52 protein-coding genes and 1 pseudogene (2 of these 53 only partly in view) are annotated in these 57671 nt (G+C 70.9%); 37 read left to right on the forward strand and 16 right to left on the reverse strand.

The window, feature by feature from the left end:
- On the forward strand, positions 1-273 hold the final stretch of the coding sequence (locus ACQPZA_RS34885) for a heavy metal translocating P-type ATPase (RefSeq protein WP_433276558.1). Its footprint begins 2037 nt before the window's first position; 273 of the gene's 2310 nt are visible here — the last part of the coding sequence; the start codon falls outside the window, past its left edge; its stop codon occupies positions 271-273.
- Here ACQPZA_RS34885 and ACQPZA_RS34890 read toward each other — a convergent pair.
- A complete protein-coding gene (locus ACQPZA_RS34890) occupies positions 263-1150 on the reverse strand; it encodes an SDR family NAD(P)-dependent oxidoreductase (protein WP_433276560.1) in 888 nt (295 codons plus the stop codon). The two genes, ACQPZA_RS34885 and ACQPZA_RS34890, sit on opposite strands and share 11 nt — an antisense overlap.
- A gap of 71 nt (positions 1151-1221) precedes the next feature.
- Here ACQPZA_RS34890 and ACQPZA_RS34895 point away from each other — a divergent pair, with 71 nt between their 5' ends.
- On the forward strand, positions 1222-2211 hold the full coding sequence (locus tag ACQPZA_RS34895; protein WP_433276562.1) for a LysR family transcriptional regulator: 990 nt from the start codon (positions 1222-1224) through the stop codon (positions 2209-2211).
- 8 nt (positions 2212-2219) lie between these two features.
- On the opposite strand, the gene ACQPZA_RS34900 is transcribed toward ACQPZA_RS34895, so the two are convergent.
- Positions 2220-3065 (reverse strand): alpha/beta fold hydrolase, encoded by an 846-nt coding sequence (locus ACQPZA_RS34900; RefSeq protein ID WP_433276563.1) that lies wholly within the window; start codon positions 3063-3065, stop codon positions 2220-2222.
- 76 nt (positions 3066-3141) lie between these two features.
- Here ACQPZA_RS34900 and ACQPZA_RS34905 point away from each other — a divergent pair, with 76 nt between their 5' ends.
- The gene (locus tag ACQPZA_RS34905; RefSeq protein WP_433276565.1) at positions 3142-3954 is read left to right on the forward strand and encodes an alpha/beta hydrolase; all 813 of its coding nucleotides are present in this window, start codon (positions 3142-3144) and stop codon (positions 3952-3954) included.
- 38 nt (positions 3955-3992) lie between these two features.
- On the opposite strand, the gene ACQPZA_RS34910 is transcribed toward ACQPZA_RS34905, so the two are convergent.
- On the reverse strand, positions 3993-5270 hold the full coding sequence (locus ACQPZA_RS34910) for a DUF222 domain-containing protein (RefSeq protein WP_433276566.1): 1278 nt from the start codon (positions 5268-5270) through the stop codon (positions 3993-3995).
- 382 nt (positions 5271-5652) lie between these two features.
- The gene (locus tag ACQPZA_RS34915; protein WP_433276568.1) at positions 5653-6738 is read right to left on the reverse strand and encodes a threonine aldolase family protein; all 1086 of its coding nucleotides are present in this window, start codon (positions 6736-6738) and stop codon (positions 5653-5655) included.
- Between the two features lie 235 nt (positions 6739-6973).
- Between ACQPZA_RS34915 and sbnA (ACQPZA_RS34920) the strand changes: the two genes are divergently transcribed.
- Positions 6974-7960, forward strand: coding sequence for a 2,3-diaminopropionate biosynthesis protein SbnA (gene sbnA, locus ACQPZA_RS34920; RefSeq protein ID WP_433276569.1), 987 nt, complete (start codon positions 6974-6976; stop codon positions 7958-7960).
- Positions 7961-8416: 456 nt separating this feature from the next.
- Here sbnA (ACQPZA_RS34920) and ACQPZA_RS34925 read toward each other — a convergent pair whose 3' ends face one another.
- Positions 8417-9832 (reverse strand): PQQ-binding-like beta-propeller repeat protein, encoded by a 1416-nt coding sequence (locus ACQPZA_RS34925; RefSeq protein ID WP_433276570.1) that lies wholly within the window; start codon positions 9830-9832, stop codon positions 8417-8419.
- Positions 9833-10164: 332 nt separating this feature from the next.
- Here ACQPZA_RS34925 and ACQPZA_RS34930 point away from each other — a divergent pair, with 332 nt between their 5' ends.
- The 4 genes from ACQPZA_RS34930 to ACQPZA_RS34945 all read left to right on the forward strand — a co-directional run bounded on the left by ACQPZA_RS34930 (position 10165) and on the right by ACQPZA_RS34945 (position 16455).
- A complete protein-coding gene (locus ACQPZA_RS34930) occupies positions 10165-11103 on the forward strand; it encodes a hypothetical protein (RefSeq protein ID WP_433276572.1) in 939 nt (312 codons plus the stop codon).
- 135 nt (positions 11104-11238) lie between these two features.
- Positions 11239-14667 carry an ATP-binding cassette domain-containing protein gene (locus ACQPZA_RS34935; protein ID WP_433276573.1) on the forward strand — a complete coding sequence of 1143 codons (3429 nt, stop codon included), beginning with the start codon at positions 11239-11241 and terminating at the stop codon, positions 14665-14667.
- A 206-nt stretch (positions 14668-14873) separates the two neighbouring features.
- Positions 14874-15785, forward strand: coding sequence for an amidase family protein (locus ACQPZA_RS34940; protein ID WP_433276575.1), 912 nt, complete (start codon positions 14874-14876; stop codon positions 15783-15785).
- Complete coding sequence (locus tag ACQPZA_RS34945) at positions 15772-16455, forward strand: TetR/AcrR family transcriptional regulator (protein WP_433276577.1); 684 nt, start codon at positions 15772-15774, stop codon at positions 16453-16455. Before ACQPZA_RS34940 ends, ACQPZA_RS34945 begins: the two co-directional genes overlap by 14 nt.
- A gap of 13 nt (positions 16456-16468) precedes the next feature.
- On the opposite strand, the gene ACQPZA_RS34950 is transcribed toward ACQPZA_RS34945, so the two are convergent.
- Both ACQPZA_RS34950 and ACQPZA_RS34955 read right to left on the reverse strand, forming a co-directional pair.
- Positions 16469-16756, reverse strand: coding sequence for a DUF1905 domain-containing protein (locus ACQPZA_RS34950; RefSeq protein WP_433276579.1), 288 nt, complete (start codon positions 16754-16756; stop codon positions 16469-16471).
- A 13-nt stretch (positions 16757-16769) separates the two neighbouring features.
- Positions 16770-17600 (reverse strand): alpha/beta fold hydrolase, encoded by an 831-nt coding sequence (locus ACQPZA_RS34955; RefSeq protein ID WP_433276581.1) that lies wholly within the window; start codon positions 17598-17600, stop codon positions 16770-16772.
- Positions 17601-17680: 80 nt separating this feature from the next.
- On the opposite strand from ACQPZA_RS34955, the gene ACQPZA_RS34960 reads away from it, so the two are divergent.
- The gene (locus tag ACQPZA_RS34960) at positions 17681-18706 is read left to right on the forward strand and encodes a sigma-70 family RNA polymerase sigma factor (protein ID WP_433283112.1); all 1026 of its coding nucleotides are present in this window, start codon (positions 17681-17683) and stop codon (positions 18704-18706) included.
- Between the two features lie 20 nt (positions 18707-18726).
- On the opposite strand, the gene ACQPZA_RS34965 is transcribed toward ACQPZA_RS34960, so the two are convergent.
- Positions 18727-19548, reverse strand: coding sequence for a MerR family transcriptional regulator (locus ACQPZA_RS34965; RefSeq protein ID WP_433276583.1), 822 nt, complete (start codon positions 19546-19548; stop codon positions 18727-18729).
- Between the two features lie 88 nt (positions 19549-19636).
- Between ACQPZA_RS34965 and ACQPZA_RS34970 the strand changes: the two genes are divergently transcribed.
- The 15 genes from ACQPZA_RS34970 to ACQPZA_RS35040 all read left to right on the forward strand — a co-directional run bounded on the left by ACQPZA_RS34970 (position 19637) and on the right by ACQPZA_RS35040 (position 33768).
- The gene (locus tag ACQPZA_RS34970) at positions 19637-20245 is read left to right on the forward strand and encodes a DinB family protein (RefSeq protein ID WP_433276585.1); all 609 of its coding nucleotides are present in this window, start codon (positions 19637-19639) and stop codon (positions 20243-20245) included.
- A 96-nt stretch (positions 20246-20341) separates the two neighbouring features.
- A complete protein-coding gene (locus ACQPZA_RS34975; protein ID WP_433276588.1) occupies positions 20342-21550 on the forward strand; it encodes a sensor histidine kinase in 1209 nt (402 codons plus the stop codon).
- A complete protein-coding gene (locus tag ACQPZA_RS34980; RefSeq protein ID WP_169395825.1) occupies positions 21547-22152 on the forward strand; it encodes a response regulator transcription factor in 606 nt (201 codons plus the stop codon). The genes ACQPZA_RS34975 and ACQPZA_RS34980 overlap by 4 nt, the downstream gene beginning before the upstream one ends.
- A 102-nt stretch (positions 22153-22254) precedes the next feature.
- On the forward strand, positions 22255-23142 hold the full coding sequence (locus ACQPZA_RS34985; protein ID WP_433283174.1) for a hypothetical protein: 888 nt from the start codon (positions 22255-22257) through the stop codon (positions 23140-23142).
- Positions 23025-23705 (forward strand): SDR family NAD(P)-dependent oxidoreductase, encoded by a 681-nt coding sequence (locus ACQPZA_RS34990; RefSeq protein ID WP_433283114.1) that lies wholly within the window; start codon positions 23025-23027, stop codon positions 23703-23705. The genes ACQPZA_RS34985 and ACQPZA_RS34990 overlap by 118 nt, the downstream gene beginning before the upstream one ends.
- 41 nt (positions 23706-23746) lie before the next feature.
- Complete coding sequence (locus ACQPZA_RS34995; protein ID WP_433276590.1) at positions 23747-24067, forward strand: putative quinol monooxygenase; 321 nt, start codon at positions 23747-23749, stop codon at positions 24065-24067.
- A 24-nt stretch (positions 24068-24091) separates the two neighbouring features.
- Positions 24092-25618, forward strand: a complete 1527-nt coding sequence (locus ACQPZA_RS35000) for a GMC family oxidoreductase (protein WP_433276592.1) — start codon at positions 24092-24094, stop codon at positions 25616-25618.
- A 65-nt stretch (positions 25619-25683) separates the two neighbouring features.
- Positions 25684-26595 carry a LysR family transcriptional regulator gene (locus ACQPZA_RS35005; RefSeq protein WP_433276594.1) on the forward strand — a complete coding sequence of 304 codons (912 nt, stop codon included), beginning with the start codon at positions 25684-25686 and terminating at the stop codon, positions 26593-26595.
- Positions 26596-26813: 218 nt separating this feature from the next.
- The gene (locus tag ACQPZA_RS35010) at positions 26814-27386 is read left to right on the forward strand and encodes a (2Fe-2S)-binding protein (protein ID WP_433276596.1); all 573 of its coding nucleotides are present in this window, start codon (positions 26814-26816) and stop codon (positions 27384-27386) included.
- Between the two features lie 4 nt (positions 27387-27390).
- Positions 27391-28386, forward strand: a complete 996-nt coding sequence (locus ACQPZA_RS35015; protein WP_169395831.1) for an FAD binding domain-containing protein — start codon at positions 27391-27393, stop codon at positions 28384-28386.
- A gap of 17 nt (positions 28387-28403) precedes the next feature.
- Positions 28404-30596, forward strand: coding sequence for a xanthine dehydrogenase family protein molybdopterin-binding subunit (locus ACQPZA_RS35020; protein WP_433276599.1), 2193 nt, complete (start codon positions 28404-28406; stop codon positions 30594-30596).
- Between the two features lie 106 nt (positions 30597-30702).
- Positions 30703-32058 (forward strand): MBL fold metallo-hydrolase, encoded by a 1356-nt coding sequence (locus ACQPZA_RS35025; protein WP_433276602.1) that lies wholly within the window; start codon positions 30703-30705, stop codon positions 32056-32058.
- Positions 32059-32156: 98 nt separating this feature from the next.
- Positions 32157-32459: a GlsB/YeaQ/YmgE family stress response membrane protein gene (locus tag ACQPZA_RS35030; protein ID WP_433276605.1), complete on the forward strand. Its 303-nt coding sequence runs from the start codon at positions 32157-32159 to the stop codon at positions 32457-32459.
- A 193-nt stretch (positions 32460-32652) separates the two neighbouring features.
- A complete protein-coding gene (locus ACQPZA_RS35035; protein WP_433276607.1) occupies positions 32653-32904 on the forward strand; it encodes a PLD nuclease N-terminal domain-containing protein in 252 nt (83 codons plus the stop codon).
- 147 nt (positions 32905-33051) lie between these two features.
- A complete protein-coding gene (locus ACQPZA_RS35040) occupies positions 33052-33768 on the forward strand; it encodes a DUF998 domain-containing protein (protein WP_433276609.1) in 717 nt (238 codons plus the stop codon).
- A 79-nt stretch (positions 33769-33847) separates the two neighbouring features.
- Here the strand turns inward: ACQPZA_RS35040 and ACQPZA_RS35045 are convergent, their stop codons facing one another.
- Together ACQPZA_RS35045 and ACQPZA_RS35050 are read right to left on the reverse strand one after the other, a co-directional pair.
- Entirely contained in the window at positions 33848-34138 is a 291-nt protein-coding gene (locus ACQPZA_RS35045; RefSeq protein ID WP_433276612.1) for a hypothetical protein, read from the reverse strand.
- Between the two features lie 123 nt (positions 34139-34261).
- Positions 34262-35230, reverse strand: coding sequence for an IS481 family transposase (locus tag ACQPZA_RS35050; protein WP_433276614.1), 969 nt, complete (start codon positions 35228-35230; stop codon positions 34262-34264).
- Between the two features lie 388 nt (positions 35231-35618).
- Between ACQPZA_RS35050 and ACQPZA_RS35055 the strand changes: the two genes are divergently transcribed.
- The 9 genes and pseudogenes from ACQPZA_RS35055 to sbnA (ACQPZA_RS35095) all read left to right on the forward strand — a co-directional run bounded on the left by ACQPZA_RS35055 (position 35619) and on the right by sbnA (ACQPZA_RS35095) (position 50275).
- A complete protein-coding gene (locus ACQPZA_RS35055) occupies positions 35619-36536 on the forward strand; it encodes a helix-turn-helix domain-containing protein (RefSeq protein WP_433276616.1) in 918 nt (305 codons plus the stop codon).
- A 101-nt stretch (positions 36537-36637) separates the two neighbouring features.
- A complete protein-coding gene (locus ACQPZA_RS35060) occupies positions 36638-36847 on the forward strand; it encodes a DUF397 domain-containing protein (RefSeq protein ID WP_433276619.1) in 210 nt (69 codons plus the stop codon).
- Between the two features lie 251 nt (positions 36848-37098).
- A complete protein-coding gene (locus ACQPZA_RS35065) occupies positions 37099-39489 on the forward strand; it encodes an AAA family ATPase (RefSeq protein ID WP_433276621.1) in 2391 nt (796 codons plus the stop codon).
- Between the two features lie 71 nt (positions 39490-39560).
- Positions 39561-40373 carry an alpha/beta fold hydrolase gene (locus ACQPZA_RS35070; protein ID WP_433276623.1) on the forward strand — a complete coding sequence of 271 codons (813 nt, stop codon included), beginning with the start codon at positions 39561-39563 and terminating at the stop codon, positions 40371-40373.
- A 912-nt stretch (positions 40374-41285) separates the two neighbouring features.
- Complete coding sequence (locus ACQPZA_RS35075; protein WP_433276625.1) at positions 41286-43898, forward strand: Pls/PosA family non-ribosomal peptide synthetase; 2613 nt, start codon at positions 41286-41288, stop codon at positions 43896-43898.
- A 34-nt stretch (positions 43899-43932) separates the two neighbouring features.
- Positions 43933-47169 (forward strand): non-ribosomal peptide synthetase, encoded by a 3237-nt coding sequence (locus tag ACQPZA_RS35080; RefSeq protein WP_433276626.1) that lies wholly within the window; start codon positions 43933-43935, stop codon positions 47167-47169.
- A gap of 27 nt (positions 47170-47196) precedes the next feature.
- Positions 47197-48204, forward strand: coding sequence for a TauD/TfdA family dioxygenase (locus tag ACQPZA_RS35085; protein WP_433276628.1), 1008 nt, complete (start codon positions 47197-47199; stop codon positions 48202-48204).
- Complete coding sequence (gene sbnB, locus ACQPZA_RS35090; protein WP_433276631.1) at positions 48201-49250, forward strand: 2,3-diaminopropionate biosynthesis protein SbnB; 1050 nt, start codon at positions 48201-48203, stop codon at positions 49248-49250. Before ACQPZA_RS35085 ends, sbnB begins: the two co-directional genes overlap by 4 nt.
- 36 nt (positions 49251-49286) lie before the next feature.
- Positions 49287-50275: pseudogene (sbnA, locus tag ACQPZA_RS35095) on the forward strand (2,3-diaminopropionate biosynthesis protein SbnA).
- A 130-nt stretch (positions 50276-50405) separates the two neighbouring features.
- Here the strand turns inward: sbnA (ACQPZA_RS35095) and ACQPZA_RS35100 are convergent.
- Positions 50406-51446 carry an FAD-dependent oxidoreductase gene (locus ACQPZA_RS35100; RefSeq protein ID WP_433276633.1) on the reverse strand — a complete coding sequence of 347 codons (1041 nt, stop codon included), beginning with the start codon at positions 51444-51446 and terminating at the stop codon, positions 50406-50408.
- 255 nt (positions 51447-51701) lie between these two features.
- Between ACQPZA_RS35100 and ACQPZA_RS35105 the strand changes: the two genes are divergently transcribed.
- Positions 51702-52397, forward strand: a complete 696-nt coding sequence (locus tag ACQPZA_RS35105) for a DUF1345 domain-containing protein (protein WP_433276634.1) — start codon at positions 51702-51704, stop codon at positions 52395-52397.
- A 65-nt stretch (positions 52398-52462) separates the two neighbouring features.
- Here ACQPZA_RS35105 and ACQPZA_RS35110 read toward each other — a convergent pair whose 3' ends face one another.
- Positions 52463-53044, reverse strand: coding sequence for a YdeI/OmpD-associated family protein (locus ACQPZA_RS35110; protein WP_433276636.1), 582 nt, complete (start codon positions 53042-53044; stop codon positions 52463-52465).
- Positions 53041-53466 (reverse strand): VOC family protein, encoded by a 426-nt coding sequence (locus tag ACQPZA_RS35115; protein ID WP_433276638.1) that lies wholly within the window; start codon positions 53464-53466, stop codon positions 53041-53043. Before ACQPZA_RS35115 ends, ACQPZA_RS35110 begins: the two co-directional genes overlap by 4 nt.
- Positions 53467-53571: 105 nt before the next feature.
- Between ACQPZA_RS35115 and ACQPZA_RS35120 the strand changes: the two genes are divergently transcribed.
- The 3 genes from ACQPZA_RS35120 to ACQPZA_RS35130 all read left to right on the forward strand — a co-directional run bounded on the left by ACQPZA_RS35120 (position 53572) and on the right by ACQPZA_RS35130 (position 55735).
- The gene (locus ACQPZA_RS35120) at positions 53572-54531 is read left to right on the forward strand and encodes a helix-turn-helix transcriptional regulator (protein ID WP_433276640.1); all 960 of its coding nucleotides are present in this window, start codon (positions 53572-53574) and stop codon (positions 54529-54531) included.
- Positions 54532-54577: 46 nt separating this feature from the next.
- Positions 54578-55258, forward strand: coding sequence for an NADPH-dependent F420 reductase (locus ACQPZA_RS35125; RefSeq protein ID WP_433276642.1), 681 nt, complete (start codon positions 54578-54580; stop codon positions 55256-55258).
- Between the two features lie 198 nt (positions 55259-55456).
- Positions 55457-55735: a GlsB/YeaQ/YmgE family stress response membrane protein gene (locus tag ACQPZA_RS35130; RefSeq protein WP_433276644.1), complete on the forward strand. Its 279-nt coding sequence runs from the start codon at positions 55457-55459 to the stop codon at positions 55733-55735.
- A 95-nt stretch (positions 55736-55830) separates the two neighbouring features.
- On the opposite strand, the gene ACQPZA_RS35135 is transcribed toward ACQPZA_RS35130, so the two are convergent.
- The 3 genes from ACQPZA_RS35135 to ACQPZA_RS35145 form a co-directional block, all read right to left on the reverse strand.
- The gene (locus ACQPZA_RS35135) at positions 55831-56703 is read right to left on the reverse strand and encodes a DAPG hydrolase family protein (protein ID WP_433276646.1); all 873 of its coding nucleotides are present in this window, start codon (positions 56701-56703) and stop codon (positions 55831-55833) included.
- 89 nt (positions 56704-56792) lie between these two features.
- Positions 56793-57308, reverse strand: a complete 516-nt coding sequence (gene msrA, locus ACQPZA_RS35140) for a peptide-methionine (S)-S-oxide reductase MsrA (protein ID WP_433276648.1) — start codon at positions 57306-57308, stop codon at positions 56793-56795.
- A 174-nt stretch (positions 57309-57482) separates the two neighbouring features.
- Positions 57483-57671, reverse strand: the final stretch of a protein-coding gene (locus tag ACQPZA_RS35145) for a hypothetical protein (RefSeq protein WP_433276650.1). It continues 333 nt past the right edge of the window; 189 of the gene's 522 nt are visible here — the last part of the coding sequence; its start codon lies off the right edge, out of view — the gene reads right to left on this strand; it ends in the stop codon at positions 57483-57485.

The following is a 57671-nucleotide window of genomic DNA, read 5'->3' on the forward strand; positions in this document are numbered from 1 at the left end:
GCCGACGTCGCGATCGAGGCGGGCGACATCACCCTGGTGCGCGGCGACCTCCGCGCCGCCGCCGACGCGATCCGGCTGGCCCGGTGCACCCTGACCACGATCAGGGGCAACCTGTTCTGGGCCTTCGCCTACAACGTCGCCGCACTGCCCCTCGCCGCCGCCGGGTTGCTCAACCCGATGCTGGCCGGTGCCGCGATGGCGTTCAGCTCCGCCTTCGTCGTGGGCAACAGCCTGCGGCTGCGTGGGTTCACCTCCCGCGGTGTCAGCGGGTGAGCAACTGGTCCTGCGACCGCGGAGGGGTTCCGCCGTACCACGGCAGCACCCGGCCGAACCGGACCAGCTCGCCGTAGGTGGCGGGATCGAGTGCGTCGGACAGCACCAGGTCGAGCACGGCTCCGGCCGCCTCCGAGGGGGTCTGGGCCCGGCTGAAGTCGTCGAACCACGGCCGGGAGGTGGGCGTGTCCACGAGCCCCGGACAGACGGCCGCGACGAGCGTGCCGTCGGGCAGATCGGCTGCCCGACGCTCCGCTGCAACCGCCCGCACGGCCGCGACCTGGGCCACCTTGGACGGCACGTTGAGCCACCGTGGCCAGCCCTGCGCCTCGGCCGTGCCGGCGTGGACGGCCGCGCGCCAGGACTCGACGACCTGCTCGACCTCGTCCAGGGTGGCGCCGTCGAACAGGGGGTGGAGCCGGGGGTCGAGATGGCCGAGCGTGCCCAGCGAGCTGGCCACCACGATCAGCCGTCCGCCGGGTCGCAGCACCGGGCCGAAGGAGCGCAGGACCGCATGGGTGCCGCCGTTGGCGACGCCGATGGCCTCGTCGGCCTGCTCGGACTGGGGCCGGTCCGGGGTGACCCGGGCGACCGCGTTGGAGATCACGATGTCCACTCCGCCGTAGCGCTCGTCGAGCTCGGCAGCCATCCGGGCCACGGCGTCGGCGTCGCTGACGTCGAGCACCCTGCCTTCGACACGGCTCCTCGTGCCGGCCGCCGCGACGACGCGCGAGGTGGCGTCCGCGACGCGTCCGGCATTGCGCCCGGTGAGCAGCACCAGGTCGTCCGGGCCCATCCGGGCCCCCAGCCCCTCGACGAGCGCGAAGCCGAGTCCTTGGTTCGCCCCGGTGACCAGTGCGATGCGTGGCGTTGTCACGTCCCCCACGCTAGGCAGGCCAGAGCCATGCGACCAACGAAAGTTGAGCACACCTGGTATGCGTGGACGTCATGGACTTCACGGATGTCTCGCTGGTCGCGCTGCGAGTCTTCCGTGAGGTCGCCGAACGCCGCACGCTCACCGCAGCCGCGGCGGCACTCGGTTACACCCAGTCCGCCGTGTCCCGGCAGATCGCCACGCTCGAACGCGCGGCGGGCAGCCCGTTGCTCGAGCGGCGCCACGACGGGGTGCGGCTGACCCCCGCCGGGCACGTCGTGCTGCGCCGGGCCGCGACCGTGCTCGACGAGATCGACGCCACGGCGCGTGAGCTCGCGGGCCTGCCCACCGAGGTGGGCACGGTCCGGCTGGGCTGGTTCAGCAGTGCCGGCGCCCTCCTGGTGCCCCGGGCGCTGGCCGCGCTGCGCCGGACCCACCCCGCCGTCACCGTGCACTCCCGGGAGGGCAGCACACCCGCATTGGTCCGCGCGCTGCGAGCCGGCACCGTCGATCTCGCGGTGGTGGCGTCGCTGCCGCCGTTCCGGCCGCCCGACACCGAGACACCTTCGCTGGAACTGGAGGTGCTCGCCGAACGCAGCCTGCACGTCGCGGTGCCCGCCACCCATCCGCTCGCCGCAGCCGACTCGGTGGACGTCGCCGACCTGCGCGGTCAGCGTTGGATCGCCACCCATCCGCTCGCCGCAGCCGACTCGGTGGACGTCGCCGACCTGCGCGGTCAGCGTTGGATCGCCACCCCGTCCACTGCGGAAGAGAGCCGGCTGGGGGTCTGGCCCGGGCTGGACGAACGACCCGAGATCGCCCACACCGCCCGTGACTGGCTGGCCAAGCTGCATCTCGTCGCCGCCGGATGCGGGCTGACCACGCTGCCCGGCTCACTCGCGGCGACGGTGCCACCCGGAGTACGCGTCCTCACGGTGCGCGGCGGCTCGCAGGAACAGCGGCGCATCCTCCTGGCGCGGCTCCCGCGCCCGCTGTCCGAGCCGGCCGCCCGCCTCGCCGACGCCCTGCGCGCCGCGGCAGCCGACGCCGGCCCGTCGCACTAGTGCGATGGTTACAGCCGGTGGCCTGCCAGGAACCCCGACACCAGCGAGGTGAACTCCTCGGTGCGCTCCCACACGAGGCCATGGCTGGAGCCGGGTCCGGTCAGCAGTTCGAAGCGCGCGCCAGGAATGCGGTCGCTCACGGCGCGGCCGGAACGGGCCGGGGTCAGCAGATCCTGCTTCCCTGAGATCACCAGGGTCGGGACCTCGATCGCCCCCAGGCGGTCCAGGGCATCGTGCGCGCCGTCGGCGTCCCACTGCTCGACCATCGCCGACATCTGCGACCCGGTGCTCGGGAACATGGTGTCGAGCTGGGCCGTGACCGGTACGAAACGCCCGGACACGAGCAGTTCCGGGGAGAACACGATGCGCAGGGCGACGAGGCCGGCGGCCCGGTCGCCGGTGCGCCAGGGATGGGACAACCCGGTGAACACGGCGTGCTGGAACTGGTCGGTCCGCCCCCAGGTGCAGGCCAGCACCAGCGACGCGACACGTGCAGGGTGGCTGAGGGCGAACTCCTGGGCGACGGCACTGCCCAAGGACCAGCCGATGAGGTGTGCGCGGTCCACCGACAGGGCGTCGAGCAGCTCGGCGAGGTCGTCGGCGAGAGATCGCACGCCGATCGGCCCGGAGCCGCGCTCGGACTCGCCGATGCCGCGGTGGTTGTAGCTGATCACCGTGAACCGCGGGCACAGTGCGGGTAGCAACGGCGCCCACATCCAGTGGTGCTGGCCGGTGCCGCAGATGAGGACCACCGGCTCGCCCTGACCGATCTCCGCGACCTGCAGGCTCACATCGTTACCGAGCGCGACCATCTTCTCGCCGATCGTGCGGCCGTTCTCCCTCGTGTAATCCACAGTTAGATTATGCATACAATCCAAACTGCAGGGCCGTCTCGCACCCCGGGGACCGGTGTCGGGCAGACTGCGCCGGGTGGCCACAGCGGTGCGCGTCGTCATCGCGCTGGTGGTCCTCGCCGTCGTCACGGCCACGCTGGCGTGGGCGTTCCAGAGACGGTTGGTCTACCTGCCGTCGGGAGCGCCGGGAACTCCGCCCGAGCAGTTGCTCGACGGCGGATCCACCGTGCGGGTGCGCACCGAGGACGGGCTCGAGCTCGCCGCCTGGTACGCGCCCGCGACCGCTCTTGCCAGGGGCACCACCGTGCTGGTCCTCCCCGGCAACGCCGGCTCGCGAGCCGTTCGCGTCCCGCTCGCCCGCGCACTGAGCGCCTCGGGGTTCGACGTGCTCCTGCTCGACTACCGGGGCTACGGCGGCAATCCCGGTTCAGCCACGGAGGAGGGTCTCGCGGCCGACGCGCGGGCCGCGCACCGGCACCTCGTCACCGAGCGCGGGGTGGACCCTGCGCGGCTGGTGCTGTTCGGGGAGAGCCTCGGCGCAGCCGTCGCCACCCGGCTCGCGGTCGAGCGTCCTGTCGGCGGGCTGGTGCTGCGCAGCCCGTTCGCCTCGCTGGCCGACATGGCGGCGGTCCACTACCCGTTCCTGCCCGCCCGGGCGCTGCTGCGCGACCGCTTTCCGGTCCGGGAGACCGTCCGGTCGGTGACCGTGCCGACCATCGTGGTCGCCGGCGGAGCCGACGAGATCGTGCCGACGGCGCAGAGCCGCGCCGTCGCCGACGCCGCGGGCGCCCCGTACGTCGAGGTACCGGAAGCGCGGCACAACGACTCCGAACTGGGGCACGGGCCACAGGTCGTCGACGCCGTCCGGCGGGTCAGCGGCTACCAGTGATCACAGAGGCTCAGCCGACCGCCCATCTGCTCGATCCCTTACGCGGCGAGGTGCAGGAGCGGTTGTCGGCGGGGTCTTCGCCCCGGGTCGATCCAGGCGGGTGGGATGAACTCGGGGAGCCCGTCGCGGATGCGGACCTGCCAGTCGGAGTGGTGGAGCAGCCGGTGACATGCCCGGCAGAGCATGACGCAGTTGTGCAGGGCGGTGTCGCCGCCGTCCTGCCAGGCGGTGATGTGGTGGACTTCGCACCAGGACGCGGGCCGGCCACACCCGGGTCGGGCGCAGCCGCGGTCGCGGGCGGCGATGGCGCGGCGCAGCCCGTCGGGGATGGTGCGGGTGGCACGCCCAACGTCGAGCGGCTGACCTTTCCCGTTCAACACGACAGGGGCGACCGCGGCGTCACAGGCCAGCATCCGCAGCGACTCCGGGCTCAGGGTGCCGCCGAAGTCCAAGCAGGCGGCGCGGGCCCGGTTCTCCAGATCCTCCAGCCGAACCAGCACGCTCAGGTGCGGGCGGCGCCCGCCGCACTCGGGCACATCGGCGTGGTCGAGCACATACCCACACACGTCGGCCAGCGCGTCGGCCTGCCGTTGCGCGGTGCTGCGCTGGTCGTCGCCGGTGACCGGCCGGGAGTGGGCGTCGACGGTGGCGATGGCATCGAACACGGCCGCGTCATCGAACCGGCCCTTCACCGTGCCGCCCGGCTTGCCGCGGTGCCGGGCCAGGTGCAGTTCGTTGACCGGCGCGGGTGGGCGGTCGTCGGGCTCGGGCCCGTCCTCGTCGAGAGCCTCGACGAGAGCGGTGCCCCAGGCCTGTAGTTCGGATGGGGTGTAGACGGCGGCCTTGTCGGCCAGTTGGGCTTCAGCGCCGGCCCACACATCTGGGGTGAGCCTTTCCGCGGCCGGGGTGGCCAACACGCGGGCGATCACCGCGACGTGCCGCAGCCCGGTGTGCCCGGCGGCGAACACCGCGGCGGTGGTAGGCAGCTTCGCGGGTAGCGCGGTGCCATCGAGGCTCACCCGCGGGCACACCTGCTCGGCGGCGACCACCCGCTGGCGGGCCTCGAACCGCTCCCACCCGAGCAGATCCCCCAACGCCGCCGGCGTGGACGTGTAGCCGCGCTCGGCGAACGTCCCCCGCCGCTCCAAAGTCGACACGGCGGCAACGACGACCCGGTCCAACCGCCTGCTGGTGCCCTCGCACAAGGTGAGCACAGACAGCAGGTCATCGTCGGTGGCGGCGTCGGTGGCGGCGGACAGCGCGTCGATCGCCTCGACCAGGAGGCGATGCGCGGTGGTGAGCGGGCTGTCCGACACCCCTCCATCATACTCGAACACATGTTCGAATCGATGTTCGTCGTCGCAGGTCAACGGCCATTCAGCGCTCGTGGCAGTGGCCTGCCGGACTCGCCGATCGCCCCACGCCGTCCGCCACGGACTTGCCCGGCCGGCCTGGCTCGACCGTCCCGTCGGCACGGTGATCCGCCGCTGCGGCGCAGCGACGGCGGCGACGGCAGGTGCACGGCCGCGCCAGCGACCGGTCCCGCCGGACCCGCACCGGCCACTGGTCGGGTTCGACACGTCCACGCCGCCATCGACGACCACACCCGCCTGGCCTACGCCGAGATCCACCCCGACGAGAAGCCCACCGCGGCCACCCACTCATCAGCCGGGTCAACATCCCGCCTGGGCAGTACAGCTAGGGGGTCATCGCGCGGTCGGTCGCCCGGTCGAGCAGCTCGCGAAGCAGGCCGACGACCTCGGCGGGAGTGAACTCCATGGCGTTCTCGCCGACGGACACCTCGAACGCGCAGCGGTTCGGATCAGGCGAGGTCCGGGTCCGGGAGAACAGCTGCGTGCCGTGCTCGGCGAGCATCGCCTCCTGTGCCCGGTCCGCGGCGTCCTTCGACACGGGCAGATGAACGTGGAACAACGGCGTCGGCGGCTGCGCCGGCACCGTGGACGCCTCCGTGCCGGCGTTGACGGCGGCGGCGATCGCGACCGCGTGGTCCCGGAAGGCGGGCATCCGCGGCAGGAGGTCATCGAGCCCGATCAGTGCCGACACGGCCAGCGGCCATGCCTCCGGGATAGCGCCCCCCAGCCGGTGCCGCCACACCGCGGCCTCGTCGACGATGCTCCGGTCGGCGGCCAGCACCGCGCCCCGCACACCCTGCAAGCCCTTGTAGAGCGACACGTAGACGGAGTCGAACAGGGCGGAGATCTCCGCGAACGAGCGCTCGTAGTACGGCTGCGCCTCCCACAGCCGCGCGCCGTCCAGATGCACCGCCGCCCCACGCTCGCGGGCAAGTTCGACCTGCGCGACGAGATCGTCCCAGGCCGGGAGCTGCCCGCCGATCTCCCGTTGCGGCAGCTCGAACACCACCGCAGCCAGTGGCTCCGCGACGGCCGCCAGATCCTCGACCGTCAGCAGCCTGTTCGGGTCACCGATCGGGTGGTACCGCAGTCCGTGCACGGCGCTGAATCCCTGCTGCTCCCAGAGGGTCAGGTGGTTCGTCGGATGCGCGGCGAAGGTGACGCGACCGCGGCGCCCGGCATGCACCCGCAACGCCACCTGCTGGGCCATCGCACCGGTCGGGAAGAACAGGGCCGCCGGTGTCCCGAGCAGGTCGGCGATCCGCTGCTGCAGCACCTCGACCGGCCCGTCGGGACCGCTCGGCGGGGTGTCGGGAGGCAGGTGGTCGATCATCCGCTGCAGGACGAGAGCCGGCATCCGACGCAGCTGCGCGTGCGAGGACAGGGAACGGCGAACCTCGGGACCGGCCACAGCGGCACCCTACGGTCGGCGCGACTCCCCGCCCCGACCGGTCGGCGTCGCGCGAAAGGTAGGGAATTCCCTACCGCCGGGCTCGGGAACCACCGGGAGAACCTCCCGTTTCTCCGGGTGCCGACTCCACGTTATCGAGGGTTTTCCCACTGGTCCCGGCAGGCATTCCGAACGAATCATGTTCCTCGTCAACAGAACGGTCGAAGCCCTGTTACCGCAGACGAGGAGACCCATCGTGCCAGTCATATCTGCTCCCCAGGGCTTCAACGAGGACGACCTCTACGTCGACCTCGAGTCGGTTGTCGGGCGCTCGCTCTTCCTCAAGTGCGAGGGCTTCAACTTCGCCGGTTCGATCAAGCTGAAAGCCGCGGCCGAGATGGTGGAGGCCGCCGAGCGGGACGGGGTCCTCCGGCCCGGATCGGTGCTGGTCGAGTCCTCGTCCGGGAACCTGGGCGTGGCGCTGAGCATGATCGCGGCGAACAAGGGTTACCGGTTCATCTGCGTGACCGACTCCCGCTGCAACCTCTCGACCAGGCGGCTCATGGAGGCCTTGGGCAGCCAGGTGCACATCATCACCGAGCCGGATCCCGACAGCGGCTATCTCGGCGCACGGATCAACCACATCCACGCATTGCTGGCCTCCGACGACCGGTACGTCTGGCTCAACCAGTACAGCAACGAGGCCAACTGGAAGGCGCACCACCGCACGACGGCGCCGGCCATTGCCCGCCAGTTCCCGAACCTGGATGTGCTGTTCGTGGGGGCCGGCACCACCGGCACCCTGATGGGCTGCGCGCGCTATTTCCGCGACCGGCGCCGGCCGGTGCGGATCGTCGCGGTGGACAGCGTCGGCTCGGTGTCCTTCGGCACGCCGCAAGGCCGCCGGATGATCCCCGGGCTGGGGATGAACATCCGTCCACCGTTGCTCGACGAGTCCTACGTCGACGAGGTGGTGCACGTCGAGGAGGCCGACACCATCCGCGCCTGCCACCGGCTGGCCCGTCGCGGGTTCCTCTTCGGTGGCTCCACGGGCACGGTGGTCAGCGGTGCGACGAACTGGCTGGCCGAGCACGACGACGGCGACCTCACCGCGGTGGCGATCGCCCCGGACCTCGGTGAGCGCTACCTCGACACCGTCTACCAGTCCAACTGGGTGCACGACCTCTACGGCGAGGACGTGCTCCCCTCCCGCGAACGGGCCGCTGCTCACCGGGTTGCCTGACAACCACACCCGGCGATTCACCTCAACCGCTACTACCAGACCAACTTCGACAACGGCAGCAGAGACTCCGGAAGTTCGATCGCGGCGACCCCCAGGGCCGTCGCGACCAAGATTCTCGACCCGCTCACCGAGATAGCCGCGATACTTGCCTCGAATTCAATCTTGACAAGAAGGGACGAGCCGCGCGACAACATCGTCCGATAAACCATCAGCATTCTACCGGCAGCCACCCCGAGCACGTTTTCCGCCATCCACGCCAGGTCCGAGATGCGTGATGTGCCGATATTCTCGATCAGTCCGACCTGTTGCCGACTCAGGACGTCACTTATCCGGATCGCATCCTCTCACCGCCGGCTACTGCGATGGCCGAACGTTCCATGGATGGCGACCCGATCCATAACTGTCATCTCAGAAAATGGAACGCGTGACACGTTCGTCGAGAGCGGGAGACCGCCGTCAGCGGCGGATCGCCACTGCGGTGATGCCGGCCCGGGTGGGGACGAACAGCGCCCCGCCGCTCACGGCCGGCGTGGCGAAACGGGTGGCGGCACCGACCGGGAGGGTCGCCCGTACCTGGCCCGTCGCGGCATCGAGGGCGTCGAGGGTGCCGTCCTGCTGCACCGACCAGACGGTCGTACCCACGACCACCGGTGACCCGGTGACCGCGGCGCCTGCCTGCCAGCCACGAGCCATCCGGGCGTCGGTCCCGACCCGCACCTGCAGCAGCCCTTCCATGCACGGCAGGAAGACCACCGCGCCGCCACCCGGCCCGGGCGTGGTGGCGGCACCACCGTAGGAGTGGCACGGCTCGAGCCGGTCGCGCTCGCCGCCCACACCCCCGAGCGCGTCGACGTCCGCCAGATAGACCCCACCGCCCTTGCCTGCGGCGAGCACCCGGTGCGCACCGGGCAGCACCACGGGGCCGGTGGAGCCGAGATCGGCGTCGACCGAGTTCTCCTGCGCCCAGCCGGCCGGGGCGAAGCCGTCGAGCAGCCGCAGCTGCGGCGACAACCGCAGGATCGAGTCGCTGTGGTCCCACACCCCGCCGACGGCCTCGCCGTTGCCCGTGGTCACCAGCACGTCGCCACCGGGCAGGGCGGCCGGCCCCGACGCGGCCCAGATGCCCCCTTCCCGCGTGGTGGGGACGGCGAAGTCGACCTCGGGTCCGTCTCCCGCGACGGGAACGCCGACCACACGGCCGAGGTACTGGCCGCAGTCGCCCGAGTTGCCCCCGTAGGGGATGTAGACCATCCCGTCGGCGAGCAGCAGAGCCCCGCGCTGCAGGTGCGTCGCCGGCTCGCTGCCCGGAGCGTCGACCCTGCGCTGCGTGCGGACCTGCCCGCTCCTGGCGTCGACGGCGAACAGGATGTGCTCGACACCGGGCCGCGCGGCGACCGCGAACACCTGACCGCTCCCGGGGTCGTAGACCGGGGTGCCGGTGATCCCCATCGGGTCGATGTTGCCGCAGGGCAGGTCCGAGCCCGGCACGGGATCGGCCAGGTGCGTACGCCACCGCACCGCTCCGGTCGCCGCGTCCAGCCCGTACAGCGACCCGCCCTCGGTCGCCGCCACCAGCAACCCGCCCACGACGATCGGGCTGGCGTAGACGGCCCCGTCCAGGTCGGCTCTCCACGCCACCGCGGGCGCGGCCGGGTCGGGACCGTCCGGCGCGTAGCCGGCCCGGGTGGCGTCCCCGTGGTAGGTCGTCCAGTCCGCGCCGAGCGGCAAGGGGGCCGCGGCAACGGCAGCGGGCTGCCCGCCCGGCGAGTCGCATGCCGCCATCGCGACGAGCCCGACGAGCACGGCCGCGAGTGCGCGAACCACATGTTGCGCGTGGACGCCGTCGCGGACCCACGACCTCCAGCACGGCACCGGGCGATCGTCTCATCGGGCCGGGGCTCCCGCAGGCCGATGTCGCCCGACGAGCCGAACGGGGAGAATGACCGGATCGCGCCCTCTGTACCAGCAGCATCAACGCTGCACTGCATCCCCTCCGCGAGGTGCCGATGTGGCAGTGGCCCGGCGACACAGCCCATCCCTAGCCCTACGGCACTTGCTCACGGGAGCCGAGATCAGGCAGGTCCCGACCCCCTGCATCGGGTCAGGGCCCATGGTCGAGGGCAGTATGGTGAGCGAAACGAGGGGGGCAATCACACGTGCGAGGCTCGGCCGGTTCTCTGCTCGCAGCGGCGTTCACACTCCTGATGAGGGTTCCGGCCGCGCAAGCGCCGGCCCGGACACCGTCGAAACCGGTCCGCCTGCGGCGGCGGAACCTCGCGGCGGCGGCCGTGCTCAGCGCGGTGGCCGTGGCCACGATGTCCGCCCCCGCGTATGCGGCCACCCCGGCAGCCGACACGGTCTCGGTCACCGGCGCCGTGGGTTCCCCGGCCACCTACACCGCAGCTGCGCTCGCCGACCTCGGTGAGCAGAAGTTCGCGATCGTGGACCCGGGCGACGGACCGCTGACGGTCTCCGGGGTGTCCCTGCAGGACGTGATCGAGAAGTCCGCCCCGACCCTGCCGGCCGGCCACAACACCAACCTGCGCGTCACGCTGACCGTCACCGGTCACGACAAGCAGGCCGTCACCTTCGCCCTGGCCGAGCTCGATCCGAAGCTCGGGGCGAACCCTGCGGTGCTCACCACCGACGGCCCGGACATCGGGCTGGTGGTGCCCGGCGACCTGAACCGGTCCCGCAGCATCTCCGACGTCGAGTCGGTCCGGGTCGCCGTGTCCGACGCCGGGGTCGCGAAGGTCGAACCCGGCTCGGTGCAGGTGGTGACCGCGGACGGGCGTGTGACGCTGACCGGGGACGAGCTGAACCGGCTTCCCGCGAAGAAGGTGTCGGTGACGTTCGTGGGCCCCCGCGGCCCGGAGACCCACACCGAGTCGGGCCCGTCGCTGACCGAGGCGCTGCGTGCCGCAGGAGTCAACGCCCGGTCGAAGACGGCGGTGGTGGCTGTCGGATCGGACAGCTACGCGGCTGCCGTCACCCCGGCGGAGGCCACCCTCGCCGGCAAGCAGCTGATCCTCTCGACCGTGGAGGACGGGGCGGCGCTGAAGCAGCCCAGGCTGGTCGTCGACGGCGACATCGGCGGCGGCCGCTACGTGTCCGACGTGGTCACGATCGAGATCGGCGGCTGAGCCTCCGCCGCGCGCCCGACCGAGGCCGCGGCGCCGCCGGAAAACCCGAGGCGGGTAGCAGCACCCCGACGCTAGCGTGCGGGCCGACGAACATCATCGGTCCCGGTCGCCGGGCCGTGCCGGGGGCGGGGGAACGTGCGCGCAGCAGGGCTGACCTGGCGACGGCTGGCCGAGCCCGCCTCCACCGCCGCCGTGGTCGTGGCCTGTGTCGCCGCCGCGGCCGAGACGCTCGCCGCCGTCGTCGCCGGACAGCTGGCCGACCAGCCCACCACCTGGCTGGTCGGGCTGCTCGCCTGCCTGCTGCTCGGAGCCACCCTGCTGGACACGGCCGGGCGCACCGCCTTCTCCGGGGTCGTCGGCCGCGCCGAGGGCCGGCTGCGCGCCGACCTGCTGGACGCCGCGCTCCACCAACCGCTACCGGCGCTCGAGGAGCTGGCGGTCGGGGAGGTGCTCGACCGGGTCGACGACGACGCCAGGGAAGTCGGCGTGCTGCTGCGCCGCACCGGCTGGAACATGGGCCGGGCCCTGCTGCGCTCCGTGCTGGCCTGGGTGATCGCCGGGCTGACGTGGTGGCCGGCCTGGATCGGGTTCCCGCTGGTGGCGCTGCTCTCCGTGGCGCTGGTGCGCCCGCTCACCCGGCTCACGGCCGAGCGGAAGCTCGCGGAGGAGGCCGCGTGGTCCGACCACTCCGCCCAGCTGGAGGAGGCCGTCGCCGGACGTGACGACGTCCGCTCCTCGCTGGGGCAGCCCCACGTCGTGCGCCAGTACGCGCGCCTCGCGCGACACGTGCTGGACCGCGTGGCCGCCACCTGCTCCGCCGCCACCCAGGTCGGCCTGCGCACCGGTCTCGTCGTCCACGGTGCCCTCGCCGCCCTCGCCGTGAGCGGCGCCGCGCTCGTGGGCGGGGGCGAGCTGGAGGTGTCCGCGCTGGTCACCCTGTGGCTGCTGGTCACGACGTTCGCCGGGCAGCTCAGCCAGGTCACCCAGCACCTGCCGGAGGTGCAGGCCGGGCTCGGCGCCTTGCAACGGATCGGTGGCCTGCTGACCGCCCCACAGGAGCCGAGCGGCGGCGCGCCCGTGCCGGCCGGGCCGGCCGCCGTCGAGTTCCGCGACCTCACCGTGGGCTACCCCGGCGGCTTCTCCGTGCGGTCGGTGGATCTCACGGTGGCCGCCGGAACCACGTGTGCGCTGGTCGGACGCACCGGCGCCGGCAAGTCGACGCTGGCCAAGGTGCTGTCGCGGGCTCTGGAGCCACCGGTGGGCACCGTGTTCGTCGCCGGCCAGGACGTCACGGCGACGACTATGGAGGACCTCCGCCGGGCGGTGGGCGTGGTCACGCAGCGCACGGAGATCCTTGCCGCGACCCTCGAGGAGAACATCACCCTGTTCCTCGACGTCCCGCACGCCGCCGTCGAGGGCGCCGTCGAGGCGCTGGGGCTGACCGAGTGGGTGAGCTCCCTGCCCGAGGGCCTGGCGACCCGCCTGGGCAGCGGCGGCAGCACGCTGTCCGCCGGAGAGGAGCAACTGGTCGCCTTTGCCCGGCTGCTGGTCCGCGACGTCGCGGTCGTGATCCTCGACGAGGCCACCGCACGGATGGACCCGCAGACCGAGCGTCTCGTGACCCGGGCCACCGACCGGCTGCTCGCCGGCCGCACCGGCATCGTCATCGCCCACCGGCTCTCCACCACCCGGCGGTGCGACACCGTGGCCGTGCTCGACCGGGGACGTGTCGTCCAGCACGGGCCGCGCGCCCGGCTGGCAACCGAACCCGGCCCGTTCCGTGACCTGCTGGCCGCCGCCGGTGAGACCGGGCAGCCCGCTGAGGCCGGGGTCCTGCTCAGCCGGGGCGAGCGCCGGGCGCCCCGGCCGGCACCCGCCCCCGCCCGTCCCCGGCTCGCGCGCACGGTGCTACGGATGCTGCGCGCCTACCCGCAGTGGGGCGTGGTGGGCGCGCTCGCGTTCCTCGCCGCGTCGCTGCTGGGGGCGTACGGCGCCGTGACCGGGTGGCTGTGGGGCCTGCTGGTCACCGCACTGGAGCAGGGCGCCGCCGCCTGGACGGCAGCCACCGCTCTCGCGGTGGCGCTCCTGGTCGCCCCGCTGGCCATCGCGCTGGCCTTCCGCGTCTACCCGCTGTGGTGGTCGGCGGTGACACTGCGGATGCGGCTCGCCGCGCTGCGCGGGCAGACGATGCAGCGCCGCCTGGTGCGCACGCCGCCGGGCGAGGTCGTCGCCAGGGCCCTCGACTCGGACCGGCTGGTGATCTACGCCGACCGGTGGGTGGACGTGATCAACGGGATGGGCGTCGTGCTGGTCACCGCGGTCGTCGCCCGCAGCCTGCTGGCCGGAGCGGTGGTCGGCGGCATCCTGGTCGTGTCGGCGGTGGCCGCCACCGCGGGTGCTCCGCTCGCGGGAGCGGTCGGCCGCGAGGCCGGGGACGCCAGGGCCCGCTTCGGCGCGTCGCTGGTCTCGGCCCTCGACGCCGCCCGCACGGTGAAGCTGGCCGCCGCGACCTCCGCGGTGCAGTCCCATCTCGTCCGGGTCGATGCGCAGCGGGTGGCTGCGGTGGTTCGCGAACACCGGGTGCGCACGCTGCTCGACGGCGTGCCGGGACTGCTGGTGCAGCTGGGTGTGGTGGTCACCTGGTGGGCCCACCTGGCCGGCGTGTGGGACCTCGCCACCGCGCTACTCGTGAGCACCGCGGTGGCCGGCTCGGGCTGGTTCGGCACGGTGTTCGGCGCCGCCGTCACCGAGACGCCCGTGGCCCGACGCTGGCTGCAGGCGATGTCGGACCTGTCCGGCGCCGGCGACCTGATCTCCCTGCCCCCGGGGGTGGACCTGGTCACCGGCACGGCGCCCGCGCCACCCGCCGTCGGCCGCGTGCCGTTGAAACGGCTCAGCCTGCACGGCGTGACCGCGGTCCACGACGACGGCACGGTCGGGACGGACGGTGTCACCCTCGACGTGGACGCCGGCTCCCTCGTCCTGCTGACAGGACGGGTCGGCTCGGGGAAGTCCAGCCTCCTCGCCAGCCTCGCCGGGCTCGTCGACCACGAGGGCAGCATCCGCTGGAACGACCGCGAGATCGACGACCCGCAGCTGTTCCTCCGTCCGGGCCAGGTCGCCTACGTCGGCCAGGTACCGCGGGTGCTGTCCGGGTCCTTCGTCGACAACATCGCCCTCGACCACGACCGCGGGTTCTCCGACGCCGTCGCGGACGCCCGGCTGCAGACCGACGTGGAGGAGGCGGGCGGCCACGGCGCGCTGGTCGGCCACCGCGGGGTGCGCCTGTCCGGCGGCCAGGTCCAGCGGCTCGCACTGGCCAGGGCGCTGGCCACCGGGGCGGAACTGCTGGTGGCCGACGACGTCTCCTCCGCCCTGGACGCGCGCACCGAGGTGGAGCTGTGGGACGCGCTGCGCCGGCGTGGCGTGACCGTCGTGGGCTGCAGCTCCAAGAGGTCCGCACTGGCCCGCGCCGACTGCGTCGTCGTGCTCGAAGAGGGACGGGTGGCCGCCACCGGACCGTGGGACCAGCTCGCCGACCGCTGGGGGCACCTGGCGGGCTGACGCGCGCAAATACAGACTCGTATCTGGATTCGGATCTGTATCTTCCTTGCGTGAGCGAACCCCTGTGGACACCAACATGCCCGACCTGACCATCGGCGGTAACAACACGGTCAGCCAGCTGTTCGGGGAGACCCGCAACCCGTGGGGCGCCATCCGGACTCCTTGGCGGCAGCAGCGGCGGGGACGCGGCCGCCGCTGCCTCCGGGATGGCGGCCATCGGCCTGGGCAACGACGCAGGCGGCTCGGTCCGGCTGCCGGCGATGTTCTGCGGGGTGGCTGCACTCAAGCCGACCTACGGCCGCATTCCGATGGAGCACCGGATCGGCGACACGGACCCGACGCTGGCCTCGCAGCTGTTCCCGACCGACGGTCCGATCGCTCGGACGGTCGCGGACCTGCAGGCAGCCTTCCAGGTCCTTGCGGGCACCGATCCGCGCGACCCGCGCGCCGTCGCCGTCCCGCTCGTCGGGCCGCCGTGTGCCGAGCCGATCCGGGTTGCGGTGTCGGTCGATCCTGGCGGGCTGGGGGTGCACCCACAGATCCGCACGGAGATCGAACGGGCAGCGGCCGCGCTCGCCGATGCCGGATACGTCGTCGAGGAGGCCGAGCCACCACGGATCGACGACGCGACCCAGGCGTACAGCACGTTGATCACCACGGAGTTCGGGCTCAGCTGGCCGCGGATCCGGCCGCTGCTCACGGCTGCGTCCGCGGCGCACATGGAGCTGTCGATGCGGCGCAGGCCCCCGGCGGACCTCGCCGCGTACCTGCAGGCCACGGCCACTCGACACGGGGTGATGCGCGACTGGGCCGGCTTCGCCCAGCGCTACCCGCTCGTGCTCGGGCCCGTCTACGCCGAGCGGCCGTTCGACGCTGCTCTCGACGACGACGAAGCCGGGGAGAGCATCATCCGCGCCATGCGGCTGTGTACCGCCACGACGTTCCTCGGGGTGCCGGCGGTCGCCGTTCCGACAGGCGTGGTCGACGGTCAGCCGCTGGGCGTACAGGTGATCGGACCGTGGCATCGAGAGGACATGTGCCTCCAGGCCGCTGCCGTACTGGAGTCCCGGTTCGGGTCGTTCACTCCCGTGCAGCCCGCCCTCGATGCCGTGGCGTAGCCGTACCGCCCGGTGTCGGTTGACGCCTGTAGGTTCAGCGACTGTGGCGAGGAAGCGCCTGACCCGTGAGGAGAGCCGGGCGCAGACCCGCGAGCGGCTGCTGGAGGCTGCGCGCGAGCTCTTCACCGAGCGCGGTGTGAACGGCAGCTCCGTGGAGCAGATCGCCGAGCGTGCCGGTTACACACGCGGTGCCTTCTACGGCAACTTCGCCGACAAGCAGGAGCTCGTGGCCGAACTGCTCGAACAACGCACTCGTAGCGAGGTTGCCGAGGTCAGCGACCTGCAGCGGCGGGCGGAGTCGTTCGGCGACATGCTGGAGTTGCTGCGGCACTGGAACCGCGAACGCGACCAGAACCTGCCGGACTGGATGGCGCTGCGTCTCGAACTCGTGCTGCATGCGCTGCGCAACCCGGAGGCGCTGCCCATGCTGGCCCAGCGCGAGAAACTGGCGCGCTCCTCGATCCAGACGGCGATCGAGCAACGGATCGGCGAGCACGGCGCGCTTCCCGCCGATCCAGCAGTGCTTGCCTTGATCGTGCACGCACTCGAGGACGGCCTGCTCATCCAGCGCCTTCTGTTCCCTGACGAGATCGCCGGCGACGTCGTGGTCGACGCCGTCGATGTGCTGCTCCGATCATGGCGGCCGCTCGCCTCCGATCCACCCGACTGACCACGTCGCCGTTTCAGCTCAGCCGCTGCTCCAGGTGGAAGGCCACCTCGACCCCGGCCTCGTGCTTGCCGATCAGCTTGCACAGGGCCGCCTTGATGGGGAGCCAGTGCGGCCCGCTGCCCGACGGCATGAGGGTGGCGGTGAACGGGTGGCCGTCGATCGTTCCGGCGACCTTGACGGGCCGCCTCGTCCCGAGGAGCTCGGCGGAGTCCGGCACGGTCACGTAGGTGGCGAAGGCGCCGTCCTTCTCGATCGGTGCGGTGAAGGCGTGGTCGAGCGGTTGGGTGGTCGTCTGCGTCATCGTCGGCTCCGGATCAGTTGTCGTGCAGGACCGCGCGCAGCCGGGCGGCGAACCGCGCGGGATCGTCGACGAACCCGGTGTGGTCGCCGGGGAAACGGGTCGGTGCGATGCCGAGGGCGGCGGCGAGCGCGGTGGACGTGCGGTCACAGATCTGGCCACCGGACTCCTCGCCGATGCCGACCACGATGCGGACCGGGCTGTCCCGCAGGGCGGCGAGGTCGGGCTGCCAGCGGGTGGTGGGGCGCATCTCGTGGGCGAACCAGTGGTGTTCGTCCGCGACCGACTGCGGGTCGCGTTCTCCGCCGAACATCTGCTCGATCGCGCCATCGGGCAGGTCGATCCGGGCCTGGGCGAAGAAGGTCGTCCACGCCCCCGTGACGTCGCCCGCGAGGTAGGTGGTGATCATGTCCTCGGTCTGGGCGCGGAGCTGCTCCCGGTCGTCGAGCAGCTCGGTGAGCGGGGGCTCGTGGGCCACGACGGTGTGCACCAGACCGGGGTGGGCCTGGACGAGGGCCAGCGCGCTGACCGCACCGCCGCTGGAGCCGAGGACCGCGGCCGGCCCTGCGTCGAGGTGGGTGAGCAGCCGCGCGAGGTCGTCGGCGCGCATGTCCGGGGTGGAGTCCCGGTCGCGGTCGGCCACCTGGCTGCGGTGGACGCCGCGGGGGTCGGTGGTGAGCACGGTGTGGTCGGCGGCGAGCAGGTCGGCCAGCGGCGCGAAGGCCGCCGCGTCCATCGGGGCGCCGACGAGCACGACCGCAGGGCCGTGGCCCCGCACCTCGTAGTACAGCCGTGCGCCGGGGACCTCCAGGGTCGCGACGGTGGCGGGAACGGTCGGGGCGTTCATGGGGCCTCCTGGCACGGGCGTGGTGCTCGGTCAGGGATGGGGACGCCCGCCGTCGGGCAGAATCATCGTTCGTGGGCGAAATCTCTCAGAAGACCGCAGTTCCGGCGGCCGACGACCTGTCCCGGGCCCGCGACGGTGACGACGCCGCCTTCTCCCGCCTCATCGAGCCACTGCGCCGGGAGTTGCACGCCCACTGCTACGGCATGCTCGGCTCCACCCACGACGCCGACGACGCACTGCAGGACGCCCTGTTACGAGCGTGGCGAGGGCTCGCGGCCTTCGAGGGGCGCAGCTCGCTGCGCTCGTGGTTGTACTCGGTGGTCACCCACGCCTGCCTCGACAGCGTCCGGCGCCGCGGCAGGCGCGCGCTGCCCGTCGACCTCGGGCCGTCCAGCGAACGCGCCGTGGTCGACGCCGCCCCGCGGGGAGACGTCGCCTGGCTGGGCCCCTATCCCGATGCGACCCTCGCGGAAGGCCCGCTCAGCCCGGACGCACGCTACGAACTGCGCGAGGCCGTCGAGCTCGCCTTCGTCGCCGCGCTGCAGCACCTGCCGGGCAACCAGCGGGCGGCGCTGCTGCTCTTCGAGGTGCTCGGCTTCTCCACCGCCGAGATCGCCACGATGATGAACACCTCGCGCGCGGCGGTGAACAGCGCGCTGCAGCGGGCCCGCGTGATCGTCGCCGAGAAGGTGCCCTCCCCCTCCCAGCAGCAGACGCTGCGGAAGATCGACGACGCCCGCCGGCGCGAGATCGTCACCGGTTTCTCCTCCGCCATCGAACGCGGCGACGCCGACGCACTGGTCGCGCTGCTCACCGAGGACGTCACCTGGGAGATGCCGCCGCTGCCGCACTGGTACCGCGGTCTGGAAGCCGTCACCGACTTCGCCGTGCGGGTCCCGCTGACCTGCGGATCGTGGCGACACCTCCCCACCAGCGCCAACGGCCAGCCCGCGGTGGGCTGCTACCTCTGGGACGACGACGCCGGTGCCCATCTCGGCTGGTCGATCGACGTGCTGACCCTGCGCGGCGACCGGATCGCCGAGGTCACCTCGTTCATCGGCCCCGACCACTTCGCGCTCCTCGGACTGCCCGCCTCGCTGCCGTGATCCGGCCCGGGGGCCGGGGGTCAGCCGGCGATGGGCACCTGGAGCTCGGTCACCCACTCGGCGCGGTCCTCGGGACGGGCCAGTGAGAGCTCGCGGGCGTGCTCCGCGGTGAAGCCGTAGCCGTTGGCGCCGAGCCAGTGGGCCAGCGCCTGCACGGTGGGCAGGAACTCGTCCATCGACCCGCAGTGCACGACGGTGGCGGCCCGGTCGACGCAGGCGAGATCGACGACCCGCGCGCCCTCGACGTGGTCGACGTCCGGGGCGACCGGCAGGCCGGCCCGCACCACCACGCCGCCGGTGCCCGGGACGTCCTCGTACCGGGTGACGCCGGGGCCGGTCGCCGGTACCCCGGCGGCGTCCAGGCAGCCGCGCAGCTCCTCGTGCAGGATGCGGACGACCGGCCCGATCTCCCGCGGGTCGAAGCTCCCCGAGGTGCCGGACAGCTCGGCCACCCGCAGGGCCGGAAGGCTCTTCACGACGATGCCGTCGGTGGGCATGTGGTTCTCGCTCTCGATCGTCCGGAGCCTCGCCTCGACCCTGGCCATGCGCGCCGCCGCGTCGGCCATGACCGTCTCCAGCTCGGCCCGCCGCAGCCGCAGCATCCCTCGCAGCTCCTCCGCGCTCACGCGGTCGTGGAGGATCGACCGGACCTGGTGGAGGCTGAAGCCGAGGTCCTTCAGCGCGACGATGCGGTTGAGCTGCATGAGCTGCTCGGCCCGGTAGTGCCGGTAACCGGTGGCCGGGTCGACGTGCGCGGGGCGCAGCAGCCCGATGGCGTCGTAGTGACGCAGCATGCGGACCGACACGCGGCCGTGCCCGGCGAAGTCTCCGATGGTGAACATGGCGGCTCCGAGTACAGGGCCTCACACGGTGAGAGGGTCAAGCGTAGTGATCCGGGATTCGTCGGAGCCCGGTGGCAAGCTGCGCGGCATGACCGGATCTGACCCGAAAGCGGATCTCCACCGCTATCTCCAGGTCGCTCGCGAGGCGATGCTGTGGAAGCTCAACGGGTTGTCGGAGTACGACAGCCGCCGCCCGCTGACGCCCACGGGCACCAACCTGCTGGGGCTGGTGAAGCACCTGGCCAGCGTCGAGCTCGGCTACTTCGGTGAGACGTTCGGCCGGCCGTCGGACGAACCCCTGCCCTGGTTCGAGGACGACGCCGAACCCGACGCCGACCTGTGGGCCACCGCCGACGAGTCGCGCGAGCAGATCATCGACCTCTACCACCGGGCGTGGGCGCACACGGACGCCACGGTCGAGGCGCTCGCACTCGACGCGCCCGGCCGCGTGCCGCACTGGCCCGCACCCCGCAACGAGGTCACGCTGCACCAGATCCTGGTGCACATGATCGCCGAGACCCACCGGCACGCCGGCCACGCCGACATCGTCCGGGAGCTCATCGACGGGGCGGCGGGGCTGCGGAAGGACAACGACAACATGGCCCCGGGCGACCAGGAGCGGTGGCGCAACCACCGGGACCGGCTGGAACGCGTCGCGCAGGAGGCCGGCCACAGCGCCGCCGTGCTGCCCTCGTAGCCCGGCCGCGGGCGCCGGCCTGCGCCCACTGTTCATACCCCTGCCGGGTACGCAATGATCCTCCGGACGACGAGCACGCCGACGGGAGGTGGTCACGTGCGTTCCGGCGAAGCCGGCCGTCATGACGTGCTCCACCGCGCTGTCCCCCCGATCGGTTGGGCGGAGATCGAGTTCGAGGAGGGTTACCGGCGCGCTCGCCTGGTCACCCTCGCCGCTCTGGGCATCATGTTCGTGTCGAGCGTCGCCATGCCGGTGATCGGGATCGGGGTGGAGCAGCGGCTCACGCGGCAGTTGCTCGGCGCGGTCGGTATCGCCGCTTTCAGCGCCGGTCTCGGCTGGGCGCTGGTCGACGAGTTCCGGCCCGGGCTCTCCTACCGGCGCCGTCACCTGTCGTCGTCGGCTCTGCTCGGCGCGGCGATCGTGTCCGTTCCGCTCGTCGGTCCGCTGGGCGCGGAGTCCGGCCGGTGGGAGAGCTGGGCCTGGCTGGGTGCCGCACTCATCGGGGCCGTGCCCCTGCTGGTGCGCGGTGTGCCCGCTGCGAGCGCCGCGGTCGTGCTCACCGTTGCCGTGTCGGCGGCCGTGGGGTGGGCCAACGGTGGCGCGGTCGTCGAGTACGTCCTGATCACCGCAGGCATCGGCGCCAGCCTGGCCCTGATCAACGGTCTGCAGATCGGGCTGTGGCGGCTGGTCGTCCAGGCCCGCGACGGGCAGGACGCGCTGGCCCGGCTCGCGGTGAGCGAGGAGCGTCTCCGGTTCGCCCGCGACGTGCACGACCTCCTCGGCCACGACCTGTCAGTGATCGCGCTCAAGGCGGAGCTGGCCAAACGGCTGGCGCCGATCGATGCCGAACGGTCCGGCGAGCAGGCCGCGGAGATCCAGCGCCTGGCCACCTCGGCGCTGGCCCAGGTCAGGCAGACGGTGCACGGCTACCGGGCCGTCGATCTGCGCGACCAGATCTCCGCCGTCGAGCAGGTGCTCCGGTCGGCCGGGGTGCGATGCGTCGTGCGCCTTCCCGACCGCGACCTGCCCGCCGAGGCGTCGCATCTGGTGCCGGTACTCCGCGAGGCGGTCACCAACGTGCTGCGCCACAGCCGCGCCGCGCGCTGCACGATCGACGTCGACACCCCACCCGAGCAGGTCCGGATGGTCGTGACGAACGACGGCGTGGTCCACGCTGCGCCCGACCGGTACAGCGGGGGCCTGCGTGGCCTCTCCGATCGCCTGGCCGAGGTCGACGGCACGGTGAGCGTGGATGCGCAGGCCGGCACGTTCACCCTGACGGCGAGGGTTCCGGTGCCCGCATGATCCGCGTCCTGCTCGCCGACGACGAAGACCTCATCCGCGGTGCGGTGGCGGCGCTCCTGGCGCTCGAGCCCGACATCGAGGTGGTGGCCCAGGCCGGCGACGGGCGCGCTGCCGTCGGGCAGGTCCTGGCGCACCGGCCGGACGTCGCGGTCGTCGACCTCCAGATGCCCGGGCTGTCCGGCCTGGAGGCCACCGTCGAGATCGCGGCGGCGGCGCCGTCGTGCGCTGTCGTCATCCTGACCGGTCACGGTCGCCCGCCGCTGCTGCGTCGCGCGTTGCGGAGCGGAGCGCGCGGGTTCGTGCCGAAGGGGTCACCGGCAGCACTGCTGGCCGAGGTGATCCGCCGCGTGCACGAGGGCGGGCGCTACGTCGATCCGGCCCTTGCCGCCGAGGCGCTGCTGGCTCCGGAATGTCCCCTCACACCTCGCGAGCTCGACGTCCTGCGGCTGGCGGGCGACGACATCCCGGTCGCGGTCATCGCCCGGCAGGCGCACCTGTCGCCGGGAACGGTGCGCAACTACCTCGCCGCGGCCGTCGCGAAGCTCGAAGCAGCCAGCAGGGCCGAGGCGATCTCCACGGCGCGCGAACACGGCTGGCTCTGACCACGGCGCGGTTCGCGCACACGTGGACCATGCGAACCGCATGGCCAGGCGATGACATCACGCATCTGTGACGTGCGCCGGTCGGCAACGAGCCTGATGTCCATGAACACCACTCCTCCCCCTACCTCCACTCCCAGCCGCCCCCGAGCCCGGACCACACGTGCCCTGGCCGCCGCGGCGAAGCGCTGGCCGACCGTCCTCGGGGTCGCAGCCGGCGCCGACACACTCCTCGCTGAGGTCACGGACGACGCCACCCACCGCCTCGCCGAGGCGTTGCTGATCCTGCCGATGCTCTACGTGATCGTGGCGGCCCTGCACTTCCGGCGCGCGACCTGGCCGGTTTTCTTCGTGTGCATCGCGCTGTTCATCGCGCTGAGGCTGCAGGACTGGCTCGCGCCCTCCGTGGTCCTCCTTGCCATCGCTCTCGCCGCGGCGATCTGGGGCACCAGCCACGGGCACCATCGGGAGCGGGACTTCCGGCTGCAGCTCGTCGGGATGGCCGGGTTCGGAGCTCTCGCGGTGGCCGGACTGGTGGTCGATCCCGACCTCGGGCGGTACCTCGTGGCCGCCGGGTGGCTCGGCCACGCCGTGTGGGACTGGGTGCACCTGGCCAAGGACCGGGTGGTCTCGCGGTCCTACGCCGAGTGGTGCGGCACTGTGGACGTGATGATCGCCGTCGGGCCCGCTCCTCTGACGGCCGGTCCGGCCAGAAGTAGCTCTTATACCCGTCCCACGGTTATCCCACTGGTCAGAAGCAATAGCGCACCGCCGGAGCCGGTTCAGTCAGGAGCAAGCTCGACAGGATCAGCTCTGGAGGCTCCACGATGGAACTGCACGGTCAGACCGCACTCGTCACCGGCGGCACCGCCGGAATCGGTCTCGAATCCGCCCGGCTACTCGCCCGGGAAGGCGCCGACGTCATTATCACCGGGCGCGACGTGGAACGCGGCAAGAAAGCGGTCGAGGAGATCCACGAGGCAGGCTCGGTGAGGTTCTTCGCTGCCGATCTGTCCGACCTCGACTCCGTCGCCGAGCTCGCCCGGGAGGCCGGGCCGGTGGACATCATCGTCAACGGCGCCGGTTCGTTCCCTGTCGCTCCCACGGTCGAGCAGGAGGTCGCCTCGTTCGAGCGGATCTTCGACACCAACGTCCGTGGCGCCTATTTCCTCGTCGCCCAACTGGTGCCGCACATGCTCGAGCAGGGCCGCGGCAGCATCATCAACATCACCTCCATCGCCGCGTCGAAGGGCATCCCCGGCGCTTCTGCCTACAGCGCGTCGAAGGCGGCGCTCACCTCGCTCACGCGCACCTGGGCCGCCGAGTTCGGCCCCAGTGGCGTGCGGGTGAACGCGGTCAGCCCCGGCCCCACCCGCACCGCCGGGGTGCTGCTGGAGTGGGGCGAGAGCATCGAGGACATCGCCAGGACGCTTCCCCTGGGCCGTACGGCGCGGGCCCACGAGATCGCGGAGGCGGTCCTGTTCCTGGCCTCGCCCCGTACCAGCTACGTGACGGGCTCGACGATTCACGTCGACGCCGGGAGCACCGCGGTCTGAGGCACCCCAGCACCTTTTCCCTTCCCGGTAAGGAGAAGTACATGTCCACATCAGAGGTCGTCGTCATCGCCTCCATGTCGCCGGCCGAAGGCCGGTGGGACGACGTTCGGGCGGCGCTCAGCAAGGCGATCGAACAAACTCATGAGCGGGAACCGCGCGTGCTCAGATACGCGATGCACCAGGGTCCCGACCGCTTGGTCATGATCGAGAAGTACGCCGACGAGGCGGCCCTCGAGGCGCACACGAAGAGCCCGGCACTGCTGGAGCTGATGGGCGTGCTGGACGGCGCGTTGAGCGCCCCGATGGACGTCCAGGTGCTGACCCCGGCACCGGCAGGCGACCCGGCAAAAGGGGCGATCTGAGCAGTGCGAACGGCTGGACAGCTCGTGGCTTCTGAGACATCCGGATACGACTACATCGTCGTCGGGGCCGGTTCGGCCGGATGTGTGCTGGCCGCCCGCCTCTCGGAGGACGCGGGCACGCGCGTACTACTGCTCGAGGCCGGCAGCCGGGAGCCGCTGCCCGCGGTGGCGACCCCCCGGGCCTGGCCCACCCTCACGGGCTCCTCGATGGACTGGGGTGACCACACCGTCGTCCTCGACGGCATCGGCCGGACGGAGGCGTGGCCACGGGGACGCGGCCTGGGTGGCTCCTCTGCGATCAACGCGTTGGCCTTCGTCCGGGGCCATCGGGCGAGCCACGACGCGTGGGTCACGGCAGGGGCGCAGGGCTGGGGCTACGACGATCTGCTGCCCTACTTCAGGCGCACCGAGAACGTGAAGGGCGGCGACCCCGCCGTCCGCGGCCGGAACGGGCCGGTGTCGGTCTGGACGTCGACGTCACCGCACCCGCTGTCCCAGGCAGCCATGGACGCGGCCCGGCAGGTCGGGCACCCGATCGCGGCCGACGCGAGCAGCGGCCTGGAGGAGGGCTTCGGCTGGACGGAGCTCACCATCGCCGACGGCAGGCGGCAGAGCGCCGCCGACGCCTACCTGCTCCCCGTGCTCGACCGGCCCAACCTCGACCTGGTCACCGACGCGCTGGTCCACCGGCTCGTTCTCGACGGAGGACGGTGCACCGGCGTGCGGTACAGCGTCGGCACCGAGACGGTCACCGCGGAGTGCGGCACGGAGGTCCTCGTCACCGCAGGCACCATCGGCACGCCGCAGCTGCTGATGCTCTCCGGCATCGGCCCCCAGGACCATCTGCGGGAGCTCGGGATCGACGTGGTGGCCGACCTTCCGGGCGTGGGCGCCAACCTCCACGACCACCCCATGACCACCCTCATCTACCGCTCCGCGCAGCCCCTCCCGACGTTCATGGAGAACGGCGGCGCAGAGGTGAAGGGCACGGTGCGCAGCAGTCCCCGAGCACCGTGGCCCGACCTGCAGCTGTTCTGCGCCGTCGTGCCGATGCGCACGGCCACGCTCCCCGGCCCGGAACCGGGCGCCGGCTACACGATCGCGGTCTCGCTCATGGCACCGTTCAGCCGTGGCTCGGTGCGGCTGGCCAGTACGGAGCCGGGTGCGGCACCGGTGATCGACCCGCGCTACTACGCCGACGGCCGCGACCTCGACGCCATGGCCGCCGGCCTGCGCGCCGCCCGTGAGCTCGGCACGGCACCGGCGTTCGACGCCTGGCGTGGCGAGGAGGCCCAGCCAGGTGTCGATGTGCAGGACGACGACGCGTTGCGCGTGTACCTGCGCAGGAGCCTCCGCAGCTACCACCACTACGCGGGAACCTGCCGCATCGGCGTCGACGACGGCGCCGTCGTCGACACGGACCTGCGCGTGCGCGGCGTCGAGGGGCTACGGGTGGTGGACGCCTCGGTGATGCCCTCCCCCGTCTCCGCCAACACCAACGCCACGGTCTACGCGGTCGCCGAACGCGCGGTGGACCTGCTCCGGTCGTAGCGCTCCGGGGTCGGGCCGGGGCGAGGAGCAGCGCGGTCCCGGTTGCGCTCGTCACAATGGGCGGCATGGAAATCCGTGAGCTGCGCGCCTTCGTGGTGGTGGTCGAAGAAGGTGGTCTGTCCGCCGCGGCGCGGAAGCTGCACGTCAGCCAGTCCGCGCTGTCGCAGACCATCCACTCGCTGGAGCGCCGCCTCGGCGCGCGGCTGTTGGTGCGCAGCCACGCCGGTTCCCGGACCACCGAGGCCGGCGCGACCCTGCTGCGCGAGGCCCGGGGTCTGATCGAGCATCACGACCGGGTCACCGCCGCCATGGCTGCCGTCACGACGGCTGCCGAGTCGCAGGTGACGGCAGGCCGGATCCGCGTCGGCGCGCCGCTGGAGCTTCCCCTGGACCTGTTGCCGAGAGTTCTGGGACAGCTCGCCGCGGCGTACCCCGACACACGAGCCACGGTGGTGCACGCGTCCAGCACGACCCAGCTCGCGGCCCTGCGCGCTGGTGAGCTCGATGTGGGCCTGGTGCGCGACCGCCCCACCGATCCGCAGCTCGACATCGTGCTCGCCGTCCGAGAGGCGATGGGCGTCATCCTCAACACCGCCCGAGCCCGAGAGATCCGCGGAGACACCGGCGTCCACCTGCACCGGCTCGCGGGTCTGCACTGGATGGGCTTCGCCCGGTCGGACAGCCCGGCGTGGCATGACCAGGTCACCGCGACGTTGCGCGCTCAGGGCATCGTCGTCGACGACCAGCCGACGGACGACCGGCCGGTCACACCCGAGGTGAAGCTCGCCGGCATCGGCACCGGCAGGGCATTCGGACTCGCCGCACCCGGGTGGGGACGGCCACTCCCGAAGGGGCTGGAGTGGTACCCGCTGGTGGACAACCCGGTCGTGCGGCAGACCTGGGCCGTCTGGCCGGCCGCCACTCGGCACCGGGACATCGCCGCCCTGATCTCCGCTCTGGATATCACCGCGTCCTAGCCGAGCACTCGGACGCTCTGCCGGCGCGATCATCGGTGGGCCACATCCTGAAACAAAGGATCACGGATCAGGGCGCTCCCGCAATTGCCGATGGTGAGCCATAAGCAGAACCCGGGAGCATCCGGGAAGGCATGTGCGGGCGACGCGTTCAGAGTGGGTGCAGGCCGTCCTCGGCCGGGTCGTGATGTTCGGAAAGCCATGGTGGAAGGAATGAGCGAATGGGCGAGGCGAACCCTGGTGGCGCCGTCGATCATGCCACTGAGCGAGACATCCGGCCCGCGCCGGTGAAACTCGAAGTCAACGGCACATCCCACACATTTGCGGTCGAACCACGCACCACGCTCCTCGAAGCGTTGCGTGAAGGGCTGGGGTTGACCGGAACGAAGAAGGGATGCGATCGGGGCGAGTGCGGCGCATGCACCGTCCACGTCGACGGACGCCGCGTCCTGTCCTGCATGACCCTGGCCGCGATGCAGGAGGGCAAGCAGATCACCACCATCGAAGGGCTGGAGCAGGACGGCGAGCTCCACCCGGTGCAGGAGGCCTTCATCGAGCACGACGGCTTCCAGTGCGGCTTCTGCACCTCCGGGCAGGTCATGTCCGGCGTCGCCGTGATCGACGAGGCGAAGGCGGGCTGGCCGAGCGCCGCCACGGCCGACGTGCGGAAGCCGTTCACCGTGGCGGGTCTGTCGAACACAGAGATCCGTGAGCGCATGAGCGGGAATCTCTGCCGCTGCGCCTGCTACCCCAATATCGTCGCCGCTGTCGCCGAAGCAGCCGAGAAAGGCTGAAACCGTGCATCCTTTCTCGATTTCGGTCGCCGACGACCCAGGGCGCGCCGTCGCAGCGCACGCCCAGGACGATCACCTCTCCTATATCGCCGGCGGTACCGACCTGCTGGGTCTCATGAAGGACGGCGCGGCGTTTCCCGCGCACCTGCTGGACATCAACGACCTGCCCGGTCTGGCAGGAGTCGACGCCACACCGGACGGCGGCCTGCGCATCGGCGCACTGGCCAGAATGAGCGATGTCGCGGCGAACGCCGAGGTACGTGAGCGCTTCCCCGTCATCGCCGAAGGACTGCTGTTCGCGGCGTCGGGCCAGCTGCGCAACATGGCCTCGATGGGCGGCAACATCATGCAGCGAACGCGCTGCTCCTATTTTCGCGACGGGGACGACCCGGCCTGCAACAAGCGGCGACCGGGCTCCGGCTGCTCAGCGCTCGACGGCCTCAACCGCAACCACGCCATCTTCGGATGGTCCGACGCCTGCGTGGCCACCCATCCGTCGGACGTAGCAGTGGCGTTGGCGGCCCTCGAAGCAGATGTCGTCGTGCTCGGGCGCGCCGGGGAAAGATCGATCCCGATCGCGGATTTCCATCGCCTGCCGGGCGGCACACCGGAGCGTGACACCGTGCTCGGCCGCGGTGAGCTGATCGTCGCAGTCGAGGTGCGCGCCCAGGCCGAGGGGCGCGCTTCGCACTACCTCAAGGTGCGCGACCGGCAGTCCTACGAGTTCGCGCTGGTCTCCGTGGCGGCGGCGGTCGAGACCGAGGGGCGCCGACTTCGCTCGGTGCGGCTCGCCATGGGCGGCGTTGCCCACAAGCCCTGGCGCCTCACCGCGGCCGAGACGGCGCTGCGCGGGGCCGATCTGGACGACATCGGGGCACTCGAGGCAGCGATCGCCACCTCCTTCACCGACGCTCGCCCACTCGCCCACAACGCCTTCAAGGCCGACCTTTCCCGACGCGCGGTTCTGCGCGCGTTGCAGACCGCGGGAGCACGCGCATGAACGCCGTGGGACAACCGATGCCACGCACCGATGGACGGCTCAAGGTCACCGGCGCAGCCCGCTACAGCGCGGATGTTCCGCTCGACGGCATGGCACACGCCGCCATCGTCCACAGCACCATCGCGAACGGCCGGACGGTGTCGATCGACACCACCTCCGCAGAGGAGGCGCCCGGCGTGGTGGCCGTGTTCACCCACCACAACATGCCGCGGATGAACCCGACGCCCGAGCCGTGGAGCCACCTTCATCCCCACGGGCAGTCCTACCTGCCACTTCTGGCCGACGCCGTCCACTACGCCGGTCAGCCGATCGCGCTGGTGATCGCCGAGACGCTCGACCAGGCGACGTATGCCGGCACCCTGATCAAGGTCGAGTACGAGGCCGATCAGCCCGTGGTGTTCAACCGGGAGACCGCGAAGGAGGCCGTCGACCCGCCGCCGTTCCTGTGGCCGGTCGCGTCGTCGGTGGGCGATGCCGACGAGGGAATCGCCACTGCCGCCGTCACGATCGACCAGACCTACACCACCTCGGATCGCCATCACAACCAGATGGAGCCGCACGTGTCGACGGCGGTGTGGGACGCCGACGAGACGCTGACGCTGTACGAGACGACCCAGCACATCTTCGGTGCGCGGGAACTGGTGTCGATCGTGCTCGGCATACCGCCGGAGAAGATCACCATCGTGTCCCACTTCCTCGGAGGTGGCTTCGGCGGCAAGGCCTACGTCTGGCCGCACACCCTGCTGGCGGCGCTCGCCGCGAAGGTCGTGAACCGCCCGGTGAGGCTGCAGCTCACCCGCGCGCAGATGTACTCGATGGTGGGCCACCAGGCGGCGACCGTTCAGCAGGTGGTGCTGGGCGCAGGCGAGGACGGCACGCTGGCCGGCATCCGTCATGACAGCATCTCGCCGACGCCGGTGTTCGACGACTACATCGAATATGCGGCGTTGGCCGCACGGTCGCTGTGGGCGGCCGGCGCGGGCATCGCGACGAACCACAAGGTCGTCCACGTGAACCGCAACACGCCGACCGCGATGCGGTCCCCCCACGAGGCACTCGGCCATTTCGCGCTCGAAAGCGCCATGGACGAGCTCGCCTACGCGACCGGCGTCGATCCGGTCGCGCTGCGCCTGCTCAACGACACCGAGATCGACCCGTACAGCGGCCGCCCGTTCTCGACCCGTGCGATGCGCGAGTGCCTGACGAAGGGGGCCGAGCGCTTCGGCTGGGACGAGCGGACGCCCGAGCCACGCTCGATGCGCGATGGTCGCTACCTCATCGGCCAGGGCATGGCGAGCGCGATCTACACGCACTGGCGCTGGCCTGCGAAGGCGCGGGTGACGGTGCACCGAGACGGTTCGGCGCTCGTCGAGACCGGCACCCACGAGCTCGGCACGGGCACGTACACCGTGATGCAACAGGTGGCTGCCGACGCACTCGGGGTGGCGCCGGAGAAGGTGACCGTGCGGCTCGGAGACACGAGGTTGCCCGCGTCCCATCCGTCCATCGGGTCGGCCACGATGGCGAACGCGGGAGCGTCCGTCATGTTGGCAGCGAAGGCCGCACGGGACAGGGCGATCGAGCTGGCTCTCGCCGGCCGGGACGCGCCGTTCGCCGGTGCGGAGCCCGACGACGTGCTCGTCGCCGACGGCAGGCTGGTGTTGGCGAGGGCGAGCCTGGAGATCACCTATGCGGAGCTGCTGGCACGCAACGGGCTCTCCACACTGGTGGGGGACGGGGACTACGACCCGGTGGAGGAGGCACTCGGCCCGAAAGCGGTGTTCAGCTTCTCCGCGGTCTTCGCCGAGGTACGGGTCGACCCGGACCTGGGACTGGTTCGCCTGAACCGCTTCGTCGGAGCCTACGACGCCGGTCGGATCATCAATCCCAAAACCGCGCGCAGCCAGGCGATCGGCGGCATCATCTGGGGCGTGGGGCAGGCACTGCTCGAACAGTCGGAGACCGACCCGGCGACCGCCCGGTTCGCCAATCGCAACTACTCCGGATATCTGGTGCCGACCAACGCGGACATCCCGGAGCTCGACGTCCTGTTCGCCGGTGGTTTCGACGAGGAAGCGAGCCCACTCGGCGCCAAGGGTCTCGGAGAGCTGACCGCGGTATCGGTCGCGCCGGCGATCGCCAACGCCGTCCATCACGCCACCGGGAAGCGGGTGCGCGACCTGCCGATCACCGTGGAGAAGATCTTGTAGCGCGCCTGCCCCCCGGGGGTCGCCAGTTCACGTGACCACTGTCTCGTCCAGGGAGTGGTAGAACGGAGTTAATGTACGGTCATTACCGAGGGTGAGGGGTTCGGTCATGGCCGTCGCAGTCAGCATCGTCGAGACCAGCGAATTGGGCGATCGGAGCTACATCGCCCATGACGGACAGTCAGCGATCGTGGTGGATCCCCAGCGCGACCTGGACCGCGTCGAGTCGGTGCTCACCGCTCTCGGCCTGCGGTGCGCGGTCGTTCTGGAGACTCATATCCACAACGACTACGTGACCGGCGGGCTGGAGCTGAGCCGGCGCACCGGCGCCCGCTACGTGGTGGCCGCGGCGGACGCCGTGGAGTTCGAGCGCCATCCGGCACGGGACGGGGAGGAGCTCCGGATCGGCCGCATGACCATCCGCGTGGTCGCGACTCCCGGGCACACCGATACCCATCTCTCGTACCGGATCGAGGACGGGAACGGGCCGGCCGCGTTGTTCACCGGCGGGTCGTTGCTCTACGGCAGCGTCGGGCGCACCGACCTCGTCGACGCCCGGCGCACCGAGGAACTGACCCGCGCGCAGTACCACTCGGCCCGGAAGCTGGTCGAGCTGAGTGCCGACGCGGACGAGGTCTACCCGACCCACGGCTTCGGCAGCTTCTGCTCCTCCGGCTCCGCCACCGGCGGCAGCGGCAGCACCGTCGCGCAGGAGCGCGCCCGCAACGACGCTCTCACCGAGGCCGACGAGGACGCGTTCGTCGAACGCCTGATGGCCGGGCTGACCGCCTACCCGAGCTACTACGCGCACATGGGTGCGCGGAACCGGCAGGGTCCGGGGCCGGCCGACCTGTCCCCCGTCGCCCCGGTGGAGCCCGCCGAGCTGCGGGCCCGGATCGAGGCCGGCGACTGGGTGGTCGACCTGCGCACCCGCACCGCCTTCTCCACCGCGCACATCGAGGGCACGATCGGGATCGAGCTCGGCGGGCAGTTCGCCACCTACCTCGGCTGGCTCGTCCCCTGGGGGACGCCACTGACTCTCGTCGGCGAGAGCTCGGAGCAGATCGCCGACGCGCAACGGCGGCTGGTGCGCATCGGCATCGACCGCCCGGACGGGTCCGCGATCGGCAGCCCGGACGAGCTGGCCGATCCCGACCGCATCCACGGCTACCCGCGGGCGACCTTCGACCGGCTCGCCGGAGCGCGGGAGGATGCCCGCACCGTCGTTCTGGACGTACGCCGTCCCGACGAACGGGCGGCGGGTTCGATTCCGGGTTCGACACACATCCCGATGCACGATCTTCTGGACCGCCTCGGCGAGATCCCGACCGGGCAGGTGTGGGTGCACTGCGCCTCGGGGTTCCGGGCCGCCATCGCGGCGAGCCTGCTCGACCGAGCCGGCTTCGACGTCGTGCTGGTCGACGACGACTTCACCCGCGCCGTGGAGCTGGGCCTGACCGGCTGAACCGGATCCCGCTGCCGGGTCGTGTACGGGGTGGATCGACGAGCTGATCGTCACCACGGGTCGACAGCGTCGGCCCCTGGACGCACCCCGGAGGAACCGTGTCCACCAACCCCGCCGTGAACCCCGCCGTCATCTCGGCCATCCAGACCTACTTCCCCATCGTGTCCGCGATCGTCGTCGGGCTGATCGTCGGTGCGATCGGGCCCCGTGTCGTGCGGCGCAGACAGGGGATTCCGGCCGGGCGGACGATCCTCAGCGCCATCGCCGGCGCCTTCGGCGGCACCGCCATCGCCGCACTGACCGGGGTGCCGACCTGGGGCCTGCTCTTCCAGGTCGGCATGGCCGTCCTCGCTGTCGTGGTCGTGACCCCGGCTTACCACCACAGGTTCGCCCGTCGCTGATCGCGGCCGCCGCGGTCCGCCCTACGACTTCCGCATGATCAGCGGGGTCGACCGGAAGTACGACGCGGCACGGCCACGAGGAGCCGTTGGGCCGAGGTGAGGGCACCCGGTCGATCCCAGACTGAGGGGACGGACAGGCACCAGGCCCGTTCGGGCGGACCACCCCTCGACCCCGTGACAAGGAGACGTTCCGATGCCGCCGGCCCTCGCCGTCACAGCACTCCAGGACTCCCAGCAGTTCTGGGGTCCCGTGGTGGCCGCCGGAATGGTTCTCGCCGTTCTGGCCTACCTCGTTTTCTTCGTCGCCGCGCTGATCAGCGTGCTGGGCAGTCACCAGAGCGGAGGCATGAAGCTGGTCTGGATCATCTTCGCCTTCTGCGCGCCGTTCCTCGGCCCACTGCTGTGGTTCGTCGTCGGCCGCAGGCAGAACCCGGGCCGGACCTGACGCGCGTCGACGATGGTCGCCGGCGAACAGACCTTCGATCCGTAGCTCTGGACGCATGGTGGATACCGATCGCGGCACCCCCGCGGCACGGTGAGTCACCACGCGCGCCCACGGAACCGTTCCTGGGCCGTCGGTGAGGGGGCTGCCGTGCTCAAGACACTCGAAGGCGGAGGTACCGGGCGACCGCCCGCGACCCGCACCGTCCGGCGCTGGGCGGTGATCGCGCTGGTCGCCCACGTCGCCTTCGTGCTGACCTGGTTGGTCGCCCCGCTCTGGCAGCCACCGGGCTACCGCGTCCTCGCCCATTCGATCAGCGACATGTACGCCACCGGTGTCCCGGGGGCGTGGGTGCTGATCGTGGTGTTCACCCTGTGCGGCGCGGCGCTGGTCGGGTTCGCGACGCGATCGGTGTGGCCGATGCTGCGGCCCGCAGGCCGGCCGGCTGCAATTGGCTCGCTCCTGCTCGCGCTGTCCGCCTACGGTGTCGGGGACCTCTCGTCGGCGTTCGGCCGGCTGCCCTGCAGCCAGGCAGAACCCGGCTGCACCGCGGCAGCGCAGCTCGCCGAGAGTGACGGGGTCGTCCACAGCGTGATCAGCGCCGTCGGCCTGCTCCTCTTCGCCGTGGCGTTCCTCTTCCTCGGCTCGGCCATGAGCCGCCTGTCCGGCTGGACGCGCTACGCCTGGGCGGCGCGCGGGCTGGCGCTGCTGTTCGTCGCCCTGTGTGTCGTCACCGGCCAGGTCGGACCCCTCGGTCTGGTCGGCCTGTTTCAGCGAGTGGGGGCCGCCACAGGCGCCGTCGGCATCGTCGCGCTCGCGCTGGCGGTGCTGCACCGCGCCCCGGCTCCGGCCCCACGCCGCCCGTGAGCATGCGGACCGGTTCGTGGCCAGGAACAGCAGTCCATGATCAAGCCCCGGCAGCTGCGGCGTCTACGTCAACGATGAATCAGCTCGCCGGGCGCTCGCCACGAAGCCGGCGCAGCTCGCAGATCGGGCAACCGCCGCACTCAGCGGCGCGGATGAGCTGCCCCTCCCACTCGTAAAGCTCCCGCCCCTCCACGGCGAGTCCTTCTTCACGCTCGTCGAGTTGACGACTGCGCTCAGCCAACTCGCGCCGTGCAGCCGCGATGCCGCGTCGCCCGTTGCGGTAAGAGCCGGACTCGACTCCGATCGCCACCGCCAGCCCCACGAGGAAGGCGATGCCTACGAGTGTGACTGTGAGCAGCATGTCGACCACCTGATCCTGACGGTAGGAGACCAGACGAGCCGTGCATCGCGAGATTACATCGCGCATGATCGGATCGCAATTGCAATCTGCAAGGATGGGGTGGACCTGCGTCCCTCATCCCGGTGTCGCGGGCTAGCTGTAATGCCCAGCTGGGTTGTTGACGCGGCTGATGGGTGCGTGGCCGCCGAGGGCGGTGTGGCCGCGGTGGTGGTTGTAGGTGTGTAACCAGCCCGGTAGGGCTGCGGCGCGGTCGGTGTTGCTCGTGAACGGGCGCTGGTAGGCCCATTCCTCGAGCAGGGTGCGGTTGAACCGTTCGGCTTTGCCGTTGGTTTGAGGTCGGTAGCGGCGGGTGAACCGGGCGGTGGCGCCGAGGTCGGCCAGGGCGTCGCGCCAGGCGTGGGAGCGTCGGTAGGCCAGTGCGTTGTCGGTCATGACGCGTTCGATCCGGTGGATGCCGTGGGCGGCGAGCGCGGTGGCGGCGCGGCGGAGGAACCCGGCGCAGGTGTCGGCTTTCTCGTCGGGGTGGATCTCGGCGTAGGCCAGGCGGGTGTGGTCATCGATCGCGGCGTGGACGTAGTCAAACCCGACCCGGGACCGGTAGCGGGCGCGGCGGCGTTCGAGGCTGTCGCGGCCGTGGACCCGCCAGCCGCCGCCCTCGCGCAGCCGGCCGAGCTTCTTCACATCCACGTGCACGAGCTCGCCGGGGCGGGCGCGTTCGTAGCGGCGGATCAGCGTGCCGGTGGGGCGGTCGAGCCAGGCCAGCCGGGACAGTCCGTGGCGGGTGAGGACTGCGTGCACGGTGGAGGCGGGCAGCTCGACCAGTGGGGCGATGCGGGCCGGCCCGAGCTTGCGCTCGACCCGCAGCGCCACGATCTGCTGGACGAGTTGGTCGGGGGTGCGGTGGGGGATGCGGTGGGCGCGGCTGGAGCGGTCGAGGAGTCCGCGGGGTCCTTCCGCGCGCCAGCGGGCCCACCACTTGTAGCCGGTCGCGCGGGATATCCCGAGTTCCGCGGCGACGTGAGCGACGGGGCGACCGGCCGACACGCGCTCGATCAGCAGCATGCGGCCGTGAACGGTCAGGCGGGCATTACGGTGGGCCATGAGACCTCCGTGCAGGTGGTGAGCGTCGACAACTCACACCTCGCCCGGAGGTCTCCCCATGTTCAAGCCGACACGCCGTCAACAACGCTCATGGGCACTACAGCTAGCGCCCGGGACAGGTGACAGATACGGTCGCCAGATGCGCGACCGACGACCGCTCGCCGCGTACTACGGCTACATGGGCGCCGCGATGAGTGCTTCAGGTTGCGCGACCGTTACATAGTGTGCCGTTCAGCTCAGCGGACCGCCCGTCGGACCCAAGTCCATCGCTCGGTCGTTTCCTCAGCGGGGGATGTCGTTGGAGTCTGTATGTCTTGTTGCAATTTCATGTTGCGCGTGCAGACCTCAGGGCAGGCCAGCGCGGTCCGGACGAAAGGAGGGCGGACGCTTGAGGCCTGACGCAGGCGAGCGCCTGACGCCCTCGGCAGCGCGCCGCCGCCTGGGCGAAGAGCTACTGAAGAGCCGCCGCCGGGCCCGGCTGTCACTCGATGAGGCGGCACGAGGCATCGAGAGGTCAGCTGCAACTCTTAGCCGGCTGGAGAACGGCCGGACGATCCCGCGTCTGGTCGACGTCAAAGCCCTCATCGCGCACTACCAGTCCGTCGCATCCAGGTCCGTAGCCAACGGCACGGAGGAGCGCATCCTCACGCTCGCGGAGATCGCGCGGAAGGAAGAGTGGTTTGCCTCCTTCCGCGACGTCCTCGCAGGTGAGCTGACCAGCAATGAGGCGCGCCGCCTCGTCGAGTTCGAGGGCGAGGCCACGATGATCCGGTCGTACGAGCCCGAGCTCGTGCCAGGTCTTCTACAGACAGAGGCCTACGCCGCAGCAGTGACGGAGGCCTTTTTCCCGGAGCGCAGCGATGTGGAGCGGCAGCGTTTGGTCGAGTTCCGACTCGGACGCCAGCAGATCCTGCAACGAGGCGACCGGGAGGTCGACCTACGTGTAGTGATCGGGGAGGCCGCTCTGCGTCACGTCATGGGTTCGCCTGCCGTCATGCGGGAGCAACTCAACGCCCTGCTCGCCGACGTCCAAAACGGACGGTCGAACGTCACGATCCAGGTCTCGCCGTTGGCTCTGGCTATCCCGGCCGTCCTCGGTGGCCCTTTCGCCCAGATGGACCTGGCGAGCGAGGAGGGGCCGGGGCTCGTGTACCTGGAGGGTCGCGAAAGCGCCCAGTTCATGCTGACCGACGATGCCGTCGAGCGTTATCGGGAGCTGTTTCACCAGCTCACTGGGGCTGCCCTGGATGCCGGCGGAAGCGCAAAGGTTCTCGAGGAGGCCATCAAGCACTTACCCCTGTCCTGATGCGCAGAGACCCCAGGTGGAGTTCCCAAGGTGAGCTCTGCCGGGTTTTGGCGCGCGCTTCAGCGTCTACACTTCCCAGCATCTGCATGGGAGGGGACCGAATGTCGCAGGCAGAGAGCCAAGGCCAGCCCACGTACAAGACGAGTTCGTTCTCGGGCGGCGGCAGTTGCGTCGAGGTCGGACAGACAGCGCAGGGTGGCCTTGTGATTGTGCGGCACAGCCTGCGCCCGAACGCTGCGTCGCTGAAGTTCTCGGCTCACGAGTGGGCAGCGTTCGTCGCCGGCGTCAAGGCCGGCGAGTTCGATTTCTGATCGCGGACACCCGACTCGACGGCTGTCCATCAATCGGCCGCCTTCCACGGGCGCACGTCGTGAGCGCCCAGCGGTCCGCACCCGCCCTCGGCGAGGTGTGGCTCCGCTTCCGGTTTCAAGCCCGGCGCCACGAAGCGGCGCACGTGCTCACCGGAATCGCGCATGACCTGCCGACTCATGATCTCGTACGGCCGAAGACGGGCCGCGTCGGGTGCGGTCCACCGTCCGCCCGACGAAATAGCCTGCATCCTGTGGACCTGGTCGAACGGCGACGGGAGCTCGCCGAGCTGGAGCGCCTGCTCGACCGCGCCGGTGCCGGATCGGGAGACATCCTCGTCGTGGCCGGCCCACCCGGGTCCGGACGAACGGCGCTGGCCGACGCCGGCGCGGCGACGGCCCGCGAGCAGGGGTTCGAGGTCCTCCGGGGGACGCCGGCCGGCGGGAGTCCCGGACGCCGGGTGTGGGCGCAGCTGGTGCGCGATACCGGTGGGTCCGACGAGCTGGCCGCCCGCCTGCTCACCGAGCCGGAGTTCTCCGATCTCGACGCGGCGGCCGTCGCACTGTGTTCGAGGCCGCGCCGGCTGATCATCGTCGACGACGTGGATCTGGGTGGCCCGGACGCGGTGGCGCTGCTCGCGCTGCTGGCAGGACGGGTGGTGGGGCGACCGGTGGCCGTGCTCGCGACGTCGGGGACGCCGCTGGGCATCGGCGACGAGGTGTGGCTGGGGCCGTTGAGCCGGGCCGGGATCGGCGGGGTGACCGGCGAGGCACGCCCCGAGGTGCGCCACGCGCTGTGGGTGGCCTCGCGCGGGCTACCGGGCCCGGCCCGCGCGCTGGCGGCGACGATCGACGCCGGGGCCGACGGTGATCCGGTCGTGGCGCTCGCCTTGGCCACGGCGTCGCGCGAGGGCTTCCTGGAGGTCGACACCGGGCTGGTCGGGCTGCTGGAGACGGCGCTGGCCCGGGTCTGCGACGACGCGACCCGCGCCCGGCTGGAAGCACGGCTGGCCCACGGGCTGCTCGGCGACACCACCGCCGCGGCCCGGCGCCGCGGCCTCGTCGAGGACGCCCTCGCACTGGCCCGCCGCAGCGGTGACCGGGCGGTACTCGCCGAGGTGCTCGACGCGCGGCTGCATGCGCTGTGGGATCCCGAAGGCGCGCCGGACCGGCTCGCCGCGGCCGGCGAGATCGTCGACCTGGCGCGCGCCTCCGCGGATCTGGGGCTCGAGCGCCGCGGCCTCTTCTGGCGTTTCGTGGCGCTGATGGAGCTGGGCCGGATCGGGGAGGCGGAGACGGCGCTGGCCGCGTTCGAGCGTGAGGCACGCCTCGCGGGCGACGCTGCGGGCACGGTGATGGTCGGGTCCCGGTACGCGATGCTGGCCACGGTGCGCGGGGGCTTCGACGAGGCCCAGCGGCTGATCGACGAGGTCGCCGAGCAGGGCGGGCGGGTGGGGCTGGCCGACACCGACCGGCTCGTCATCACCCTGCGGTGGGCGATCACGCTGCTGCGCGGGGACCCCCCGACCGCCGAGGACCAGGCCGAGCTGGAGCGACTGCGCGCCTTCGCGCGCCGCCACCCCGGGCACCTCTACGAGGCCACGGCGGCCCGGTTCCTGGTGTCGCTCGGCAGGACAGCGGAGGCCGGCCTGGAACTGGAACGCGCGCTGCCCCGCGTGCTGGCCGGCTCGGGGCCGCGCTGGCTCGGCGCGGCCGCGGACCTCGCCGTGGTGGCCGTCGCCACGGGGAACACGGCTGCCGCCGCCCGGCTGTACGAGGCGCTGGCCGGCTACCGGGGGCGCCTGGTGGTGTGGGCGGGCGCCAACACGGTCAGCGGACCGGTCGCGCACCATCTCGGCACCCTCGCCACCCACCTCGGCCGGTTCGACGAGGCGGTCGAGCTGCTCGGGGAGGCCGCCGCGTGGGAGGAGGAGAACGGTGCGCTGCCGTTCCTCGCCCACACCGTGGCCGCGCTGGCCGACACGCTCACCCGACGCGGCCATGACGGCGACGCCGAACTGGCCGGCTCCCATCGCCGACGCGCCCGCGACATCACTGCCCTGCTGGGCATGCGGGTGCTGTCGGGGGCGTACGCCCCACTGCCGGACGAGTGGACCCTGCGCCGCGACGGACCGGACTGGCTGCTCGAGGCCGGGGACGAGCGGGCTCGGCTCCGCGACGGCCGCGGTGTGGCCTACCTCCGCACACTCCTCGTCGCATCCGGTCAGGAGATCACCGCGCTCGACCTGGCCGCCGGCGGCGCCGGCCTGACCGCTGCCGCGGCGGAGCCGGTGCTCGACGTCGCCGCGCGGGACACGTACCGCAAGCGCCTGGCCGCGCTCGGGGACGCGCTCGACGCCGCCGACACCACCGGCGACAGGCTCGCCGCCGAGCGCGCGGCCGCCGAGCGCGACGCCCTGCTCGACGAGCTCCGCCGGGCAACCGGTCTGGGCGGACGCGGCAGAACCGTCTCCGGCGCCGACGAACGGGCCCGGGTCAACGTCACCCGCACGCTGCGAGGAGTCATCGACACGATCACCCGAGCAGCCCCGGCAGCCGGGGCCCACCTGTCCGCCTCGATCCGCACCGGCCGGGCGTGCCGCTACCAGCCGGCACCGGGCGGCCCGCGCCGCTGGCACGTCTGAGCCGGCGTACGTACGCATCGTTCCCCGTCGATTTACGCCTCCCGGATGACGACCATCCCCTGGAGGAACCCATGGACACCGAACAGGACACCGACCACCCCGTCGACATCGCAGGGCTCGCCGCCGACGACCACGGCGCGGGCACCGACGCCGCGCCACTGCTCCTGGTGCACGGCCTGACCTTCGACCGGTCGATGTGGCGTGGCATCGTCGCGGAGCTGGAACGCATCGACCCCGCACGCCGCACCGTGGCCATCGACCTGCCCGGGCACGGCCGGTCACCGGACCAGCCGGCCTACGACCTCGACACCCTCACCGCACAGCTCCACCACGTGGTCGAGGCGGCCGGCCTCACCGCGCCCGTCGTCGTCGGGCACTCGTTCGGCGGCCGCCTCGCGACGAGCTACGCCGCGCACCACCCCACCCGTGGGGTCGTGAACATCGACCAGCCGCTGGACGCGGCCCCCTTCGCCACCTTCGTGCGCGCGCTCGCCGAACGGCTGCGCGGGCCCGGGTTCCGCGCGGTGTGGCAGATGTTCTACGACAGCTTCCACGTCGAGCTGCTCCCGGCTGACGCGCAGGACCTCGTGCGCTCCACCTCGCGAGCGCACCAACAGGTCGTCCTCGGGTACTGGAGCCAGTTGCTCGAGCAGCCGACCGCCGAGCTGACGGCGATGATCGAGCAGGAGACCGCCGCACTCCGGGCCTCCGGAGCGCCCTACCTGTACATCACCGGTGACGAGCCGAAGCCGGGCTACGCGCGGTGGTTCGGCGAACACCTGCCCGCCGCGACCGTGGAGGTCTGGGCGCACAGCGGCCACTTCCCGCACCTCGTCGACCCGCAACGGTTCGCCCGGCTGCTGGCCGGGCTCGGCGGTGAGTGACCCGGACGGCGTACACACCCACAGTTCGGCAGCGCGCCGACCCTGAGCATCGACCTCCGGGTCGGCGACCATGACGCACCTCACTGCGCTGCCGTGACCTACCGCACCACGGATGCGGCGGGCCGGCCCGGCCTGCGGGGCGGGCACCCGGCAGCCGTGGCGGCCCTGCGGACCCGCCTACGCGCACCCGCCCTGCATTTCGGTGCCGCCGAACGGGTGGTTTCCACCGCCGAACCGATCTTCAATACACCGACTAATGCGACACAAACCGGACGAACTGGCCCGTGACAGCCTGTCGAAGATGATTATTGGTATAACCTTGACCATTCCTTGAATGCGAGGATCCCACTATAACAGCTGGTGGATCGCGCGGGCATCGTCACATCGCATGGAGTCTCCTCGCGTTCGGGTTACACTTTCCTTCGGAGAGGTCCAGGCGGGTGAAAACTGACGCACCGTGAAACATCGCGGCCTGATCCGACGATTTTCCGGATGCCTCTCTCCGACAAGCAGTTCTCGGGCACGTCGGCCGGAAGTGCGGTTCCCCGCCACCGCCACGGCACCAGGAGATCGCCCCGACCGCGATCTGAACCCTGATGAGCGATCGCACGTAGGGGAGTTGAGTGCTCGCACGTAAGGAGGATTGATGATCTTGCTCCGGCATGGTGGGTTCGGCCCGTCATGCGTGGTCGACGATGTGCCGGATGCGCATTTCGAGACACTCCTTCTTGATCATGTAGATCCGTTTCAGGGAAGTGTCCCGGGTCACTTCCGGTTGCTTCCTATTCCCGCCCACGGGAGCGATGCACATCACTTCTCAATTCTTCCTCGGAACAGGTCGACGCGGCCCTGTCACGAGCTCATCAGAACCTGTATCGAAACTGTCAATTTCCTGTGCAAGGAGCTCACGTAGTGGGAGAGTCGATCGAGGTGATGCCAGCCCGAGTGGCTGCACCTCCAACCGTCCGGAGTAGCTCTCCGACCATCCAGGGTGGCCCCGTCGGCTCCCTGACCAGCATTGAACTGGGTCTCGCCGAGGTTCTGGCGGACGTCGTGCAGGTCGATCGGGTACCGGTCGACAGCCACTTCTTCGACGATCTCGGTGCCGACTCGCTCGTGATGGCGCACTTCTGTGCGCGAGTCAGAAAACGGGCAGACCTCCCGAAGATATCCATAAAGGACGTTTACCGCCACCAGACCATCGAAAGCCTGGCGAAAGCCCTCGCGGTCACTGCGCCCGCCGCCGGCGCACCGCCGGCACCGACCGTCGGGTCCGCTGCCCCGGCCATCGAGATGATCGAGGGGCCGGCCCCGGAACCAATCCAGGCGAAGCCGGCCGGTCGGCTGGACTACGTCTCCTGCGGAGTACTGCAGGCCCTGATCTTTCTCGCATATACCTATCTTGCTGCGCTCGTCACCAACGAAGGCTACGACTGGATCTCGACCGCCTCCGGCCTGGTCGATATCTATCTTCGGTCACTCGTGTTCGGCAGTGCGGCCGTCGTCGGCCTGTGCGTCCTGCCAATCCTGGCCAAATGGCTGGTCATCGGCCGCTGGAAGCCCCAGGAGATCCGGGTCTGGAGCCTCGCATACGTCCGTTTCTGGGCAATCAAGACGCTGGTTCGGACCAACCCGCTGCTTCTGTTCATCGGTGGCCGGTCGCGCTTGAGCACCACCTCGCCGCTCTACAACCTGTACCTGCGGGCACTCGGCGCGAAGGTTGGGCGCGGTGCGGTGATCTTCTCCAGGAATGTTCCGGTGTGCACCGATCTGCTCACTGTCGGTGCCGGCGCCGTGGTCCGGAAGGACGCGTTCTTCAACGGCTACCGCGCCGAGGCCGGGGTGATCCAGACGGGCGCGGTCACCCTGGGGAAGGGCGCGTTCGTCGGCGAGATGAGCGTGCTCGACATCAACACGTCGGTGGGCGACGGAAGCCAACTCGGTCACGCCTCCTCGCTGAACGCCGGCCAGGCGATACCCGACGGCGAGCGCTGGTCCGGATCCCCGGCGCTGCGGACGGAGGAGAACTTCCGGCTGCCCAGCCCTGCGCCCGGCCGCAACGCCTTCAGGCGAGCGTTCTTCGGCCTCACGCAGGCGCTCGGCGTGCTGGTCGTGGGCATGCCGGTGCTGGCCGGCGGCCTGGTGCTCCTGCTCGCCGAGGTTCCGCAGCTCAATGAGCTCATGGACGCGGACCCGGTGGCTCTCGAGAGCTGGTGGTTCTACCGCGACGCCCTGATCTTCTCGACCTCGGCGTTCTTCGGCTTCCTGATCGTCGCGCTGCTGTTCGTGGGCACCGTCCCTCGGCTCCTGAACAAGGCCATCAAGCCGGGGAAGCTCTATCCCTTGTACGGCTTCCACCACTGGGCTCACCGGGCGATCGCGCGCACGACGAACATGCGGTTCTTCGTGAACCTCTTCGGCGACAGCTCCTACATCGTCCCCTACTTCAAGTGGGTCGGGTTCAAGCTCGACCCGGTTGTGCAGACCGGGTGCAACTTCGGCATGGACGTCCGGACCGAGAACCCGTACCTCACCTCTGTCGGTAGCGGCACGGTGGTGGCCGACGGCCTGTCGGTCATGAATGCCGAGTTCTCGAGCACGTCCTTCCGGGTGTCGCCCGCCGCGATCGGGGCGAACAACTTCCTCGGCAACTTCATCGTCTATCCGGCGCAGGGCAAGACGGGCGACAACTGCCTTCTCGCCACGAAGGTCGGTATTCCGGTCGACGGGGAGGTCCGGCAGGACACCGGGGTTTTGGGCTCGACGAGCTTCGAGATTCCGCGCTCGGTCCAACGCGACACACGGATGGCTCACCTCACGCGGGTGGAGCGCCGTCGCGCCATCGCGGCGAAGAACAGGTACGACCTGGTCAGCATGGCGTTGCTGCTGGTCGTGCGGTGGTTCCTCTTCTTCGTGGTGTCCTTGGCCCTGTTGACCACCGCGGACTTCTACGGTGCGCTCGGCGCGCTCGTGATCGCCGGACTGGGCGTGTTCATGTTCGTGTTCGGCATCGGCTACCTCGTGCTGGTCGAACGTATCGTCATAGGGTTCGGATCTCTCCGGCCCCAGTACTGCTCGATCTACGATCGGTACTTCTGGTGGCACGAGCGCTACTGGAAGCTGCTGGCACAGCCGAGGTTGCTCGACGGCACTCCGTTCAAGAACATCGTCTGGCGGCTTCTGGGAGTTCGAATCGGAAAGCATGTCTTCGACGACGGCTGCGCCATCATCGAGAAGACCCTGACCACGATCGGCGATGGTGCCACCCTCAATGCGGGAAGTCGCCTCCAGGGGCATTCACAGGAGGACGGCGCCTTCAAGTCCGGTTACATCACCATCGGGGCGGGCAGCACGCTCGGGGTCGGTTCCCTGATCCATTACGGCGTGACGGTGGGCGACGGCTCGGTCATCGATGCCGATTCCTTCGTGATGAAGGGTGCGGACGTCCCGGCGAACGACCACTGGGCGGGAAACCCCGCCAGAGAAATGAATGTCGATCGCACCGCCCTGGTCGGCGGTAACTAGCACCGTAACCACGGTGAGCGGAGGGAAGACTGTCATGGCAATGCCAGCGGAAGCCGGGCGGGAGTTCTGGCGAGGGGTGCTCGTCGCCGGTGGCTTCACCGCGATCCCACGCTGGACGCTCGACGCGACGGCGGGTGTCGGCGAGTACGACGCGCCGCTTCCCGACGCGCTGGTGACGGCGGTGCACCGGTTGGCGGACGACCTGGCGGTGCCGTTCAGCTCGGTGCTGCTGGCCGCCCACGCCACCGTGCTCGCCGCCCTGTCCGGTGAGCAGGAGGTCACCACCGGCTACCTCACGGCGGGCGGCCGGACACTGCCCTGCCGCCTCACCACCGAGTCGAACTCGTGGCGCGCGCTGCTGACCGACGTCCGGCGGGTCGAGTCGGAGCTGGTGTCGCACCAGGAGTTCCCGGTCGAGGACTTGCGGCGCGAGCTGGGCGTGGCCGGCCCGTCCTTCGAGACCGTTCTGGACCCGACCGGTCACGCCGGCGAGCTCGCTGAGGGCACTGTGCTGCGGGTCGGGATCGCTGACGGGCGGCTGGTGCTGCGCTACCGGACCGAGGTGCTCGACGCGGACTACGCGGCGCGGGTCGCGGGCTACCACCTGTCGGCGCTGTCGCTGATGACGGATGGCCCGGATGCGGAGCACCGGCGGCAGAGCTTGCTGTCGGTCGAGGAGCTGGGGTTTCAGCTCGAGGGCCTGGCGGGTCCGCGGCGGGAGCTGCCGGACCTGCGGTTCCACGAGCTGTTCGAGCAGCAGGTCGTGGCGCACCCGGACGCGGTCGCGGCGGTGCAGGGTGAGCGGCGGTGGACCTACCGCGAGCTCAATGCCCGCGCCAACCGGCTCGGGCGGGCGCTGCTGGCCCGCGGGCTGCGGCGCGAGGACGTGGTCGCGGTGGTCACCGAGCGGAACCTGGACTGGATGGCCGCGGTGCTGGCGGTGTTCAAGGCCGGCGGGGCGTACCTGCCGATCGAGCCGCACTTCCCGGCCGACCGGATCGCGACCACGCTCTCCCGCGCCGGCTGCACGCTGGTGCTGACCGAGCCGGGCAGCACCACCACGCTCGACAAGGCCCTCGACTCCCTGTCGAGCGTCGAGCGGCTGGTGGTCGATGTCGCGTACGGGGAGGACCACGCCGAGGATGACCTGGGTGTGGCGGTGACGGCGGACCAGTTGGCCTACATCTACTTCACCTCCGGCTCGACGGGTGAGCCCAAGGGTGCGATGTGTGAGCAGGCCGGGATGCTCAACCACCTCTACGCCAAGATCGACGCCTGCGAGATCGGTGAGGGGCAGGCGGTCGCGCAGACCGCGCCGCAGTGCTTCGACATCTCGCTGTGGCAGCTGGTCTCCGCGCTGCTGGTGGGCGGGCGCACCGTGCTCGTGGAGCAGGACGCCATCCTCGACGTCGAGCGCTTCGTCGACACGATCACCGAGCACCGCGTCGCGGTGCTGCAGGTCGTGCCGTCCTATCTCGAGGTCGTGCTGTCCTACCTGGAGCAGCACCCGCGCGAGCTCCCGGACCTGCACACCGTGTCGGCCACCGGCGAGGCGTTGAAGAGGGAGCTGACGCAGCGCTGGTTCGCCGCGGAGCCGGCGATCAAGCTGGTGAACGCCTACGGGCTGACCGAGACCTCCGACGACACCAACCACGAGGTCATGGACCGGGCTCCCGACGGGGAACGCGTCCCGCTCGGCCCGGCCATCCAGAACGTGAGCGTCTACGTCGTCGACGAGAACCTCGTTCCCGTCCCGCTCGGCGCGCCCGGGCTGATCGTCTTCTCCGGAGTGTGCGTCGGCCGTGGCTACGTCAACGACCCCGAGCGCACCCGGCAGGCCTACACGACCGACCCCCACCGACCGGGCGACCGGCTCTACGTTGGCGGCGACTACGGCCGCTGGCTGCCGGGCGGCAAGCTGGAGTTCCTCGGCCGGAAGGACAGCCAGGTCAAGATCTCGGGCTTCCGGATCGAGATCGGCGAGATCGAGAACACGCTGCTGCGGGTGCCCGGCGTGCGCGACGGCGCCGTGGTGGTGGCCGAGCGGCCCGACCAGAGCAAGCAGCTCGTGGCGTTCTACTCGGGTCCTCGGACGATCGATGTGGACGTGCTGCGCGAGCGGCTCGGCGCATCGCTGCCCGCGTACATGGTGCCGGCGGCCTTCCACTGGCAGGAGAGCCTGCCGCTCACCCCCAACAGCAAGATCGACAAGAAGCGGCTGACGCTGCTCGCCCGTGAGCTCGACGTCGTCGAGGAGGACTACGACGCACCGCGGACGCCGACCGAGGAGCGGCTGGCGGCCGCGTGGGCGAAGGTGCTCGGCGTTCCGGTGGACCAGATCGGGCGCGGCGACCACTTCTTCGACCGCGGTGGCAACTCGCTGTCTGCCGTGAAGCTGGCGGTCGCTCTGAAGCGAACGGTGTCGCTCAAGGACGTCACGCGGTATCCCGTCCTCTCCGATCTGGCCGAGCTGGTGGACGGCAGGTCCGAGCGACGCACCGGGCTGCTGCAGCCGCTCTCGGGGACGGACGCCACCCGGTCCGGTGCCCTCGTGTGCTTCCCCTACGCCGGCGGCAACGCGGTGAACTACCAGCCGATGGCTGCCGCGTTGCGCGGGAGCGGGCCGGCGGTTCTCGCCGTCGAGCTGCCCGGCCACGACCTGGCTGCCGAGCGCGAGTCGTTCGTGCCGATCGCGGAGGTGGTCGAGCAGGTCGCCACTGAGATCGTCGGGCGCGGCCTGACCAGGGTGCTGCTGTGGGGCCACTCCTCGGGCACGGCGCTGGCACTGGAGACGGCGCAGGTCCTGCAGGCGCGCGGCGTGCACGTGGAGCGGGTGTTCCTCGGTGCGCAGCTGCTCGGCACCGCCACCGACCGGCGCGCAGCCCTCGCCGAGCTGGCCGGGCGCACCGACGCCGAGATCGCGGCGCGGCTGGGCGACAGCGGCTACACAGAGCTGGGTGCGCTGGACCAGCAGCGCGCCGAGCACGTCGGCGCCGCCTACCGGCACGACTACGGATCAGCGCTCCGCTACTTCGCCGACGCCCTCGACAGCCCGCCTGCGGTGAAGCTGTCCGCGCCGATCACCGTGGTGGTCGCCGCCGACGACCCGAGCACCGCGGATTTCGCGCAGCGGTACCGCGACTGGGAGCTCCTGGCCGAGCGCGTCGAGCTGCACGAGCTCACCGATGGCGGGCACTACTTCCTGCGCACCCGGCCCGCCGAGGCGGCGCAGACCGTGCTGAGTGCCGCCGAACTGCTGACTTCTTCTTGAGCAAATAGGAACTGGAAGGAATTCGAGATGTCGTCCTCATCCGCGGCGTCGCTGCTCGACGTGGACCTGCAACCCGGCAAGCCGCCGATGTTGCGGGTCGCCCCCAGCGGCGACGCGCCGCGCTGGGCAGCCGAGCACCGAGACGCGCTGCGCGCCGTCGTCACCGACCACGGTTCGGTTCTGGTCCGTGGTCTCGGGCTACGCGACGCGGCGGAGGTGGCGGCTGTGTTCCAGCGGCTGACCACCACCGGTCTGATGGCCGAGCGGGAGGCGTTCGCACCCCGGCAGGTCTACTCCGAGGGCGTCTACTCCTCGACGAAGTGGCCACCGAACCAGCAGATGTGCATGCACCACGAGCTGAGCTACACCCTGGAGTTCCCCTCGGTGATGCTGTTCGCCTGCCTGGGCGCGGCCACCAGCGGAGGCGCGACCGGAGTGGCCGACTCGCCGACCGTGCTCGAGGCACTGCCGCGTGAGCTGGTCGACCGGTTCGAGCGCGAGGGCTGGCTGCTCACCCGCACCTACAACGACGACATCGGGGCGTCCTGGGCCGAGGCGTTCGGCACCGAGGACCCGGGTGCCGTCGAGAGCTACTGCCGCGCCAACGCGATCGAGTTCGAGTGGCAGCCCGACGGTGAGCTCCGTACCCGCCAGCGTCGAAGCGCTGTGGTGCGCCACCCGGTGACCGGCCGGCGCTGCTGGTTCAACCAGATCGCGTTCCTGAACGAGTGGACGATGGACCCCGAGGTGCACGAGTTCCTGGTGGACGTCTACGGCGCCGACGGGCTCCCGTTCAACACCCGCTTCGGCAACGGCGACCCCATCGGTCAGGACGTCGTGGAGCTGCTCACCGGCATCTACGAGGCCCACACCCTGCGCGAGCCGTGGCAGGCGGGCGACCTGATGCTCGTCGACAACATCCGCAGCTCGCACAGCAGGGACGCCTTCGAGGGACCGCGCGAGGTGCTGGTCGGCATGGCCGACGCGATGCGCCTCGGCGACAGCTCGCCGACAGTGGATGGGACGACCCGATGAGCAGCGTCCCTCCCACCGGGGCCGCCACCGTGCCGCCGTTCGCGGTGATCTCCGGCGGTCAGGTCCAGCAGGCGCTGCAGGGCGGCGAGAAGCAGATCATGGAGGTCGTCGAGGCCACCTACCGGTTGCACGGCGCCGGTGACTCGGTCAACCCGCCCTCCTACTTCCTGCGATTCCCCGACCACCCCGCCGACCGGATCATCGCCCTGCCCGCCTCCATCGGCGGCCAGGTCCGCGTCGACGGCCTCAAATGGATCTCCAGCTTCCCCGGCAACGTCGCAGCCGGCATCCCACGCGCCTCGGCCGTGCTGATCCTCAACGACCACGACACCGGCTACCCCTTCGCCTGCCTGGAAAGCTCCATCATCAGCGCCACCAGGACAGCCGCCTCGGCTGCGCTGGCCGCTGACCGGCTCAGCCGGGGCCGCACCCGCCCCACCCGCGTCGGGTTCTTCGGGGTGGGCCTGATCGCCCGCTACATCCACACCTTCCTCACCGGCACCGACTGGTCCTTCGACGACATCGGCGTCTTCGACCTGTCCACCGAGCACGCCGCGGGGTTCCGCGGCTACCTCGAACAGACCGGCCTCCCCGGACGCATCACCGTGCACCGCTCCGCGGAGGACCTGATCCGCTCCAGCGACCTGGTCGTGTTCGCGACCGTGGCCGGCGAACCCCACGTCACCGACGTGTCCTGGTTCGACCACAACCCGCTGGTCCTGCACGTGTCACTGCGCGACCTCGCCCCCGAGATCGTGCTGGCCTCCACCAACATCGTCGACGACGTCGAACACTGCCTCAAAGCCAACACCTCGCCCCATCTGGCCGAGCAGCTCACGGGCAACCGTGACTTCCTGGACGGCACCTTGGACGACGTGATGGCCGGGCGAGTCACGGTGCCGGCAGACCGCCCGGTGGTGTTCTCGCCCTTCGGCCTCGGCGTGCTCGATCTCGCCGTCGGCAAATACGTCTACGACGAGGTGACCCGCTCCGGCGAGCTCCACGTCGTCGACGACTTCTTCCACGAGCTGCGCCGGTACGGGTGAGCAGCCGAATGTTCTGCTGTAATTGAGGAGGCCATCGTGTCTGTCATTTCCGTCCCTCAGGGTTTCAACGAGGAGCAGCTCTACGTCGACCTCCAGTCGATCTTCGGGCAGTCGCTCTTCCTGAAGTGCGAGGGTTTCAACTTCGCGGGCTCGATCAAGCTGAAGGCGGCGTCAGAGATGGTGGAGGCCGCCGAACGCGACGGGCTCCTCAGACCTGGGTCGATACTGGTCGAGTCCTCGTCCGGCAACCTCGGCGTCGCGCTGAGCATGATCGCGGCGAGCAAGGGCTACGGGTTCGTCTGCGTGACCGACTCCGCTCGAACCTCGCGACCCGGCGGCTGATGGAGGCACTGGGCAGCCAGGTGCAGATCATCACCGAACCGGATCCCGTCGGCGGCTTCCTGGGCGCCCGGATCGACTACGTCCGCTCGCTGTGCGCCTCGGACCCCCGTTATGTGTGGCTGAACCAGTACACGAACCCGGGTAACTGGAGGGCGCACTACCGCACGACGGCCCCGGCGATCGCCGACGAGTTCCCGCGCCTGGACGTGCTGTTCGTGGGGGCCGGCACCACCGGCACCCTGATGGGCTGCGCGCGGTTCTTCCGGGAGTGGCACCGGCCGGTGCGGATCGTCGCGATCGACAGCGTCGGTTCGGTGACCTTCGGTGGTGCACCGGGTCGTCGCATGATCCCCGGGCTGGGCACGGGTGTGCGCCCTGCGCTGCTCGACGAGTCCTACGTCGACGAGGTGGTGCTCGTCGAGGAGGCGGACACGATCCGGGCCTGCCACCGGCTGGCCCGCAGCGGGTTCCTGTTCGGCGGCTCCACGGGCACGGTCGTCAGCGGTGCGATGAGCTGGCTGGCCCAGCACGACGACGGTGACCTCACCGCCGTAGCCATCGCCCCCGACCTCGGTGAGCGCTACCTGGACACCGTCTACCAGTCCAACTGGGTGCACGACCTCTACGGCGAGGACGTGCTCGACGCCGCCGACGAGCTCGCTGCCGGCTCCCGATCGGCCTGACCAGCACCACCGACCCGGCCACATCGACCTCTCCGAGGTCGCGCAGCCGCTGACCGCACCGGCGCGGTCCGGCTGTGCCGTGGTCGCCTCGGGCGCCTCCGGGCGCAGAGCCGTTTCGATCGGGGCCGTTCTACCGGCGAGCCAGGTCCGCGACCGCAGGCGTCGACCCGCCGGTGCACGCTTCCGCCAGTACTTCGCCCAGCAGGGGCGCGAACTTGAACAGGTTCTCGCCGGACACCGCGAGGATCGCGCCGTGACGGCGGAACTCGAACCCGTCGGCCAGGCCCGGTGTGGTGACGCAGTACAGGGTGTCCACGACGCGGGGTTCGACCGCGAGGTGCTCGCGCGCGTACCGGAGTACCGCGTCGCGCGACGCGGCGGTGGCCGCGTCCCGGCCCGCTTCCCACGCCACCTGCCCGGGATCGATCGATCCGCCGACCGCCCACCGGCCGGGGCCGCTCCGGTGCTGGTAGGTGGCCAGGCCGGCGGAGGGCTTGTCGATCCAGCACTGCCAGGACACCGCCGGGTCGACCGGGAAGGTGAACCGCACGTGGTGCGCCAACGCGGGTGGGGTGTAGATGCCGACCTGCGCGGCGAGCGGCGACGTCCCGGCCCCGGCCGTCAGCAGAACCGCATCGAACCGGGCCGTTCCCGCCGAGCTCCACACGGTTGCGCCGGTGGGGGTGTCCTCGAGCGCGTAGACGTGGTTCTGGACAACAGCGCCGCTGGTCACCTCGATCAGGTGGGCCCGCACGGCGTCGACGTCGATCACGCCACCCGACGGGTCGACCAGCGCCGCTGACGGCGGCCTGCGCGCAGGGAGCCGCAGCCGGCCCGACCGCCCGTCGACGATCTCGTGTGCTGCCCCGGCAGCGGCCATCGCGGCCGCCCACCCCGACACCTGGTCCCCGCTGATCACACAGCCGCCCGGCGCGATCATCGCCGTGTGCGACGCCTGCTCCCAGCGGCCGAACCCCTCCCGGGCGGCCTGCGCGAGCCGCACCAGGTCCGGTGTGGGATGAGCCAGCCGGAAGATCCGTGACGAGCCGGCCGAACGCTGGGCCATCGGCCCGCCCGCCCGCTCGTGACACACCACGTCGACGCCGCGCCGCAGCAGTTCTGCGGTGGTGGACAGCCCGACCACGCCGGCACCGACGACCGCGACCCTCACCGAACCTCCCGAGAACGAGCCGAGCGCACCGAGCCGTGTTCAGGATGCAGCGATCAACTTCGAAACGCAGGTGGCTATGATCCACGCGCTCACGATCGACGACACAGGTGCGAGGCGCTGGAGGCGGGCCAACCGAGCCGGTCACTCACCATCTGGTCACCCCGCACGCCAACGACGTCGGCAGACTGCAGGGCCTTCTCCTCCATTGATCCACGACGACCAGCAGGGACCGACAGCCCAGTGAACCAGAACAGCGTGTCCACCAAGACAGCCGAACCGGACACCGCCCAAGATCCGCAGCCCGTCACCACGTCGCCAGGTCTGTCGCCCGGTCGGTTGGTGACCAACGCGGTCGACATCCTGCTGCTCCTGGCGAGCCTGGCCTACATCCTGGATCCCGACGATGCCGCCGTGGACTCCCCCAGCTTCATCCTGTCCAGCCTGGCCTGGATGCTCTTCGCCTTCTGCTACACCGGTATCCGGGTGTCCCGGGTGCGCCGGGCCCGACGCGGGGACGAGCGCTGGCCACTGCGACTGGCCGGTCGCCGCACGAGCTACCTCATCACCCTGGCCACGGCGATCACCCTGCTCGGCGCCGGGCTGAACATCGCGACGGTCGAAGGGACCGAGGACAGCGTCGCCGCCGTCAAGGCGATCAGCGTCGTCATGGTGCTGCTGGCCTGGGTGATCCTGCACCTGAGCTACGCCGAGCGCTACGCCCAGCTGTACCTCAACAGCGACGACGCTCCGCTGTCGTTCCCCGAGACGCCGTCGCCGACGCTGCTCGAGTTCGTCTACTTCTCCTTCGCCATCGGCACGACCTTCGCCACCTCCGACGTCGATGTCCAGAACGCCCGCACCCGCGGAATCGTGCTCTGCCACGGGCTGCTCGCGTTCGTCTACAACACCGCGATCATCTCGATGGTGGTCGGCCTGCTCACCGGCAGCTGACTCTCCGGAGCCACCCGACCGACCGGCGGGCAGCCCACGCACGTGGGCTGCCCGCTCGCGCGTTGTCAGGGCCGTTCGTTCCGGGCGGCGCACTCGACGGTCCGCGCGATGCGACGCTGCCTCGTCTCGGGCCGCTTGGCCCGCGCGACCCACTCGAGGATCGCCCGCCTGGCCGACCGCGGGAACGCCTCGAAGTGCCGGGCCGCGGCCTCGTCGGCAGCGAGACGCTCACGCAGGTCGTCGGGGACCACACCGCTCTGCGCGTCGGCGAGTACCGACCACGTGCCGGTGCGCTTCGCGAGGTCGACGGCCGCCTGCCCGTGCGGGGTCATCAGGCCCTGCGCGGTCAGCCGTTCCACCAGCTCCCGGTTGACGTTGCTCCAGGCTCCCCGCGGGTTGCGGGGGGTGAACCGCTGGGCCCACGACGTGGCGTCGAGCTTGCGCGCCAGGCTGTCGATCCAGCCGAAGCAGAGCGCCTCCTCGATGGCGTCGCGGTGCCGGACGCCCGGCGTGCCGCTGCCCGCGTGCTGGATCACCAGCCAGACCTCGTCCGCCGTGGCGCAGTTGTCCTGCAGCCACGCCCGCCACTCCGCACGGTTCTCCGCCCGGAACGTGCGCAGGTTCGGCGCGGTGGCCACAGCGGTCACGCCTTCGTCCGGGCGGCGAGGACCTCGACGTAGTGCGGGTTGTGCATGACGCCGAGGACGTTGCCGAACGGGTCGACCACCGACGCGGTCGCGAACCCCGATCCGTCGCCGTGCTCGGTGATGGGCTGGTACTCGGTGGCGCCCATCTTGAGCAGCTTCTCCACCGTTGCGGCGAGGTCGTCGACGTGCCAGTGCATCACCGCGCCGCCGGGGACTGCGGACGCCCCGCCGGGGGCGTACCTGCGATCGATGAAGCCGAGCTCGTCCCCGTCGTCGCCGACCCTGAACTCGACGTACGCAGGCGCCGCAGGCGCCGGGGGGAAGAGGTAGTACGGCTCGATGCCCAGCAGCTCCGTGTACCAGTCCCGCGCCGCGGCCAGGTCGTCCGCGTAGAAGCTGATGGTGGCGAATCCTCGGAACATCGGTGCTCCCTGTGGTCGGGGCGGCCTGTCCGCCGCGGTGAACACCGTCATCATGGGCCCGGTAAGTGCTCATCTAGTGAGCACTTTGTCTGGGAGAATCGTCGCATGCGCGCAGATCGGCTGGTGGCCACGCTGCTCCTGATGCAGGCCCGCGGTCGGGTGACCGCGGCCGAGGTGGCAGCCGAGCTCGAGGTGTCGGTGGCCACCGCCCGCCGTGACCTGGAGGCGTTGTCCACCGCAGGTGTCCCCGTCTATCCCCAGCCCGGACGCGGCGGCGGGTGGTCGCTCGTCGGGGGCGCCCGCACCGACCTCACCGGCCTCACCTCGGCCGAGGCGACGGCGCTGTTCCTGCTCGCGGGTCCCGCCGCGTCCGTCGCCCCGCCGGTCCGGTCGGCACTGCGCAAGCTCGTCAGAGCGCTGCCCGACACGTTCCGGGCCGAGGCGGAGGCCGCGGCCGATGCCGTCGTGGTCGACTCCACGCGGTGGGGCGAGCGGGACCGCGTACGCCCCGAGCGGGTCGACACCCTCCAGGAGGCCGTCGTCCACCGCCGCAAGGTCTCGCTGGAGTACGAGAGCCGCGGGCACACGAGGACGCGCCGCCTCGTCGACCCGTGGGGCCTCGTCGACAAGGACGACGTCTGGTACCTCGTCGCCGGCACCGAGAAGGGACAGCGGACGTTCCGCGTCGACCGGATCGTCGAGGCGACCGTCACCGACCTCGCCGCCGAGAGACCCGCCGGCTTCGAACTGTCGCACGAGTGGGAGCGGGTGGTCGACGAGGTGGAGCAGCACCGCTCGCTCCTCTCGGCCACCGTGCTCATCTCCGCGCGGCTGCTACCGGTGCTGCGCGACCATTTCGGACGGCACTGCGAGCCCATCGACACGCTCGACGACGGGCGCGTCCGGGTCCGCGTCGCGGCGCCCATGGCGATCTCGATCGCGGAGAAGCTCGCAGGCTGGGGAGCGACCGTCGAGGTGGTCGAGCCGCCGTCCGTCAGGGCCGAGCTCGCCCGCCTGGGAGCGGAGCTCGTCGAGCGCTACAGCAGCGACCGACCGGGGCGTTGACGCCTGCCGGGGAATACGCCCCCCATGCGCCGGGGCTACCTCTGTTATGACAACAATCGGATTGATCGGCGCCGGGCTGATCGGCGGCACCGTGGCACGGCTGGCCGTCGCCGGTGGTTACGACGTGCTGCTGAGCAACTCGCGCGGGCCGGAGACGCTCCAGGAACTGGTCGACGAACTGGGGTCGCACGCCCGGGCCGCCACGCCGGCCGAGGCGGCCGAGGCGGGCGACGTGGTCGTGGTGACCGTCCCCTTCAAGGCCTACCGGAGCGTGCCGGTCGAACCGCTCGCCGGAAAGGTCGTCATCGACACGAACAACTACTACCCCGACCGCGACGGGCACTTCCCCGAACTGGACGACGGCTCCACCACCAGCAGCGAGCTGCTCCAGAAGCACCTGGGGGCCGCTCACGTCGTCAAGGGCTTCAACAACATCTTCTACAGGCACCTCCAGGCGCTGCCGCGGCCGGCCGGATCCCCTGAGCGCAGCCCACTGGCCATCGCGGGCGACGACGCGCAGGCGAAGGCGACGGTGACGGCGTTCCTCGACGGGATCGGCTACGACGCGGTCGACGTCGGCCCACTCGCCGAGGGCTGGCGCTTCCAGCCCGGCACCCCGTCGTACGGTCCGGTCTACTCGGGTGGCGACCCGAACTTCATGGATTCGCCGGGCGTGCCCGCGAACGTCGACACACTCCGACGCGCGCTGGCCGCCGCGGAGCGTTGAGCCACGGCCGGAGGCGCCACTCCCTCCGGACCAGCGGGCCCCGGGACGTCGTAGTCAGGGGGCGTCCTGGTTCACCCGTCCGGCGCAAGGATGGTTTCGAATCGGTCACAGAGCGAGTTTGTGGATTCAGCCGCGCCTCGAACGGGGACAACTACTGAGCCGGGCCGAACTGTCGGCCCGCCATACGCTGGAGGAACTGTGACCGTCACCGGCATCATCACCGCGATCGTCATCGGGGCGATCATCGGGGCATTGGGTCGCCTGGTCGTTCCCGGCCGGCAGCCAATTCCCATCTGGCTCACCATCGTGGTCGGGATCGTGGCCGCGTTCATCGGCACCTTCATCGCTCGCGCGATCGGTATCCCGACCGCTACCAGCGGGATCGACTGGCTCGAGCTGATCGTGCAGGTCATCGTCGCCGCAATCGGGGTCGTCCTCGTGTCCAACCTCTACGGACGCCGTTCCGTAAGGCACTGACGCTCGCTCGACAACGGGCCCATCTCACTCGAGATGGGCCCGTTGCCATGCCCGGGGCATTTCCGCAATCCGAGTCGAAGTCGTGACCGGAAAGGTCACGGGGTGCCGGCGAACTCCTCGTGCAATGCGGGCAAAAAGGACGAGAGGTGGTTCATCTCGGCGGCGCAGTGATGCAGGAGAGCGGCGCCGAGGGCTGCCATGTCGGGTTGTGCGACGGGCGCGCGGCCGGCGGGCGGGGTGGCCACCGAGGCGCCCGGCAGGTCGAGGTGCTCCAGGTGGTTCAGGAAGAACCGGCTCCGCATCTCGGCGCCGCTGTCGATGGGGCGCACCTGGTGCACGACCCAACCGAAGGCCACCGGCGCGACGCTGAGGCCGACCCGGCCGGCGATGACCGTGGCTCCGGGGCGGGGGGCGTCGAAGCCCAGCCGAGCGGGATCGACGAACCGGATGGCGAGCGGGGTGAGGACGCCACCGACGTACTCGTCCACGTAGGAGACGTTGTCCACGTAGCGCTGCCGGTCGCTCAGCGCGGTGTCCGCGCTCCTGGGCTCTCCGACTGCAGTGAACTGGTGCGCGTCGGGATGCCACAGCTTGTACCTGCTGGACTCGCAGCTGTGCCAGCCCATCCACCAGTCCCACATCTCGCCGGTCACGTCGGGCATGTCGGTGTGGACGGCCACCGTGACGACGCCGCTGTCGAGCCTCGTCCAGCCGGTCTCCATCTTGTGGTGGCCCGGACGGGAGAGGATGCGTGCTGCGTCGGCGATGTCGTAGCCGTACTCGGTGGGCGCCATCCCCGCGAGGAGAACCTCGGGGACGTGCGGTTGCAGGGGAAGGGTGTCGTCCCGGAAGTACTTGGCGTACGGCCTGGCACGATCTGCGTCCCGGTAGCCCAGGTAGCGGTCCTCGACCGCGTAGGAAGCAGGTGCGGGTGCCTCGTCGGCACTGGTCGTCTCGTACGTGAACACGATGCTCCTGTCAGCAGAGACTGTACCGTTGAGTACAGTCTCTGCTGCAGGCTAGTACGCGGCGGGCCTCAGCGCGCCGATACGGGGCCCTACCGGGCCGACTGCACCTGGCGGTGCGGGAGCTTCCAGTCGGGCCGCACGAAGTGGCAGGTGTAACCGTTGGGGTACTTCTGCAGGTAGTCCTGGTGGTCCTCTTCGGCCACCCAGAACGGCCCGGCCGCGGCCACCTCGGTGACAACCTTGCCGGGCCACAGGCCCGACGCGTCGACATCCGCGATCGTGTCGAGGGCGACGCGCTTCTGCTCCTCGCTCGTGTAGAAGATCGCGGAGCGGTAGCTGCGGCCCACGTCGTTGCCCTGACGGTTCTTCGTCGACGGATCATGGATCTGGAAGAAGAACTCCAGCACGTCCCGGAACGAGATCACGTCGGGGTCGAAGACGACCTCGACCGCCTCGGCGTGGTCGCCGTGGTTGCGGTAGGTGGCGTTCGGGGTGTCGCCGCCGGAGTAACCGACTCGCGTCGAGATCACTCCTGGGCGCTTGCGCAGCAACTCCTGCGCTCCCCAGAAGCAGCCGCCAGCCAGAATCGCCGTCTCAGTTGCCACCGTGTGGCCTCCTCGGTCTCGAACAGCCGCTCGTCATAGCTGTGTCTGTCGGCGTCGTTCGTCCGACGCTCGTCTTTCCCGTCAACTCGTGTCCCGGTTCCCGAGTTCCACGGCGCAGTCCACCCGACGGACGCTCTGGGAACAACACTCCGGCAGCGGCCGATGTTCCGGCCGTCACGTCGCGCCGGCCCTGGCCGGAAGGTCACCCGTGCTCCGCCGGGCGAGCAGCAGCCGCACCCCGTAGACCACCGCGGAGACGGCGAACAGCACCACCACCAGCCAGAGCCAGCGGCCCAGGTACGGCTGCTGGTCCAGGCCGGTGGCCGCCATGTGCGTCACCCCGCCCTGGCGGATGATGCCCGG

The organism is Pseudonocardia xinjiangensis (assembly GCF_050948425.1).
Taxonomy (GTDB): domain Bacteria; phylum Actinomycetota; class Actinomycetes; order Mycobacteriales; family Pseudonocardiaceae; genus Pseudonocardia; species Pseudonocardia xinjiangensis.

What these genes read in the sequence shown, in the direction of transcription:
- ACQPZA_RS34895 (WP_433276562.1), top strand. Translation starts at nt 1,222, where the DNA reads ATGGACTTCACGGATGTCTCGCTGGTCGCGCTGCGAGTCTTCCGTGAG.
- ACQPZA_RS34930 (WP_433276572.1), top strand. Translation starts at nt 10,165, where the DNA reads ATGAGGGTTCCGGCCGCGCAAGCGCCGGCCCGGACACCGTCGAAACCG.
- ACQPZA_RS34940 (WP_433276575.1), top strand. Translation starts at nt 14,874, where the DNA reads ATGGCGGCCATCGGCCTGGGCAACGACGCAGGCGGCTCGGTCCGGCTG.
- ACQPZA_RS34945 (WP_433276577.1), top strand. Translation starts at nt 15,772, where the DNA reads ATGCCGTGGCGTAGCCGTACCGCCCGGTGTCGGTTGACGCCTGTAGGT.
- ACQPZA_RS34950 (WP_433276579.1), bottom strand. Translation starts at nt 16,756, where the DNA reads ATGACGCAGACGACCACCCAACCGCTCGACCACGCCTTCACCGCACCG.
- ACQPZA_RS34955 (WP_433276581.1), bottom strand. Translation starts at nt 17,600, where the DNA reads ATGAACGCCCCGACCGTTCCCGCCACCGTCGCGACCCTGGAGGTCCCC.
- ACQPZA_RS34965 (WP_433276583.1), bottom strand. Translation starts at nt 19,548, where the DNA reads ATGTTCACCATCGGAGACTTCGCCGGGCACGGCCGCGTGTCGGTCCGC.
- ACQPZA_RS34970 (WP_433276585.1), top strand. Translation starts at nt 19,637, where the DNA reads ATGACCGGATCTGACCCGAAAGCGGATCTCCACCGCTATCTCCAGGTC.
- ACQPZA_RS34980 (WP_169395825.1), top strand. Translation starts at nt 21,547, where the DNA reads ATGATCCGCGTCCTGCTCGCCGACGACGAAGACCTCATCCGCGGTGCG.
- ACQPZA_RS34985 (WP_433283174.1), top strand. Translation starts at nt 22,255, where the DNA reads ATGAACACCACTCCTCCCCCTACCTCCACTCCCAGCCGCCCCCGAGCC.
- ACQPZA_RS34995 (WP_433276590.1), top strand. Translation starts at nt 23,747, where the DNA reads ATGTCCACATCAGAGGTCGTCGTCATCGCCTCCATGTCGCCGGCCGAA.
- ACQPZA_RS35005 (WP_433276594.1), top strand. Translation starts at nt 25,684, where the DNA reads ATGGAAATCCGTGAGCTGCGCGCCTTCGTGGTGGTGGTCGAAGAAGGT.
- ACQPZA_RS35010 (WP_433276596.1), top strand. Translation starts at nt 26,814, where the DNA reads ATGGGCGAGGCGAACCCTGGTGGCGCCGTCGATCATGCCACTGAGCGA.
- ACQPZA_RS35020 (WP_433276599.1), top strand. Translation starts at nt 28,404, where the DNA reads ATGCCACGCACCGATGGACGGCTCAAGGTCACCGGCGCAGCCCGCTAC.
- ACQPZA_RS35025 (WP_433276602.1), top strand. Translation starts at nt 30,703, where the DNA reads ATGGCCGTCGCAGTCAGCATCGTCGAGACCAGCGAATTGGGCGATCGG.
- ACQPZA_RS35035 (WP_433276607.1), top strand. Translation starts at nt 32,653, where the DNA reads ATGCCGCCGGCCCTCGCCGTCACAGCACTCCAGGACTCCCAGCAGTTC.
- ACQPZA_RS35050 (WP_433276614.1), bottom strand. Translation starts at nt 35,230, where the DNA reads ATGGCCCACCGTAATGCCCGCCTGACCGTTCACGGCCGCATGCTGCTG.
- ACQPZA_RS35060 (WP_433276619.1), top strand. Translation starts at nt 36,638, where the DNA reads ATGTCGCAGGCAGAGAGCCAAGGCCAGCCCACGTACAAGACGAGTTCG.
- ACQPZA_RS35070 (WP_433276623.1), top strand. Translation starts at nt 39,561, where the DNA reads ATGGACACCGAACAGGACACCGACCACCCCGTCGACATCGCAGGGCTC.
- ACQPZA_RS35080 (WP_433276626.1), top strand. Translation starts at nt 43,933, where the DNA reads ATGGCAATGCCAGCGGAAGCCGGGCGGGAGTTCTGGCGAGGGGTGCTC.
- ACQPZA_RS35085 (WP_433276628.1), top strand. Translation starts at nt 47,197, where the DNA reads ATGTCGTCCTCATCCGCGGCGTCGCTGCTCGACGTGGACCTGCAACCC.
- sbnB (WP_433276631.1), top strand. Translation starts at nt 48,201, where the DNA reads ATGAGCAGCGTCCCTCCCACCGGGGCCGCCACCGTGCCGCCGTTCGCG.
- ACQPZA_RS35115 (WP_433276638.1), bottom strand. Translation starts at nt 53,466, where the DNA reads ATGTTCCGAGGATTCGCCACCATCAGCTTCTACGCGGACGACCTGGCC.
- ACQPZA_RS35120 (WP_433276640.1), top strand. Translation starts at nt 53,572, where the DNA reads ATGCGCGCAGATCGGCTGGTGGCCACGCTGCTCCTGATGCAGGCCCGC.
- ACQPZA_RS35125 (WP_433276642.1), top strand. Translation starts at nt 54,578, where the DNA reads ATGACAACAATCGGATTGATCGGCGCCGGGCTGATCGGCGGCACCGTG.